Source organism: Pseudomonas sp. A, from assembly GCF_056270345.1.
Genome location: NZ_CM149873.1, coordinates 551817 through 609487, shown reverse-complemented (window position 1 = coordinate 609487; position 57671 = coordinate 551817). Strand labels below are relative to the sequence as shown.

Sequence of the window (57671 nt, the reverse complement as noted above, 5' to 3'; positions counted from 1 at the left end):
GCCTCATCGGCAAAGCCCTGCAGGAACGCCTGGAAGCCCGGCAGGGCCTCCGGGCCACCTTCCCAGGGCTCGGCCTGGATGGTCCAGGTCGCACGGCTGCGGCTGGCGTCGATCGTCTGCACCTCCATGGCAGCCCACAGGTTGCCGATATTCAGGCTGGTGTAGATCAGGCTCCAGGTCATGTGCATGGCCTGCTCGTCACGGCTGTTCAACTGCTCGATCACCACGTTGCCATCCTTGAACAGTTTCTTGCGCACCGAGCGCACGCCACTGCCGGTCATTTCGATATGCGCCAGCGCGGGGATGAACACCGGGAAGCCGGCGAAGTTGCCGACGATATTCCACACGCTGGCGGCCGGGGCGGCGATCTCGACGCTGGAAACCACCAGGCAGCCTTGCGGGTTGCGGATCAGGGTGTCGGGTTTGAGTGCTTGCATGGGATGTTGCTCCTGTTGTGGATAAAGGGGGTCAGATAAAGCCGATGTCGGCCAGGTAGCGGCAGCCGCGGCTAAGCAGCGCCGGGTCCTTGCTCGGGTAACGGGCGCCCATGCGCTGCACGCCGGCACGGGCGTTGTCGTGGGCGATGCCGGAGATATCGCCGATGTCTTCTTCGAAGCCGTCCAGGTAGAAGCCCAGGACGTCGTACAGCGCGTTTTGGCGGTCGACCCGGGCCAACTGGCGCTGCCACTGCTCGACGCTGACCAACTCGAAGGCATGGCCCTGCGCATGGAACGACGCCAGGTAGTCACGCCAGCGCAGTGGCTCGGGGTTGTGCAGGTTGAACACGCATTGGCCAGCCTGGTGGCGGCTGCTGTGGAAGGCGATGAAACGGGACAGGAAGTCCACCGGCATGAGGTCGAAGTCGATCTCCAGCCCCGGTACCTGGCCCAGTTGCAGCGAACCCTTGAGCATCAGCATCAGCCGGTTGCGCTGGGGCTGGCAGGCGCCCGTGCGGCTGTCGAAGGTGATGTTGCCGGGACGGAACAGGTTGACCCACACGCCCTGCTCGCGGGCACGGCTGAGGATGCGCTCGCCGACCCATTTGCTCAGGTTGTAGCCATTGCGGATGTAGATCGGTGGGGTACTGGCCGGGTCGCTCTCCAGCACGCGACCGTCACCGTCCACCGCGCTGCACGCGGACAGGGTCGAGACGAAGTTGAAGATCTTCTTGCGCCGGCCTTCGCACAGCCGCAGGCACTCGAACAACGGCTCGATGTTGTCGGCGGCCAGCACCTCGTAGTCGAGCACATGGTTGACCTGCGCGGCGTTGTGCAGCAGGGCGCCATAGTGGTTGTCCAGGTCGTCGTAGTCGGCCTGGGACAAGCCCAGCAGCGGCTTGCGCAGGTCTGCCTCGAGTACCCGCACGCGGCTCAGGTCCAGGTTGATATGGTTGTCCTGCAGGGCTTGGGCGAAGCGTTCCTCGGCGGACTGCCCACCGGCGCGGCGTACCAGGCAGGCGACTTCGGTGGCGCCCCACTCCAGCAAGGCTTCAACCAGGTGAACGCCAAGGAAGCTGTTGGCCCCGGTGACGATGACCTTGTGCACATCGCCCAGACGCTCCATCGGCAGTACCTGCAGGCCGAGATCGCGGTTGGCGTCCTGCTCCAGGCGCGCCAGGGAGGTCGGCAGCGCATCATCGTTGCCGTCGAGCAGCGCGCCCAGGCGCCGCAGGGTCGGCTGCTCGATGAAACGGTTGATGGCCACACCCTGGCCGAAGTGTTCCCGGATCTCCAGCAACAGGCGCGACAAGAGGATCGAGTGCCCGCCCAGGTTGAAGAAGCTGTCGTCCAGTGAGATGTCGGCTGGCGGCAGTTCCAGCAACTCGCTCCACAGATGCAACAGGCGCTTTTCGGTGTTGGTCTCTGGTGCGATGTGCGCGTTCGCCGACAGGGCCAGTGGCTGTGCCGACAGCGCCCGGCGGTCCACCTTGCCGTTGGCGGTATAGGGCATGTGCTCCAGCACCTGGTAGAACAACGGGCGCATGTAGTCGGGCAGGTGCCGCTCGGCATGTTCGCGCAGCAAGGCTTGCGCATCGGTCCGCTGTGGGTGGGCGAGGAAAGCCAGGATCCGGCGCTGCGCGTCGATCACCACCGCCACCTGGGCGAACAGGTGGCTGTCGCGCAAGCAGTGCTCGATCTCCTCGGGCTCGACCCGAAAACCTCGGATCTTCACCTGGTTGTCACGCCGTCCGCACAGCTCGATGCCCTGGGCGGTCCACTTGCCGATGTCTCCGGTGCGATAGGCACGCAGCGTGCGGCCGGCGGGCAGGTCCAACTCGACGAAGCGTTCGGCGGTCAGTGCCGGCTTGTTCAGATAGCCCAGGCCGACACCGGGCCCGGCGATGTACAGCTCGCCCGGGGTCTGCTCCGTTACCGGTTGCAGCGCCGGGTCGAGTATCAGCACCTGGGTGTTGGCGATCGGCAGGCCCAGGTTGCGGTTGCTGTCACCGCTGGCGAACACCCGGGTGGTGGCCAGCACTGTGGTTTCCGTCGGCCCGTAGATGTTGTGCATCCGGCACTGACCGGCCAGGCGGGCGATGACCTCCGGCTCGCAGACGTCGCCGCCAGTGACCAGGTGGCGCAGGCCGAGGTGGACATTGCGCGGCAGGATGCTCAGCAGGGCCGGTGGCAGGAACGCGTGGCTGACTTCCTGGCTGTGGATAAGTTGTACCAGCTGCTGCGGATCGCGGCGCTGATCCTCACTGGGCAGCACCAGTTCCGCACCGCAGGCGAAGGTCGGCAGGATATCCAGCAGTGAGGCATCGAAGCCGATGGTGGAGAACTGCAGCACTCGGCTGTGCTCGTCCAGGGCCACATGCTCACGGTACCAGGCCATGAAGTGCGTAAGGTTGCGCTGGCTGAGCAGCACGCCCTTGGGCTGGCCGGTAGTGCCGGAGGTGTAGATCGCCACGCAGGCCTGCTCGGCGCCGGCCTGGCGCAGCGCCAGGCCGGGCAACGGCATGGTCGGTGTCGCCGCGATGCCGCGAATATCCACATGAGAGATATCCACAGGCGCCTGCCCGTCATGCAGCACGACGCAGGCACCGGCATCCTCGAGGATCGACTGGCGTCGTTCGGCCGGCGTTGCCGGGTCCAGCGGCAGGTAGATGGCGGCGCAGCCCAGCACCGCCAGCAGGCTGGCATAGAGGTCGGGCGACTTGCCCATGCACACGGCGACCACGGGTGGCTGTTCACCTGGCTCGGGCAGCAACGGCGCCAGGGCCTGCTGGATGGCGACGGTGCGGGCATGCAGCTGGCGATAGCTGGAGCGCTGGCCGGCATGGTTCAGCGCAGGGCATTCGGCATGCAGGCGCAAGCTGTGCTCCAGCGTATCGATCAGGCCGGTTTCGGCCTTCTCCAGCAAGTCAGCGCGCAGTGTGCGGTTGAACGGGTGGCGGTAGGCCAGAGTCTCCAGCCAGTCCAGGCCGTGCTCGCGCTCCTGGTCGCCGGGGCTTGCCGCGGGTGCTTCCTGCAGATGCGCCGGATTGCGCGCAAAGCGGGTGACCTGCAGGGCCAGTTGATCACACAGGGCCTGCAGGGCGTCTTCACGCAACTGCTGGCCGTTGCCGGAGCTCGGCGCGGGGATCGCAGCTCGCTGGATCAGCCGCTGGGCGCTGGCACTGCCGCACCAGCACAGGGCTTCCAGTTGCGGCAGGGGTTCGGCGAAGCTGGCGCCCAGGCGCAGCCTGAGCAGTGGGGTGTTGCCCAGGGCATGCCAGTCGCAGCTGCCCAGGGCCAGGCTGCCATCTTCCACCACCAGGTCCGGCCAGGCCGACAGCTGCTGGCGCAAGGCTTGCGCGCTGTCGGCGGTGGCCGAGCCATGGCCGTGCTCGTCGAGCAGCCGGGTGAATGCCTCCAGGGTGGGGCTGGTGCCCACCAGGAGTATGTCGAGGCGTCTCATGTCCAGGTCCTCAGGGCAGGTAATCGCGCAGGGCGTCTTGTACGCAAGGCGACTCGAGCATCGAGCTGCTGCGGAAGAAACGCAGGATGTTGCCCAGCAGCGGATGCTGGTGATTGATCGGGTAGGCCAGGCCCTGCGCCTCCTCGCGCAAGGCCTGGCGCACCGGCTCGCTCACCGGCAAGGCGGCGATCAGGGCGCAGTCGAACGCCTGCTGGATGTCGCTGGTCAGGTACTGGCGCAGGAACAGCGGCAGCACCTTGGCGATCGCCTGGCGATCCGCTTGCGGCGCGGTGTGCCAGTAGATGCGCGTCAACCGTGCCCAGAAGCTTGAATGACGGCCTTCGTCCAGCAGGTGATCGGCCATCAGTCCTTTCACCGAGGGCTTGACCGAGTCGTCCTTGGCAAAGGCCGCGACATCGTCGGTCAGGGTGTTCTCGGCGATGCCCACGCAGATCAGCTCCAGCGCATCGCGCAGTGCCTCGGGCACCTGGTCCAGCACGGCCGGAATGGCGCGGCTGAGTTCGATCTCCTGGGGCAGGGCGATCGGCTCGATGCCGGTCAGGGCGATGGTCTGCTGCAGGAAGTCCATCGCCACCAGGGCGTGATAGTCCTCGTCCACCACCACGGTCATCGCGTCGTAGCGACAGGCGAACGGGAAGCGCACGGCAAAGCGGTCCTTGGCGATGCGCCGGGCGGTGCGGTCGACGATTTCGGTCTCGAAGATCACCACATCGTTGATGAACTTGTAGAGACTTTGCACCAGCACGAAATCACGCAGCTGCGGACATTCGCGCTGGAACGTCGCGCCGAGCACCAGGGGTTGGCGGCTCAGGGGGTAGATCAGTCGCTGGTCATCCTCCACCAGGCGCCGGGGCCGGGTGCGGATGGTCGCCCGAGCCTCCCAGGCCTCGGCAAAGGAGCGGTACTCGAGGGCATTCATGGGGTGACCTCGGCGACAGGTGTCTGCAGCGAGGCACGCAGGCGGTCCCACAGCGCCATGCGGCTGTCCACGGCGGCGATGGCGGCCACGTAGACGTCTTCCTGGCGCAGCGGGTCGTGGTCGACCAGGCGGGCCAGCAATTGTTCGGCGGCAGGCCCGTGGTCTTCGGAGTCCACCTCGATATGGCGCTGCAGGTAGTAACGGAAGGTCGGAGCCTGCTCGGTGCCGATGCCCCACTCGTCGAGGATCTGCTGGAACATCGCCGGGATCACGCTTTCCCGGCCATGCAGGAAGGCGGCCGCAACCCGGTGGGCCGGCGCGTCGATAGCCACCTCGAGGGTGTCGCGGACGAATCGCTGGGCGGCTTCACTGGCACCGCAGCGCTGCAGGGCGTCAATGGCCGTGATGCCTTGCTGTTGCAGGCTGATGAAGCGATCGATGGCCTGGGTGCTGGCGCCGACCTCGCGCATGGCATCCAGGTACAGTTCGAAGTGGCTGTAGTGACCGTGGTCGAGGCGGTCATCCGATTCTTCGCCCAGCACGATCTCGTTGATCAGGCGTGCTGCGGCCGGGTCCGCAGGTGGCAGCCATGGCAGGCTGACGCAGGTCAGCTCCTGCTGCAGGCGCTTGGTCAGCGACATGAAGTCCCAGACTGCAAAAACATGGGTTTCCATAAATCGACGCAGTGTCTGCAGCGAGTCGATCTCGGAAAAGAGCGGGTGCAGGGAAAGTTCATGTTTCTTGTCGGAAAGTGTGCGCTTCAATGTGCTCATGATGAGGTCCGTTATGGATGGAATTCAGGGATCAAGTTGCTCTGCGCATTGTTCGTTATATAAATTCCAGGCGAAGAGATACCTCGAATGAAATTTCGACATCGAACAACGGATAGAGGCCGGCAGGGCTTGTCTGGCAAGGCGTCCACGGTGATGCCTGGCCGCCCTTGGCTGGCGCTATAAAAGTTAGAACAACTTCAAAGTTCGCCGCAATTGTTTTTTTGATTATTTTATGCTCGGACTTTTCTTGAAATATAAGTGCCCGAATAAAACTTTGGGTAAGTTTTATTTTGGCAATATGTGCTCCTTCCGATAAATAACGATCAGAAAAATAGACACAGAGTGAATGCCTCACTCGGAGCACTGGTGAACGGAGATGGGAGAGTGACTATTGGAGGGCGGCTGATCGCGTGCGGTCCTTGCCCCGGTGCCAGGTTCCTTCTACTGGTGAATGAGGAGGCAGGCGGCCAGGTCCACGTCTGATGATCAGCGGCCGCTGCGGGGAGTAGAGTGTGCCCAAAATGCTGGCACTGCCATGGCCAGCAGCAGACCGGGCAGAGTAAATGCCCTCTTGGTCAGCGTATGGAAGGCAGGGGGAAGGTCAGTAACTGAGCAGCCCGAGGTGGCTGTTGAAGATGCGCACCAGGCGCTGGTTGAGCAGCGAAGCATCGACCGATGGCAGCGGCAACTCGATCAGCTCCAGCTCTCGGCGCACCAGACTGTGCCAGCCGAGCATCGCGGCCAGGGAGCCGGGCGGGTACAGCACGGTCATCGGCACCTGCAATGGAAGGTTGCTGGTACTGAACTGCGGGCTGTCACAGCTTGAAACAAACAAGTGACGGGTCTGCCCCGGACTCGTCTCCTGCACCTGTTGGATCAGGGCCAGGGCGATGTGCGCGCCCAGTCCTTGGGCGAACATCGCGTGGGGTTGTGCAAGGTAGGGTTGGAGCTGTTCGCGCAGGGCCTGGGTCAGGCGCCCGGCCACGGGCAGCGCGGTGGACTGTTCCAGGTCGGCAATGCTTGGGACATCGACCGCGACCAGTTCGATGGGGTCGCTGAGGGTCCTTGCCCAGGTACGGTACTGGGCAAGTTGCTGCCGGGTGCTGGCCAGGCAGATCAGGCGGATCCTGGACGGCTGGTCGGGCGTGGTTTCCTGTCGCGTCTGCACGTGCACTGCCGTTCCTTGTGGCGGATCGTGTCTGCGCAGCGACGCGGTCGCTGAGGTCGGCTGCGCGGTTGAGCAGGATCAGTTGCCCGATTGCCTGTCGAGGTAGCTCCTGATGGTGCGCGCGGCATGGTTCAGGTGCTCTTCCAGAAGCTCGATGGCTCTGTCCACCAGTTTGTCGCTGGCGGCGTCGACCAGGGCGATGTGGTCGTCCTGGGTGAGCTTGCCCAGCCCCATCGAGGACAGGTGGAAGCGCAGGAAGCGTTCCTCCTCGTTGAGCTCGATCTCGATCATGCGCAGCAGTTTCTGGTTCTGCGCCTTGCTGTAGAGGGCCATGTGGAACAGACGGTTGAGCCGGCCGATCTCGGCGTGGCGGGTCTCATTTTCCAGCTGGCGGATGTATGCCCTGGCCTGGGTGATGTCGTCGGCATCGAGCAAGGGGATCGACTGACGCAACGCCTCGGTCTCGAGCAGCACGCGCAGGGCGTAGGTGTCGACGGCATCCTCGCCGATCAGTGGTGCCACAACCGCACCTTTGTGCATCACCACCTGCAGCAGCGACTGGGCCTCGAGCTGGCGCAGCGCTTCGCGCACGGGCATGCGGCTGACGCCGAACAGGGTCGCCAGCTCTTGCTGGCGCACGGCGGTGCCCGGTGGCAGGCGGCCGTCGAGGATGGCACTGCGCAGGCGCTCTTCTATGACACTGCGGGCCAGGTGCGGCGGTACCTGCTCGCTGCCCAGCACGGTGCTCAGGAGTTTGGGTTTCTCAGCCACGCGGGGTTCGCCTCGGCAACATGAAAATTGGATCCAATAACCCTAGTGAGGGAAGGGGCCGCTTGTCAAACGGATTGATCAAGCGGGTGCGCCATGGCGCACTCACGAAACGCGGCTATCGTGAAGCAAGTTGTCGGCATTGGGAAGATGGCCAAGGTCGCCAGCCCTTGTACGAAGCGGGTTTGCCGACAGTTGGCAGCACAGGCACCCGGTGCCATTGTCTTTTGCCGCGCCAGCCCGCACCATCGCTGCTTTCGACTGATCTGAACGGGTGTGCGCAGTGGCGATACCTTGGCCTCTCAATGCGACCGCACGCCGGCTCGGCCTTGCCGTGCTGCTCGGCTGCCTGTGGCTGGGCGCTACACAGGCGGATTGGGACTTCTCGCAGATCAGCCGCCGTGCGCAGGCCCTGTATGGTCCGCTGGGGTCGGGGCAGGGGCGTATAGATGCCTGGCAGAACCTGCTGGCGACACAGAAGCAGGGCAGCGAGCTGGAGCAGTTGCAGGTAGTCAACCTGTTCTTCAACAAGCAGTTGCGCTACGTCGAGGACATCGACCTGTGGCACGAGGTCGATTACTGGGCCACGCCGGTCCAGTCGCTGATCAAGGGCGCGGGCGACTGCGAGGACTATGCCATCGCCAAGTACTTCAGCCTGCGGCGCATGGGCGTCCCGGCGGAAAAGCTGCGCATCACCTACGTCAAGGCCTTGCGCCAGAACCGTGCGCACATGGTCCTGACCTATTATTCAAGCCCACAGGCCCAGCCGCTGGTGCTCGACAGCCTGATGGACGCGATCAAGCCGGCCAGCCAGCGTACCGACCTGCTGCCGGTGTATGCCTTCAACGGTGAAGGCCTGTGGCTGACCGGAGCTGGCGGCAACAAGAAGGTCGGTGACACCAAGCGCCTGTCGCGGTGGCAGGACTTGCTGAAGAAAATGCAGGCCGAAGGGTTCCCGGCCGAACCGGTTTACTGAAGGAGCACAGATGTCACTGTTCAAACAATTGCTGCTAGCCATTTGCCTGTTCCTGGTGGTCGCCTTCAGTGGCAGCTTCATGGTCAGCCTGGAGAGCTCGCGCAGCCAGTACGTCAACCAGCTGCGCTCCCATGCCCAGGATGCGGCGACCGCGCTGGCGCTGTCGCTGACGCCGAACATCGATGACCCGGCGATGGTCGAGCTGATGGTCAGCTCGATTTTCGACAGTGGCTACTATTCGAGCATCAAGGTCATCGACCTGGACTCCAATGCCGTGCTGGTCGAGCGCCATGCCGAGCCCGATGCGGGAAGCGTGCCGGGCTGGTTCATCCAGCTGATCGGCCTGGACCCGGCCGGTGGTGACGCCATTGTCAGCCGTGGCTGGCAGCAGGCGGCGCGGGTCGAGGTGATCAGCCATCCGATGTTCGCCCTGGCCAAGCTCTGGCAGAGCGCCCTGGGCAGCCTGGGCTGGCTGCTGCTGTGCGGCGCGGCGAGTGCGGTGCTTGGGGCGCTGCTGCTGCGTCGCCAACTGCGGCCGCTTGACTATATGGTGGCGCAGTCCCACGCCATTGCTCGCCGTGAGTTCCTCAGCCTGCCGGAGTTGCCGCGTACGCCCGAGCTGCGCCGGGTGGTGCAGGCGATGAACCAGATGGTCGAGAAGCTCAAGGCGCTGTTCACCGAACAGGCCGAGCGCAGCGAGAAGCTGCGTGCCGAGTCGTACCAGGACAGCCTCACCGGGCTGGCCAACCGTCGATACTTCGAAATGCAGCTCAACGCCCGGGTCAGCAATCTGGAGGAGGCCCGTGCCGGCTACCTGCTGTTGCTGCGAGTCCAGGACCTGGCGGGCCTGAACGCGCGCCTGGGTGGCCAGCGCACCGACCAGTTGCTGCAGGCGGTGGGCGAGCAGTTGCGCCGCACCTGCGCGAACTTCCCCGAGACCAACGACCTGATCACCCGCAGTCGTGGCGGCGAGTTCGCGGTGCTGGCGCCGGGCATGGTGCATGAGGAGGCGATCCAGTTGGCTCAAGCCCTGGAGACCACCTTGCAGAGCCTGCACGAGACCGGCGCCAGCGATGTCGACCCGGTGGCCTGCATTGGCCTGGCGCCTTACAGCCCCGGCGATGCCCCGCAAGCGCTGCTCAAGCTCGCCGACGAGGCCCTGGCCCGCGCCGAGAGCCAGCCCGCGCCGGGCTGGGTGTGCCTGGAACAGGGCGCAGCGGGCCAGGCCGCCGACAGCCACCACGCCTGGCACACGCGCCTGGACCAGGCGTTGGACAAAGGGCAGTTCGAGCTGTTCTTCCAGCCCGTCGTGGATGCCAGGGCGCCGGAGCGGGTGCTGCACTACAAGGTCATCTCGCGCCTGCACGACGAGCAGGGTGAAGCCCTGGCGGCCGGCCGCTTCCTGCCGTGGCTGGAGCGCTTCGGCTGGATGGCGCGGCTGGACCTGCTGGTGCTGGAGAAAGTGCTCAGGCACTTGCAGGGACATGGCGAGGCGCTCGCGCTGAACCTGTCGGCCGCGACCCTGGCCGATCCCAAGGCGCTGCAGCGAGTCTACGAGCTGCTGGGGCAGCATGGCGCGCTGGGGCGGCGGCTGACCTTCGAGATCGGCGAAGAGCAGTTGCCCGAGCAATCGGTGCTGGAGCAACTGACCCGACGCCTGCGCGCCCTGGGCTTCAGCCTGGCGCTGCAACGCTTCGGCGGGCGCTTCAGCATGATCGGCAACCTCGCCCACCTGGGCCTGGCCTACCTGAAGATCGACGGTGGCTATATCCGCAGCATCGACCAGGAGCGGCACAAGCGCCTGTTCATCGAGGCCATCCAGCGCGCGGCGCACAGCATCGACCTGCCGTTGATCGCCGAGCGGGTAGAGACCGAAGGGGAGCTGAAGGTACTACGGGAGATGGGCGTGCAGGGGATTCAGGGGCAACTGGTAGGTGGGCCGGCACCCTGGCGCTGAGTGGCACACTGTGGGAGATTACCCAGCCCTTCGGGTAGCACGCGAGCCCTGTGGGAGCGGGTTTATCGGACCGCCGCACCGCCGCGAACACCGGCAGAGCCGGTGCCAGGCACCGCGTTGGATTCTTCGCGGCTAAAGCCGCTCCCACAGTGATAACAGTTCCCTGCGCGACAGCGTCGTAGCCCGAAAGGCTGGCCTATCTCCTACAGGAGCAAGCAAGGGCCGCGTGATCAGATCAATCCGCCGTCCTCGTCTTCCTCGATCAGGTTGTTCAGGCCGCCTAGCGCCTCACGCGCGCTGGCGCGACTGAGCAGCTTGGCCTGGGCACCGGGCGGCAGGTCGGTGATGCTGAACACGCCCTTGGCGGTCAGTACCTCGATCAGGTCCTCCAGTACCCGGATCATGTCCAGGTCGCTCTGCTTGAGCTGCTTGAGGCTGTTCTCGACAACGTTGTCGGCGAACCATTCCTGGATCTCGGCATTGTCTGCCGGGACCATGTCGTTAAAACCACCGAATTCGGCGGCTTCAACCCGCAGCAAACGGCCGTCAGCGTCGCGTTGCACGTAGAACATGGCGGCGTCCCTCGTCACGATGAATCCTTTTTGGTAGTCAGCAGCATAGGCAAAGTTCACCGGGCATGTAAGCCCGGTGCACGAGTATGCGCGTGAAGGGATGGCTGGAAAAGCCCGCGCCCCCAACGGCGGCCCTTGCGGGCCGCCGTAGAGAGGCAGGGATCAGCTGTTGGAGTTGTCGATCTTGATGGTCGGGTCGGCACCGCTGATCAACGAGTTGATCGTGGTGTTGGACCAGTTCACGCCCTCGAGCTTGATGGTCACGTCGGCGTTGGCCAGGCCACCGGCGGCGTTGAGCTTGCCTTCGGTGCTGACCTGCAGGGTCGACTCGCCATTGACCGTGGTGATCTTCAGGAAGTTGTCGATGGTGCTGGCCTTCTCGCCCTGGAGCAGGTCGCTCAGGTCGAGGCGGTCGCCCTCGCTGGCCTTGAAGTCCTTGATCACGTCCTTGCCCAGGTCGCCGGACTTCCACACGAAGGTGTCGGCACCGCTGCCACCGGTCATGATGTCGTCACCCTTGCCGCCGATGAGGATGTCATTGCCGGCACCGCCGAACAGGATGTCGTTGCCTTCGCCGCCGAGCAGGGTGTCGTTGCCGGTGCCACCGAGCAGGATGTCATTGCCCTTGCCGCCGTCGATGTAGTCGTTGCCACCCTGGCCGAAGATGATGTCGTTGCCATTGCCGCCCAGCAAGGTGTCGGCGCCGTCGTTGCTGCGCGAGACATCGAACTCGGCGTAGTTCTCGGTGATGTACTTGTGCATCGCCCGTGCGTCCACGCTGCCCGCGTCGACGCCCAGCTTGTCGGCGACATAGCCGCGGATCGCCTCGACACCGGTGCCGGCAACACCGTCGAAGACCATCAGGTCACCGAAGATGATGTCGTTGCCGTCGCCGCCGTTGACCGTGTCATTGCCCGGCTGGGTGACTTCGGTATGGCCGAGGATGGCTTCGGCCAGCTTGCTCGGGTCGATGTTGGTCTGCGGCTTGCCGTCGGTGTCGTATGGTTTCAGGTCGTTGGTGTTGACGCCGTTGTTGAGGCCGATGGCCTCGACTTGGGACAGGCCCGAGAGCAGCTTGAAGCTGTCCTGCGAGTTGCTCGTGGTGGTGCTGTTGGTGTCGTAGCCCAGGCCGCCACGCGAAGACAGCTCATAGGTGCCGTTGCCTTCGGCATGCAGTTCGCCCGATACGCCGTATTTCCAGCCGTTGCGGTAGTACTGCACCTGCAGGTTGCCGGCGTTGTCGATGCTGACGTAGTTGGTGTTGCTGCTGTCGATGTAGCCGTTGTACGCCATGCCCGGCTTGTAGTTGATCGAAGCCAGGAAGGTGTCCAGGGTGATGCCCGAGGTCCCCAGGGTCGGGTTGGGGTTCTCGTTGGCCTGGTAGTAGGTCGGCTTGCCGTCGGTGATGAAGAACGTCTGGTTGCTGCCGGTGTTGCCACCATCCTTGAGGTTCTGGAACCAGTTGGCGGTGGTCTTGAAGGCGTCCTCGTAGTTGGTGCCGCCGTCCGCCCGCAGGTTGTTCAGGGCGTTGAGCAACTGCTGCAGGCCGGCATCGTTCAGGGTTACCGCAACGCTGCTCTTGACCTGGGTGGCGAAGTCCACCAGCAGGATGTTCACGGTGCCCGACTGGTCGCCCTTGACGCTGGCGGCCAGGGTCTTGAACACCGACTCCAGGGATTTCTTCGCCGCATCCACGCCGGACGAGCCCATGCTGCCCGAGGTGTCGACGATGAAGGCGAGGTTGTAGTCCTGGCCCGGCACCACGTGCAGGCCGGTGACGTCGGCCACCACCACATCGTTGCCGTCGGTGCCGGTGATGTTGTCGCTGTCCGAGGACAGGTTGCTGGTGGTGTAGGACTGCGGGTAGACCGTGACCTTGATGGTGCCTTCGCTGGTCGCGGTGCTGCCGCCGACGCTCTCGGTGGAGGTCGAGCTGACCTTCACGTCGAACTGGCCGGCATAGTAGGCCGGTGGCTTGATGGTCAGGCCGCCCAGGTTCCAGCCGGTGACGTCCACCGCGTCCTTGCCGACGGTGATGGTGTGGCCGGCGTTGTCGGCCAGCACCGAGCCTGCCGGGATGCCGCTGAGCTTGACGCTCAGGGCCTCGGAGCCGTCAGTGTCGGTCAGGTTGGTGCTGATGCCCACCAGCTTGACCGGGGCGCCGTTCTCGCTGCCTTCGTTGAGCTTGTAGCCGTCGTAGTAGCCCTGGTTGTTGCTGCCGTGCAGGTCGCCGACGGTCACGCCGGCGTTGGTCAGGTCCTTGACGCTCGGGTACATCGGGATGTTCGAGCTGTTGAGGTCGGTGACCGCGCCGTTGCCCACCTTGATGTTGACGTCCAGGCTGCCGGGGCCGGCCTGGTTGGCGTTGTAGATCTCCAGGGTGTAGTAGCCGCTGGTGGTCGGGGTGAAGCTGCCGGAGATGGCGCCGCTGCCCGAGCCCCAGGTACCGCTGGCGACGTTCTTGCCACCGACGACGATCTGCAGGCTGTCGTCGGCGGTGCCGCTGAACGCATAGGTCTTGCCGGCTTCGAGGTAGATCAGGCCGGAGGTCTTCGAGCCTGTGCCAGGCGACACGGTGGCGACCGTGTCGACACCGGTGACGGTCTCGCTCTTGCTGGCGTTGCCGGAGTTGGCGAAGACGTTCTTCAGCGCATCGCCGGTGATGCCGTTGCCGTTGCTCCCCAGGCCGGTGAGGCTGTTCCAGGTTTCCTTGAGCAGGCCGATGGAGTTGACGTTGTTGTTGCCGATGTTCAGGTCAGGCTTGTCGGCCACTGGCGCGATATCGACCTTCATGGTCACTTCGCCGCCGGCGTTGGTGCCGTCGTTGGGCTTGTACTTGATCTGCGCGTAGTCGGCCTGCTTGTTGCCCACGCCGCTGCCGCCATAGCCGTCGACGCCCGACTGGTTGGCCAGCGGCACGAACTTGAGCTTGCCGGCGGCGATGTCGGCCTGGCTGATGTTCTGGTTCAGCGACACATCGACCCACGAGGTGCCGTTGAAGAACTTCAGGCTGCCCAGGTCCGGCAGCTTACTGATGGTCACCGACAGGCCGGTGTTGCCATCGGCGTCGCTGACGTTGAAGTCGCCCCACTTGAACACGTAGTCGGTGTCTTCGCTGCCGGTCACGGCGCCACCGGTCGACACCGGCGCGTGGTCGTTGTCGATGATGGTGGTGGTGACGCTGGACTTGCCGGCGTCGACCTGCAGGTTCTCGAAGCCGCCGCCCGTGGCGCCGGTGATCTTGACCGTGAAGTTCTCCGAACCCTCGACCAGCTTGTCGTCGATGGTCTTGATGTCGAAGGTGGTGCCGCTGCTGCCCGCCGGGATCTTCACGGTGACCACACCGGTGAAGTCCTGGCCGTCGGTGGCGGTGCCGCTGTAGGTCAGGGTGATGGTCACCTCGGACTTCGACGGGTTGCTCAGGGTCAGGTTGTAGTGGGCGGTATCGCCTTCGGTCACCGAGGTGTCGCCGCTGATGCCGACGGTGGTCAGGTCGCCCTGGCCGCTCGGCTCGTCGGTGACGCTGGTGGTGACGGTATTGCTGCCCAGGGTCAGTTTCTCGAAGTTGTCGCCACCGGCGACCGTTTCGATCTTGTTGACGATGTTCGGCTGGCCACCGAGGTACGGGTCGTCCTTGGCGGTGATGGTGAAGGTGCCGCTGGCGCTGCCGGCCGGGATGCTGACCTTGGTGCCATCGGTCAGGGTGAAGGTCAGGCCGTTGTGGCCGGTGACCGACAGGCCCTGGGCGTTGGTCAGGGTCACGGTGTAGGTGACCTGGCCGCCTTCGCTGACGGTGGTCTTGTCGGCGGACAGGGTGGCGACCACTTCACTGATGGTATCGCTGATCTGCACGGTGGCGTTGCCACCCAGCTCGAGGTTCTCGAAGGTCTTGCCGGTGACCGCGGCATCGGTGATGCCGACGGTCAGCGAGCTGCCATCCTTGAACACGTCGTCGCCTTGGGCGGCGGCCTTGTACTCGACCTGGGTCTGGCCAGCCGGAATGATTACCTTGGCACCGTTGCTCAGGGTCACGGTCAGGTCCTGATCGAGCTTCTGGCTGACCTTGACGGTGAACGATGGCTGCTGGTCTTCGGTGACGTTGCCGTTGCCGACAATGGTGACCGAGACCTTGTCGCCCTGGTTGCCGGTACCCGGGGTGCCCGAACCTGGCTCGTCGGTGACGGTAGTCTTCACTTCGTTCTGGCCCAGGGTCAGTTTTTCGAAGTTGTCGCCGCCGGTGACGCCGGTGATCTTGTTGCTGATGGTCGGCTGGCCACCGACGAACACGTCGTCCGCAGCGGTGATGGTGAAGGTGCCGCTGGCGCTGCCGGCCGGGATGGTGACCTTGGTGCCGTCGGTCAGGGTGAAGGTCAGGCCGTTGTGGCCGGTGACCGACAGGCCCTGGGCGTTGGTCAGGGTCACGGTGTAGGTGATCTGGCCGCCCTCGGAAACGGTGGTCTTGTCGGCGGACAAGGTGGCCACGACTTCGCTGATGGTGTCGGTGATCTGCACGGTGGCATTGCCACCGAGTTCCAGGTTCTCGAAGGTCTTGCCGGTGACTGTGGCGTCGGTGACGCCTACGGTCAGCGAGCTGCCATCCTTGAACACGTCGTCGCCCTGGGCGGCGGCCTTGTACTCGACCTGGGTCTGGCCGGCCGGGATCACCACCTTGGCGCCATTGCTCAGGGTCACGGTCAGGTCCTGGTCGAGCTTCTGGCTGACCTTGACGGTGAACGACGGCTGTTGGGCTTCGTTGACATCGCCATTGCCGACGATGGTGACCGAGACCTTGTCGCCCTGGTTGCCGGTACCTGGGGTACCCGAACCTGGTTCGTCGGTCACCGTGGTGGTCAGCGTGTTGTTGCCGAGAGTCAGCTTCTCGAAGTTGCCGCCACCGGTGACGGACTCGATCTTGTTGACGATGCTCGGCTGGCCGCCGACGAACACGTCGTCCTTGGCGGTGATGGTCACGGTACCGGTGGCGCTGCCCGCCGGGATGGTGACCTTGGTGCCGTCGGTGAGGGTGAAGGTCAGGCCGTTGTGGCCGGTGACCGACAGGCCCTGGGCGTTGGTCAGGGTCACGGTGTAGGTGAACTGGCCACCCTCGGCAACCGTGGTCTTGTCAGCGGACAGGGTCGCGACCACTTCGCTGATGGTGTCGGTGATCTGCACGGTGGCCGAACCGCCGAGCTCGAGATTCTCGAAGGTCTTGCCGACCACGCTGGCATCGGTGATGCCGACGGTGAGCGGGCCGCCGTCCTTGAACACGTCGTCGCCCTGGACCGGCGCCTTGTACTCGACCTGGGTCTGGCCGGCCGGGATCACCACCTTGGCGCCATTGCTAAGGGTCACGGTGAGGTCCTGATCGAGCTTCTGGCTGACCTTGACGGTGAACGACGGCTGCTGGGCTTCGTTGACATCGCCGTTGCCGACGATAGTGACCGAGACCTTGTCGCCCTGGTTGCCGGTGCCCGGGGTGCCCGAGCCCGGCTCGTCGGTGACCGAGGTCTTCACTTCGTTCTGACCCAGGGTCAGTTTCTCGAAGTTGTCGGCACCGCTGACGCCGGTGATCTTGTTGCTGATGGTGGCCTGGCCGCCGACGAACACGTCGTCCGGCGCGTTGATGATGGCGGTGCCAGTGGCGCTGCCGGCCGGGATGGTGACCTTGGTGCCGTCGGACAGGGTGAAGGTCAGGCCGTTATGACCGGTGACCGACAGGCCCTGGGCGTTGGTCAGGGTCACGGTGTAGGTGACCTGGCCGCCTTCGGACACGGTGGTCTTGTCGGCGGACAAGGTGGCCACGACTTCACTGATGGTGTCGCTGATCTGCACGGTGGCGTTGCCGCCCAGTTCCAGATTCTCGAAGGTCTTGCCGGTGACTGCGGCATCGGTGATGCCGACGGTCAGCGAGCTGCCGTCCTTGAACACATCATCGCCTTGGGCGGCGGCCTTGTATTCGACCTGGGTCTGGCCAGCCGGAATGATTACCTTGGCACCGTTGCTCAGGGTCACGGTCAGGTCCTGGTCGAGCTTCTGGCTGACCTTGACGGTGAACGACGGCTGCTGGGCCTCGTTGACATCGCCGTTGCCGACGATGGTGACCGAGACCTTGTCGCCCTGGTTGCCGGTACCCGGGGTGCCCGAACCTGGCTCGTCGGTGACGGTGGTCTTCACTTCGTTCTGACCCAGGGTCAGTTTCTCGAAGTTATCCGCACCGGTGACGCCGGTGATCTTGTTGCTGATGGTCGGCTGACCACCGACGAATACGTCGTCTGGCGCATTGATGGTGAAGGTGCCGCTGGCGCTGCCGGCCGGGATGGTGACCTTGGTGCCGTCGGTGAGGGTGAAGGTCAGGCCGTTGTGGCCGGTGACCGACAGGCCCTGGGCGTTGGTCAGGGTCACGGTGTAGGTGATCTGGCCGCCCTCGGAAACGGTGGTCTTGTCGGCGGACAAGGTGGCCACGACTTCGCTGATGGTGTCGGTGATCTGCACGGTGGCATTGCCACCCAGTTCCAGGTTCTCGAAGGTATGGCCCGGAACCGTGGCATCGGTGATGCCGACGGTCAGCGAGCTGCCGTCCTTGAACACGTCGTCGCCCTGTGCGGCGGCCTTGTACTCGGTCTGGGTCTGACCTGCCGGGATCACCACCTTGTCGCCGTTGGACAGGGTGACGGTCAGGTCGTAGCCAAGCTTCTGGCTGACCTTGACGGTGAACGAAGGCTGCTGGGCCTCGTTGACATCGCCGTTGCCGACGATGGTGACGGACACCTTGTCGCCCTGGTTGTCGGTGCCTGGAGTACCGGTGCCCGGCTCGTCGGTCACGGAAGTCTGCACTTCGTTCTGACCCAGGGTCAGTTTCTCGAAGTTGTCGGCACCGGTGACACCGGTGATCTTGTTGCTGATGGTGGCCTGGCCGCCAACGAAGACGTCGTCAGGCGCCGTGATGATGGCGGTACCGCTGGCGCTGCCGGCCGGGATGCTGACCTTGGTGCCGTCGCTGAGGGTAAAGGTCAGGCCGTTGTGGCCGGTGACCGACAGGCCCTGGGCGTTGGTCAGGGTCACGGTGTAGGTGATCTGGCCGCCCTCGGACACGGTGGTCTTGTCGGCGGACAAGGTGGCCACGACTTCGCTGATGGTGTCGCTGATCTGCACGGTGGCGTTGCCGCCCAGTTCCAGATTCTCGAAGGTCTTGCCGGTGACCGCGGCGTCGGTGATGCCGACGGTCAGCGAGCTGCCATCCTTGAATACATCGTCGCCCTGGGCCGCGGCCTTGTACTCGACCTGGGTCTGGCCGGCCGGGATCACTACCTTGGCGCCATTGCTCAGGGTCACGGTCAGGTCCTGGTCGAGCTTCTGGCTGACCTTGACGGTGAACGATGGCTGCTGGTCTTCGGTGACGTTGCCGTTGCCAACGATGGTGACCGAGACCTTGTCGCCCTGGTTGTCGGTGCCTGGCGTGCCAGTGCCTGGCTCATCGGTCACGCTCGTGGTGACGGTGTTGTCACCCAGAGTGAGCTTCTCGAAGTTGTCGGCGCCACTGACACCCTCGATCTTGTTGACGATCGAAGGTTGGCCACCGACGAATACGTCGTCTGGTGCGGTGATGGTGAAGGTACCGCTGGCGCTACCGGCCGGGATGGTGACCTTGGTGCCATCGGTCAGGGTGAAGGTCAGGCCATTGTGGCCGGTGACGGACAGACCTTGGGCGTTGGTCAGGGTCACGGTATAGGTGATCTGGCCGCCTTCAGTGACCGTGGTCTTATCCGCAGTCAGGGTCGCGACGACTTCGCTGATGGTGTCGGTGATCTGAACCGAGGCATTGCCGCCCAACTCCAGATTCTCGAAGGACTTGCCATCGACGGCGGCATCGGTGATGCCGACGGTCAGGGTGTCGCCGTCCTTGAAGACGTCGTCGCCCTGAGCCTTGGCCTTGTACTCGGCTTCGGTCTGACCGGCGGGAATGACGACTTTGTCGCCGTTCGACAGGGTAACGGTCAGGTCGTGGTCGAGTTTCTGGCTGACCTTGACGGTGAAGGCCGGCTGCTGGTCTTCGGTGACATCGCCCTTGCCGACGATGGTGACGGTGACCTTGTCGCCCTGGTTGTCGGTACCTGGAGTGCCGGTGCCCGGTTCGTCAGTGACGGAGGTTTTCACTTCCTCCTGACCCAGGGTCAGTTTTTCGAAGTTGTCGGCACCAGTCACGCTTTCCAGTTTGTTGGTGATGGTCGGTTGACCACCAACGAACACATCGTCCGGTGCAGTGATGGTGAAGGTGCCGCTGGCGCTACCGGCAGGGATGGTGACCTTGGTGCCGTCGGTGAGGGTGAATGTCAGGCCGTTGTGGCCATTGACCGGCAGACCTTGGGCGTTGGTCAGGGTCACGGTGTAGGTGATCTGGCCACCTTCGGTGACGGTGGTCTTGTCGGCAGTCAGGGTCGCGACCACTTCGCTGACGGTGTCGGTGATCTGCACCGAGGCGTTGCCACCCAGCTCCAGATTTTCGAAGGACTTGCCATCGACGGCGGCATCGGTGATGCCGACGGTCAGGGTATCGCCGTCCTTGAAGACGTCGTCGCCCTGGGCTTTCGCCTTGTACTCGGTTTCGGTCTGACCGGCAGGAATGACCACCTTGTCGCCGTTGGACAGGGTGACAGTCAGGTCGTGGTCGAGCTTCTGGCTGACCTTGACGGTAAAGGCTGGCTGCTGGTCTTCGGTGACATCGCCTTTGCCGACGATGGTGACGGTGACCTTGTCGCCCTGGTTATCGGTACCCGGAGTGCCGGTGCCAGGTTCGTCAGTGACGGAGGTCTTCACTTCGTCCTGACCCAGGGTCAGTTTTTCGAAGTTGTCGGCGCCGGTGACACCTTCCAGCTTGTTGGTGATGGTCGGTTGGCCACCAACGAACACATCGTCCGGAGCGGTGATGGTGAAGGTACCGCTGGCGCTGCCGGCTGGAATGGTGACCTTGGTGCCGTCGGTGAGGGTGAAGGTCAGGCCGTTGTGGCCGTTGACCGGCAGACCCTGGGCGTTGGTCAGCGTCACGGTGTAGGTGATCTGGCCGCCTTCGGACACAGTGGTCTTGTCGGCGGTGAGGGTCGCGATGACTTCGCTGACGGTGTCGGTGATCTGCACCGAGGCGTTGCCGCCCAGTTCCAGATTTTCGAAAGCCTTGCCGTCAACGGCAGCATCGCTGATGCCGACGGTCAGGGTATCGCCGTCCTTGAAGACGTCATCACCTTGGGCCTTGGCCTTGTACTCGGCTTCGGTCTGGCCAGCAGGGATCACCACCTTGTCGCCATTGGACAGAGTGACAGTCAGGTCATGGTCGAGCTTCTGGCTGACCTTGACGGTGAAGGCTGGCTGCTGGTCCTCGGTGACATCGCCTTTGCCGACGATGGTGACAGTGACCTTGTCGCCCTGGTTGTCGGTACCTGGCGTGCCAGTGCCTGGCTCGTCGGTCACGGTCGTGGTGATCGTGTTGTCGCCGAGGGTCAGCTTCTCGAAGTTGTCTGCGCCGCTGACGCTTTCGATCTTGTTGACGATCGAAGGCTGGCCGCCGACAAACACGTCGTCCGGGGCGGTAATGGTGAAGGTGCCGCTGGCGCTGCCGGCCGGGATGGTGACCTTGGTGCCGTCGGTGAGGGTGAAGGTCAGGCCGTTGTGGCCATTGACCGGCAGACCCTGGGCGTTGGTCAGGGTCACGGTATAGGTGATCTGACCACCTTCGGACACAGTAGTCTTGTCGGCGGTCAGGGTCGCGACCACTTCGCTGATGGTGTCGGTGATCTGGACGGAAGCGTTACCGCCCAGTTCCAGATTTTCAAAGGCCTTGCCATCAACGGCGGCATCGGTGATGCCGACGGTCAGGGTATCGCCATCTTTGAAGACGTCGTCGCCCTGGGCCTTGGCTTTGTACTCGGCTTCGGTCTGACCGGCTGGGATGACAACCTTGTCGCCGTTGGACAGAGTGACAGTCAGGTCATGGTCGAGCTTCTGGCTGACCTTGACGGTGAAGGCCGGCTGCTGGTCTTCGGTGACATCGCCTTTGCCGACGATGGTCACGGTGACCTTGTCGCCCTGGTTATCGGTGCCCGGAGTGCCGGTGCCTGGCTCGTCGGTCACGCTCGTGGTGACGGTGTTGTCACCCAGCGTGAGCTTCTCGAAGTTGTCGCCACCGGCAACCGATTCGATCTTGTTGACGATGCTCGGCTGGCCACCGACGAATACGTCGTCTGGTGCAGTGATGGCGAAGGTGCCGCTGGCGCTGCCGGCTGGAATGGTGACCTTGGTGCCGTCGGTGAGGGTGAAGGTCAGGCCGTTGTGGCCGTTGACCGGCAGACCCTGGGCGTTGGTCAGCGTCACGGTGTAGGTGATCTGGCCACCTTCGGTGACGGTAGTCTTGTCGGCGGTGAGGGTCGCGACGACTTCGCTGACGGTATCGCTGATCTGTACGGTGGCATTGCCGCCCAGTTCCAGATTCTCGAAGGTCTTGCCATCAACGACTGCATCAGTGATGCCAACGGTCAGCGAGCTGCCATCCTTGAAGACGTCATCGCCCTGGGCATCCGCCTTGTACTCGACCTGGGTCTGGCCAGCCGGAATCACCACCTTGGCGCCATTGCTCAGGGTGACGGTCAGGTCCTGGTCCAGCTTCTGGTTGACCTTGACGGTAAAGGACGGCTGCAGGTCTTCGGTGACATCGCCGTTGCTGACGATGGTGACGGACACCTTGTTGCCGGTATCCGGATCATCAGTGACGGTGGTGGTGAGTGTTTCCTTGCCGAGCGTCAGCTTCTCGAAGTTGTCCGCGCCGCTGACACCTTCAAGCTTGTTCACGATCGAGGGCTGGCCGCCGACGAATACATCGCTCGGGGCGGTGATGGCGAAGGTACCGCTGGCGCTGCCGGCTGGAACGGTGACTTTGGTGCCGTCCGACAGGGTGAAGGTCAGGCCATTGTGGCCGGTGACCGACAGGCCCTGGGCATTGGTCAGGGTCACTGTATAAGTGATCTGGCCACCTTCGGTGACGGTAGTCTTGTCGGCGGTCAGGGTCGCGACGACTTCGCTTACTGTGTCGGTGATCTGAACCGAGGCATTGCCACCCAGCTCCAGATTCTCGAAGGCCTTGCCATCGACGGCAGCATCGGTGATGCCGACGGTCAGGGTGTCGCCGTCCTTGAAGACGTCATCACCCTGGGCTTTGGCTTTGTATTCGGTTTCGGTCTGGCCTGCTGGGATCACCACCTTGTCGCCGTTGGACAGGGTGACCGTCAGGTCGTGGTCCAGTTTCTGGCTGACCTTGACGGTGAAGGCTGGCTGCTGGTCTTCGGTGACATCGCCTTTGCCGACGATGGTGACGGTGACCTTGTCGCCCTGGTTGTCGGTGCCTGGAGTGCCAGTGCCTGGCTCGTCAGTCACCTTTGTGGTGACCGAGTTGTCGCCGAGAGTCAGCTTCTCGAAGTTATCACCACCGGTAACCGACTCGATCTTGTTGACGATGCTCGGCTGGCCACCGACGAATACGTCGTCCGGTGCAGTGATGGTGAAGGTGCCGCTGGCGCTACCGGCAGGAATGGTGACCTTGGTGCCGTCGGACAGGGTGAAGGTCAGGCCATTGTGGCCGTTGACCGGCAGCCCTTGGGCATTGGTCAAGGTCACGGTGTAGGTGATCTGGCCACCTTCGGTGACGGTGGTCTTGTCCGCAGTCAGGGTCGCAACGACCTCGCTGATGGTGTCGGTGATCTGAACGGAGGCGTTGCCACCCAGTTCCAGATTCTCGAAGGCCTTGCCGTCGACGGCGGCATCGGTGATGCCGACGGTCAAGGTATCGCCGTCTTTGAAGACGTCATCGCCCTGGGCTTTGGCTTTGTACTCGGCTTCGGTCTGACCGGCTGGGATGACAACCTTGTCGCCGTTGGACAGGGTGACCGTCAGGTCGTGGTCCAGTTTCTGGCTGACCTTGACGGTAAAGGCAGGTTGCTGGTCTTCGGTGACATCGCCTTTGCCGACGATGGTGACGGTGACCTTGTCGCCCTGGTTGTCGGTGCCTGGAGTGCCAGTGCCCGGCTCGTCAGTGACGCTCGTAGTGACCGTGTTGTCGCCGAGGGTCAGCTTCTCGAAGTTATCGCCACCGGCAACCGACTCGATCTTGTTGACGATCGAAGGCTGGCCGCCGACAAACACGTCGTCTGGTGCGGTGATGGTGAAGGTACCGCTGGCGCTACCGGCCGGGATGGTGACTTTGGTGCCATCGGTCAAGGTGAAGGTCAGGCCGTTATGGCCATTGACCGGCAGACCCTGGGCATTGGTCAGGGTCACGGTGTAGGTGATCTGGCCACCTTCGGTGACGGTGGTCTTGTCAGCGGTCAGTGTCGCAACGACTTCGCTGACGGTATCGGTGATCTGCACCGAAGCGTTGCCGCCCAGTTCCAGATTTTCGAAAGCCTTGCCATCAACGGCGGCATCGGTGATGCCGACGGTCAGGGTGTCGCCGTCCTTGAAGACGTCGTCGCCCTGGGCCTTGGCCTTGTATTCGGTTTCGGTCTGGCCGGCCGGGATCACGACCTTGTCGCCATTCGACAGGGTCACGGTCAGGTCATGGTCCAGCTTCTGGCTGACCTTGACGGTGAAGGCCGGCTGCTGGTCTTCGGTGACATCGCCTTTGCCGACGATGGTGACGGTGACCTTATCGCCCTGGTTGTCGGTGCCTGGCGTGCCAGTGCCCGGCTCGTCGGTCACGGTCGTGGTGATCGTGTTGTCGCCGAGGGTCAGTTTCTCGAAGTTGTCCGCGCCGCTGACGCCTTCGATCTTGTTGACGATCGAAGGCTGGCCGCCGACGAACACATCATCCGGTGCGGTAATGGTGAACGTGCCACTGGCGCTGCCTGCCGGGATGGTGACCTTGGTGCCATCGGTCAGGGTGAAGGTCAGGCCATTGTGGCCGTTGACCGGCAGCCCTTGGGCGTTGGTCAGGGTGACGGTGTAGGTGATCTGGCCGCCTTCGGACACAGTGGTCTTGTCCGCAGTCAGGGTCGCGACCACTTCACTGACGGTGTCGGTGATCTGGACGGAGGCGTTGCCACCCAGTTCCAGATTTTCAAAGGCCTTGCCATCAACGGCGGCATCGGTGATGCCGACGGTCAGGGTGTCGCCATCTTTGAAGACGTCGTCGCCCTGGGCCTTGGCTTTGTACTCGGCTTCGGTCTGACCGGCTGGAATGACGACTTTGTCGCCGTTCGACAGGGTCACGGTCAGGTCGTGGTCGAGCTTCTGGCTGACCTTGACGGTGAAGGCTGGCTGCTGGTCTTCGGTGACATCGCCTTTGCCGACGATGGTCACGGTGACCTTGTCGCCCTGGTTGTCGGTGCCTGGAGTGCCGGTGCCTGGCTCGTCGGTCACGCTCGTGGTGACGGTGTTGTCACCCAGCGTGAGCTTCTCGAAGTTGTCGCCACCGGCAACCGATTCGATCTTGTTGACGATGCTCGGCTGGCCGCCGACAAACACGTCGTCCGGTGCGGTGATGGTGAAGGTGCCGCTGGCACTGCCTGCCGGGATGGTGACCTTGGTGCCATCGGTCAGGGTGAAGGTCAGGCCGTTATGGCCGTTGACCGGCAGACCCTGGGCGTTGGTCAGGGTGACGGTGTAGGTGATCTGGCCGCCTTCGGACACAGCGGTCTTGTCGGCAGTCAGGGTCGCAACGACCTCGCTTACTGTGTCGATGATCTGAACGGAGGCGTTGCCACCCAGCTCCAGATTCTCGAAGGCCTTGCCATCGACGGCAGCATCGGTGATGCCGACGGTCAGGGTGTCGCCGTCCTTGAAGACGTCATCACCCTGGGCTTTGGCTTTGTATTCGGTTTCGGTCTGGCCTGCTGGGATCACCACCTTGTCGCCGTTGGACAGGGTGACCGTCAGGTCGTGGTCCAGTTTCTGGCTGACCTTGACGGTGAAGGCTGGCTGCTGGTCTTCGGTGACATCGCCTTTGCCGACGATGGTGACGGTGACCTTGTCGCCCTGGTTGTCGGTGCCTGGAGTGCCAGTGCCTGGCTCGTCAGTCACCTTTGTGGTGACCGAGTTGTCGCCGAGAGTCAGCTTCTCGAAGTTATCACCACCGGTAACCGACTCGATCTTGTTGACGATGCTCGGCTGGCCACCGACGAATACGTCGTCCGGTGCAGTGATGGTGAAGGTGCCGCTGGCGCTACCGGCAGGAATGGTGACCTTGGTGCCGTCGGACAGGGTGAAGGTCAGGCCATTGTGGCCGTTGACCGGCAGCCCTTGGGCATTGGTCAAGGTCACGGTGTAGGTGATCTGGCCACCTTCGGTGACGGTGGTCTTGTCCGCAGTCAGGGTCGCGACCACTTCACTGACGGTGTCGGTGATCTGGACGGAAGCGTTACCGCCCAGTTCCAGATTTTCAAAGGCCTTGCCATCAACGGCGGCATCGGTGATGCCGACGGTCAGGGTATCGCCATCTTTGAAGACGTCGTCGCCCTGAGCCTTGGCTTTGTACTCGGCTTCGGTCTGACCGGCTGGGATGACAACCTTGTCGCCGTTGGACAGAGTGACAGTCAGGTCATGGTCGAGCTTCTGGCTGACCTTGACGGTGAAGGCCGGCTGCTGGTCTTCGGTGACATCGCCTTTGCCGACGATGGTGACAGTGACCTTGTCGCCCTGGTTATCGGTGCCCGGAGTACCGGTGCCTGGCTCGTCGGTCACGCTCGTGGTGACGGTGTTGTCACCCAGCGTGAGCTTCTCGAAGTTGTCGCCACCGGCAACCGATTCGATCTTGTTGACGATGCTCGGCTGGCCACCGACGAATACGTCGTCCGGTGCAGTGATGGTGAAGGTGCCGCTGGCGCTACCGGCAGGGATGGTGACCTTGGTGCCATCGGTCAGGGTGAAGGTCAGGCCATTGTGGCCGTTGACCGGCAGGCCCTGGGCATTGGTCAGGGTCACGGTGTAGGTGATCTGGCCGCCTTCGGACACAGTGGTCTTGTCGGCGGTGAGGGTCGCGACGACTTCGCTGACGGTGTCGGTGATCTGCACCGAGGCGTTGCCGCCCAGTTCCAGATTTTCGAAGGCCTTGCCATCAACGGCGGCATCGGTGATGCCGACGGTCAGGGTGTCGCCGTCCTTGAAGACGTCATCGCCTTGGGCTTTGGCTTTATATTCGGCTTCGGTCTGGCCGGCCGTAATAACGACCTTGTCGCCATTGGACAGGGTGACAGTCAGGTCATGGTCCAGTTTCTGGCTGACCTTGACGGTGAAGGCCGGCTGCTGGTCTTCGGTGACATCGCCTTTGCTGACGATGGTGACGGTGACCTTGTCGCCCTGGTTATCGGTACCTGGGGTACCAGTACCCGGCTCATCGGTCACGGTCGTGGTAACCGAGTTGTCGCCAAGGGTCAGTTTCTCGAAGTTGTCGCCACCGGCAACCGACTCGATCTTGTTGACGATCGAAGGCTGGCCGCCGACAAACACGTCGTCTGGTGCGGTGATGGTGAAGGTACCGCTGGCGCTACCGGCCGGGATGGTGACTTTGGTGCCATCGGTCAGGGTGAAAGTCAGGCCATTGTGGCCGCTGACCGGCAGCCCTTGGGCATTGGTCAAGGTCACGGTATAGGTGATCTGACCGCCTTCGGACACAGTGGTCTTGTCGGCGGTGAGGGTCGCGACCACTTCACTGACGGTGTCGGTGATCTGCACGGTGGCATCGCCACCCAGCTGCAGGTTCTCGAAGGTCTTGCCCGCCACGTTGGCGTCGGTCACGCCAAGGGTCACCGAGCTGGCGTCCTTGAATACGTCGTCACCCTGGGCCGGCAGGCTGTAGGTAGCCTCGGTCTGGCCAGCGCTGATGACCACGGTGGCGCCATTGGACAGGGTCACGGTCAGGTCATGGTCGAGCTTCTGGCTGACCGACACGGTGAAGGTCGGTTGCTCGGCCTCGGTCACGTTGCCATTGCTGGCGATGCTGACGGTCACCGTGTCGATGCTGTCGCTGATCACGGTCTGGGTCGGCGTGGTGTCGGGCTCCAGCTTCTCGAAGTTGCCGCCGGTGGCACCGGTGATGCTGGTGCTGACCGTGCTGCCGTTGACGAATACGTCGTTGGCCGGGGTCTGGAAGTCGACGCTGCCGGTGCTTTCGCCAGCCTTGACGGTGATGGTCTGGCCGTTGGACAGGGTAACGGTGACCGGAGTCTGGGCCGGGTTGGTCAGGGTCACGGTATAGGTGATCACGCCGCCTTCGGTGACGCTTGGGGTCGCGGTCAGGGTGGCGGTGGTGGTATCGATCGAGTCGTTGATCTTCGTTTCAGCGGGTGCCGGGTTCGGCTCCAGTTTCTCGAAGTTGCCGCCCGTTGCCCCCGTGATCGTGGTGCTGACGGTGCTGCCATTGTTATAGACGTCATTGGCCGGGGTCTGGAAATCGACGCTGCCGGACGACTTGCCGGCCTCGATAGTGACGGTCTGGCCATTGGACAGGGTGACGGTGACCGGGGTCTGGGCCGGGTTGGTCAGGGTCACGGTGTAGGTGATCACACCGCCTTCGGTGACGCTCGGGGTCGCGGTCAGGGTGGCGGTGGTGGTGTCGACCGAATCGTTGATCAGCGTCTCGGCTGGCGTCGGGTTCGGCTCCAGTTTCTCGAAGTTGCCGCCCGCTGCCCCCGTGATCGTGGTGCTGACGGTGCTGCCGTTGTTGTAGACGTCATTGGCCGGGGTCTGGAAGTCGACGCTGCCGGACGACTTGCCGGCCTCGATGGTGACGGTCTGGCCATTGGACAGGGTAACGGTGACCGGGGTCTGGGCCGGGTTGGTCAGGGTCACGGTGTAGGTGATCACGCCGCCTTCGGTGACGCTCGGGGTCGCGGTCAAGGTCGCTGTGGTGGTATCGACCGAGTCATTGATGACGGTCTGCGCTGGCGTCGGGTTCGGTACCAGATTCTCGAAGTTGCCGCCCGTTGCCTCCGTGATCGTGGTGCTGACGGTGCTGCCGTTGTTATAGACGTCGTTGGCCGGGGTCTGGAAGTCGACGCTGCCGGACGACTTGCCGGCCTCGATGGTGACGGTCTGGCCATTGGACAGAGTGACGGTGACCGGGGTCTGGGCCGGGTTGTTCAAGGTCACGGTGTAGGTGATCACACCACCTTCGGTCACGCTCGGGGTCGCGGTGAGCGTGGCGGTGGTGGTGTCGATGGTGTCGGTGACCTGGGTCACCGCCGGGGTGGTGCTTGGCGTGACGATCAGGCCGTTACCGCCAGTCGTGCCGGTAATGGTCGCGGAGATCTGGCCGCCATCGATGTAGGGCGTGTCGTTGGCCGGGATGTCGACGTTGACGGTGCCGGTGGTCTGGCCGGCCGGGATCACGATGACGGCGCCGTTGGACAGGGTCACGGTCAGGTTGGTCAGCGGTGGTTGGCCGACGGTGGCGGTATAGACGATGACGCCACCCGCCTCGGTGATCGTGGGGGTGGCGCTCAGGGTCAGCCCTGTGGTGAGCGGGACGTTGGTCGTGTTGGTGCTGCCAGCGTTGCCGTCCAGCCCGCCCAGCTCCTCGACCGCCAGGCCGTTGGCGAAGCCTATCGGGCCAGTGGGGAAGCCGATGCTCGGGTCGACCACCCCGGCGGTCTCCTCGAGCAGGACAAAGCTGTGTCCGCCGCCGACCGAGCCGCCGCCTGCCGCGGCCGGGCCGGCTGCGGTGGCTTCCAGCTCGGTGGTCGGGTCGACACCGGCGGCGATGGCCTGTTGCAGTTCTTCGACCGAGGGCGCTGCCTGGGCGGTGGCCTGGCTCAGGTCGGTGCTGCTGTCGGGCGCGTCGGCGCTCCACTGGGTGTCGCGGCCCAGGTCGAGCACACGGCCGTCGGCCAGCTCCAGGGTGACCGCGCCGCCCGCGCCGGTGTCTACCTGTTCACCTGCCAGCAGGCGATCGCCTTCGATCAGTACGCGCCGGATGCCTTCTGGGGAAACTGCGATGACTTGGCCAACAATGCTTTTGACGATGGCGACAACAGTGCTCATTGGACTCTCCGGGCTACCTGTTCAGTTGGCTTCCATGCCTGGCCGGCGTTCGAGGGCGGCGACTGATGGAATGTTTCAAATAATGTTTTTGACGCTGATTTGCGTCAATTTTACGTCTATAATTTCTGGCTATTAAGTTTATGCCAAACTATTGACCTTCTGGCTGCCATCCTAAACAATCGCCAAGGTAATGTCACATTGATATTTGGCCAGCTAAGCCCTTTCTTTTGTATTAATCGCACTGCCTATTCGGAAGCTTCCTACATACAGGATCAGGGTTTGCCATTTTCCAGGGCAGGCACGGCTTCGGCTGTGATTTGGGACAACAGCTCTCTCGGGAACCAGTAAAAATGCGTGCGTCACTGTTCACCGCTCTTCCTTTCGCTCTCGCCGCCACATTCGTTCAAGCACAAACCTTGCCCGAAGCCATGCAGAAGGCCCTCGAGGTCCATCCGGAAATCCAGGCCGGCGTGAACGCCCGCACGGCTGCGGACTATCAGCTGCGCGCTGCCCAGGGCGGCTATTTGCCGCGGGTCGACGTGACCGCCGGCTATGGTCGTGAGGGCACCGACAGCCCGAGCACCCGCAACCGCTGGGAGACCCTGAACCGTGGCGAGTCGGCTATCCGCCTGCGGCAGATGGTCTTCGACGGCTTCGCCACCTCCAGCGAGGTTGGCCGTCAACAGGCCACTGTCAACGCCCGCGCCTACTCCCTGCTGGGGACCTCCGAGCGCACCGCGCTGACCGTCGCCCAGGTCTACCTGGACGTGCTGTCGCGCCGCGAGATGGTGCGCCTGGCCGAAGACAACCTGCGCAACCACGAGCGCATCCTCGACCAGATCAAGCTGCGCACCAGCCGCGGCGTCGGTCGCCTGGCCGACCTCGACCAGGCCGAGGCGCGCCTGGCCCAGGCCCGCAACAACCTGATCACCGAGCAGACCAACCTGGCCGACGCCAACACCAACTACCTGAGCGTCGTCGGCCAAATGCCCGACGAGTTAAGCACGCCCGCGCCATTTGTCGACCTGCTGCCGGCCACCCTCGACGAGGCTCGCCACCAGTTGGTCGAGGAAAGCCCGATCCTGCGTTCGGCCGAGTCGGACATCGCCGCCGCCGAGAAGCAATACGAAGCGGCAAAGTCTACGTTCTATCCACGTTTCGATGCCGAACTCGGACGAACGGCCGACAACAACCTCGACGGCGCCGTCGGCCACAACAACGAATGGCAGGCCATGCTGCGCATGAACTTCAATTTGTACGCCGGTGGCAGCAACAAGGCCGACCTGGAATCGAAGTCGTACCTGGCCAACCAGGCCCTGGACATTCGCAACAACGCCTTGCGCCAGCTCAATGAGGAGTTAGGCTTGGCATGGAATGCTCTGGAGAACGCCAACGCCCAGGTGCCGATCGCCCAGCAGTATGTCGATCACAGCAACCGCGTGCGCAGCGCCTACCAGCAGCAGTTCGGCCTGGGCGAGCGTACCTTGCTCGACCTGCTCGACAGCGAGAATGAAACCTTCACCGCCCAGCGTCGTCTGGTAGAGGTGAAGAACACACAAATGTTTACTCAGTACCGAATCAAGGCGACCATTGGTCAACTGCTCAAGAGCCAGGGTGTCGTAGCACCGATGGCCTCCGTTGTGCAGAACGACCTGAAACCCAAGGTGAACCTGCCAGGCATGAACTGAAAGGCGCACCTTGAATCACCCCCGCAAGGATGAAGAGAGCGCCGCGTGGAATCCGAAGTCAGTCGAGTCCAACTCAGCCACGATCCACGCAGTCAGCATGACGACCCGCTGCTGGACAGTCTGCTGACCCTGTGTGTCCTGCACCAGAAGCCCGCCAGCCGGGCCATGCTGACCACCGGGCTACCCTTGCCCTCGCAGCGCCTGACCGCCGAACTGCTGCCCCGCGCAGCCGCCCGGGCCGGGCTGCAGGGGCGCCTGCTGCAGCGCAAGCTCGAGCAGATCCCCAGCATCGCCATGCCGGCGATGCTGCTGCTCAAGGAAGGCCGCTGCGCCGTGCTGCTCGGCTGGGAGAACGAAGACACCGCGCGCCTGCTGCTCAGCGAGAGCGACGGCGGCGAGGTGCATGTCACCCGTGAAGCGTTGCAGGGCGACTACAGCGGCAAGGTGTTCTTCGCCCAGCCGCAGCACAAGTTCGACGTCAACCACGGCAACCTGATCCCGCGCGCGCGCTCCTGGTTCCGCGACACCCTGCTGCGCAGCAAGTGGCTGTACATCGATGCCATCGCCGCCAGCCTGGTGATCAACCTGATCGCCCTGGCCGCGCCGCTGTTCGTGATGAACGTGTACGACCGCGTGGTGCCCAACCAGGCCACCTCGACCTTGTGGGTGCTGGCGGTCGGCATCGCCGGCGCCTATGTCTTCGACCTGATCCTCAAGGGTTTGCGCAGCCTGTGCCTGGACCTGGCCGGCAAGAAGACCGACCTGATCATCTCGGCGACGCTGTTCGAGCGCATTGTCGGGATGTCGATGAAGTACCGCCCGGCGCGGGTCGGCAGCTTCGCCCAGAATATCCACGAGTTCCAGGGCCTGCGCGACTTCCTCGCCTCGCTGACCCTGACCAGTCTGATCGACCTGCCGTTCACGTTGCTGATCCTCATGGTCATCGCCATCATCGGTGGGCACCTGGTGTGGATTCCGATCCTGGCCTTCCCGTTGGCGCTGGGTATCGGCTACGCCCTGCAGAAGCCGTTGATGGCGACCATGGAGCGCACCATGGCCCTGGCCTCCGAGCGCCAGTCGAGCCTGATCGAGACCCTCGCCGGGCTGGATGCGGTCAAGGTCAACAACGCCGAGAGCGAGCGCCAGTACATGTGGGAGCAGACCCTCGGCACCCTGAGCCGCCTGGAGCTGCGGGTGAAGGTGCTGTCGGGCCTGGCCATGAACATCACCGCGCTGATCCAGCAACTGGCCGGCGTGGCGATGATCTGCGTGGGCGTGTACCTGATCATCGACGGCAACCTCAGCATGGGCGGCCTGGTGGCCTGCTACATGCTCAGCGGTCGCGCCCTTGGCCCGCTGGGCTCGCTGAACGGCCTGCTGGCCCGCTACCAGCAAGCCAAGGTGACCATGGTCGCCACCGACCAGATGATGGAGCTGCCCCAGGAGCGCAACTTCGAGGAGCGCCCGCTGAGCCGCCAGGTGCTGCAGGGCGCCATCGAATTCCGCGGCGTCGAGTTCACCTACCCGAACCAGCAGAACCAGGCGCTCAAGGGCATCAACCTGAACATTCGCCCGGGCGAGAAGGTCGGCATCATCGGCCGCAGCGGCTCGGGCAAGAGCTCCCTGGCCAAGCTGATCGTCGGCCTGTACGAGCCGGACAACGGCTCGCTGCTGGTCGATGGCGTGGACATTCGCCAGATCGACGTCAGTGAACTGCGCCACAACATCGGCTACGTGCCCCAGGACATCCAGCTGCTGGCCGGTACCCTGCGCGACAACCTGGTCAGCGGTGCCCGCTACATCGAGGACGAGCTGATCCTCCAGGCCGCGGAGCTTGCCGGCGTGCACGAATTCGCCCGCCTGCATCCGGACGGCTACGAGCTGCAGGTCGGCGAGCGTGGCCAGAACCTCTCCGGCGGCCAGCGGCAGAACGTCGCCCTGGGCCGGGCACTGCTGCTCAACCCGCAGATCCTGCTGCTCGACGAACCCACCAGCGCCATGGACAACACCGGCGAGGAGCGTCTCAAGCAGCGCCTGGCCGCGGTGATCGAGAACAAGACCGTGCTGCTGGTCACCCACCGGGCGTCGTTGCTGTCGCTGGTGGACCGATTGATCGTCATCGATCGTGGACAGATCGTCGCGGATGGCCCGAAAGCCGCCGTCATGGATGCGCTGAAGAAGGGGCAGATCAGTGTTGCATAAGCTGGATATCGGGCGTTTCAAGGACAACCTGCGCCGCTACTTCAAGGGCTCCGAGTCGTTGGCCGGGCAGCCGTTGCCCGAGGTCAACAAGGCGCTGATCGAGGACGCGCCACGGGTGGTGCGCCTGACCATCTGGGGCGTGATCGCGTTCTTCCTGTTCCTCATCATCTGGGCCAGCGTCGCGCCCATCGACGAGGTGACGCGCGGCGAGGGCAAGGCCATCCCGTCTTCCAAGGTGCAGAAGATCCAGAACCTTGAGGGCGGCATCGTCGCCGAGATATTCGCCAAGGAAGGGGAGATCGTCGAGGTCGGCCAGCCGCTGCTGCGCCTGGATGAAACCCGCTTCGCCTCCAACGTCGACGAGACCGAGGCCTCGCGCCTGGCCATGGCCCTGCGCGTGCAGCGCCTGACGGCCGAGGTCGAGGACAAGCCGCTGCAGATCGACGAAGAGCTGCGCAAGGCCGCGCCGAGCCAGGCCGCCAACGAACAGTCGCTGTACCTGAGCCGTCGCCAGCAGCTGCAGGACGAGCTTGGCGGCCTGCAGCAGCAGCTGGTGCAGAAGCAGCAGGAACTGCGCGAGTTCAACTCCAAGCGCGCCCAGTACGCCAACAGCCTGCAGTTGCTGCGCCAGGAAATCGCGATGTCCGAGCCGCTGGTGGCCCAGGGCGCGATCTCCCAGGTCGAGGTGCTGCGCCTGCGTCGTGCCGAGGTCGAGAACCGTGGCCAGATGGACTCCACCGCCCTGGCCATCCCCCGTGCCGAGGCGGCGATCAAGGAAGTCGAGAGCAAGATCGAGGAGACCCGCGGCAAGTTCCGCAGCGAGGCGCTGACCCAGCTCAACGAGGCCCGCACCGAGCTGAACAAGGCCACCGCCACCAGCAAGGCGCTGGACGACCGCGTGCACCGCACCATGGTCATCTCGCCGGTGCGCGGCATCGTCAAGCAGCTGCTGGTCAACACCATCGGCGGGGTGATCCAGCCGGGCAGCGACATCATCGAGATCGTGCCGCTGGACGACACGCTGGTGGTCGAGGCGAAGATCCTGCCCAAGGACATCGCCTTCCTGCACCCGGGCCAGGAAGCCACGGTCAAGTTCACCGCCTATGACTACACCATCTACGGCGGCATGAAGGCCAAGCTCGAGCAGATCGGCGCCGACACCATCACCGACGAAGACAAGAAGACCACCTACTACCTGATCAAGCTGCGTACCGACAAGAGCCATCTGGGCACGGACGAGAAGCCGCTGTTGATCATCCCGGGGATGGTGGCCACGGTGGATATCATGACCGGCAAGAAGACCATCATGAGCTATCTGCTCAAGCCGATCATCAAGGCCCGCAGCGAGGCGCTGCGCGAGCGCTGACAGTCATTACGGGCCCCCTGTAGGAGCGGCCTTGTGCCGCGAAAGGGCTGCGAAGCGGCCCCAGGATTTCAGTATTGAGCAAAGATCGCCGGGGCCGCTTCGCAGCCCTTTCGCGGCACAAGGCCGCTCCTACAGGTCGGCGTATGGCCTGAAGTGCAACCCCTTCATATGGATATGCCGTAACGGTATTTAAAATACTGTTCTTATGACTTTATAGTCACTCCCACTGCGTACCCGCCGACCAATCGGCGCGCCGCACGACTCGAACCCACACGGGCAATCCCCGTGCGTTTCCGATCGTTGCGCGCCCTGAAGTCGCGCACTGCGTGGGAGTGAACAATGCCAGCCGCCTCGAACGCCTTGTCGACCATCGACAGCGCCCTGCCGCAAACCTTCGACATCCGCCCGTTCCCCGGCGCCGTCGGTGCCGAGATCATCGGCCTCGACCTGGCCCGTGCGGTCAACGCCGAGGATTTCACCCGTATCCACCGCGCCCACCTGGACCACCACGTCCTGGTGTTCCGCGACCAGCGCATCACCCCTGAACAGCAGATCGCCTTCAGCCGCCGTTTCGGCGAGCTGCAGATCCATGTGCTCAAGCAGTTCCTGCTCGCCGGCCATCCCGAGATCCTGATCGTGTCCAACATCGTCGAGGACGGCCGCAACGTCGGCCTGGGCGATGCCGGCAAGTTCTGGCACTCGGACCTGTCGTACAAGGAGCTGCCGAGCCTGGGCTCGATGCTGCACGCCCAGGAGCTGCCCAGCGAGGGCGGCGACACCTTGTTCGCCGACATGCACAAGGCCTGGGACGCCGTGCCCGAGGCCCTGCGTCGGGTCGTCGAGGGCCGCAGCGCCGCCCACTCCTACACCGCCCGTTACGCCGAGACCAGGTTCGAAGGCAACTGGCGCCCGACGCTGACCGCCGAGCAACTGGCCCAGGTCCAGGAGGTCATCCACCCGGTGGTGCGCACCCACCCGGAAAACGGCCGCAAGGCGCTGTTCGTCAGCGAAGGCTTCACCACCCGTATCGTCGGCCTGCCGGATGACGAGAGCCGCGACGTGCTGCAACAGCTGTACGCCCTGAGCGTGCTGGAGCAGAACATCTACCGCCATCAATGGCTGCCCCACGACCTGGTGTTCTGGGACAACCGCTCGCTGATCCACCTGGCCAGCGGTTGCCCCGCGCACCTGCGGCGCAAGCTTTACCGCACCACCATCCAGGGCGATGCCCCGTTCTGACGACTGAGGAAACACACCATGCGCAACTCCATCAGCCGCCTGGCGGCAAGTATCGGCCTGGGCGCCAGCTTGGTTCTAGGCAGCCTGGCGGCGCCGACCGTGGCCCACGCCGAAGGGCAGATCCGCATCGCCGAGCAGTTCGGTATCGTCTACCTGCTGCTCAACGTGGTCCGTGACCAGCAACTGATCGAGAAGCACGGCAAGGAGCAGGGCCTCGACATCAAGGTCGACTGGGCCCAGCTGTCCGGCGGCGCGGCGATCAACGACGCGTTGCTGTCCGGCTCGGTGGACATCGCCGGCGCCGGCGTCGGGCCACTGCTCACCGTGTGGGATAGAACCCGCGGCCGGCAGAACGTCAAGGCCGTCGCCTCGCTGGGCAACTTCCCGTACTACCTGGTCAGCAGCAACCCGAATGTGAAGACCATCGCCGATATCTCCGACAAGGACCGTATCGCCGTCCCGGCGGTGGGCGTGTCGGTACAGTCGCGCTTCCTGCAGTATGCCGCCGCCCGCCAGTGGGGCGACAAGGAGTACAACCGCCTCGACAAGTACACCCTGGCCGTGCCGCACCCGGACGCCACTGCGGCCTTGCTGGCCGGCGGCACCGAGCTCAACGGGCACTTCTCCAACCCGCCGTTCCAGGACCAGGTGCTGGCCAACAAGAACGTGCACGTGGTGCTCAACAGCTACGACCTGCTCGGCCCCAACTCACCGACCCTGCTGTTCGCCACCGAGAAGTTCCGCAAGGACAATCCCAAGACCTACAAGGCCTTCGTCGATGCCCTGGCTGAAGCCGCCGACTTCGCCCAGAAGGACAAGGCCGCCGCCGCCGACACCTACATCCGAGTGACCAAGGCCAAGATCGACCGCGAGGCGCTGATCAAGCTGATCGACAACCCGCAGTACGAATTCACCGTCACGCCGAAGAACACCTACAAACTGGCCGAGTTCCTCTACCGGGTCGGCGCGATAAAGAACAAGCCCGAATCGTGGAAGGACTATTTCTTCCAGGATGAACGCCCGTTGCAAGGGAGCTGAGCGCCGATGACCGCCCCATTGCCAGGCCACACGGCCAGCAACCTGAGCCGTGTCGCCACCCCACCGCTGCTGGCGGTGGACAACCTGAGCCTTGAATACCGCACCGCCCAGCGCGTGGTGCGGGCCACCCACCAGGTCAGCTTCGAGGTCGACCGCGCCGACCGTTTCGTCCTGCTCGGCCCGTCCGGCTGCGGCAAGTCCACCTTGCTCAAGGCCGTGGCCGGCTTCATCGAACCCCGGGAAGGGCAGATCCTGCTCCAGGGCCAGCCGGTGCGTGGCCCAGGGCCGGACCGTATCGTGGTGTTCCAGGAATTCGACCAGTTGCCGCCGTGGAAGACGGTGAAGCAGAACGTGATGTTCCCGCTGCTGGTGTCCGGCCAACTCAAGCGCGCCGAGGCCGAGGAGCGGGCGCTGCACTACCTGGAGAAGGTCGGCCTGGCCGCCTTCGCCGATGCCTATCCGCATACCCTTTCCGGTGGCATGAAAGCCCGCGTGGCCATCGCCCGGGCATTGGCCACGCAGCCAAAGATCCTGCTGATGGACGAACCGTTCGCCGCCCTCGACGCCCTGACCCGGCGCAAGATGCAGGAAGAACTGCTTCTGCTGTGGGAGGAGGTGCGCTTCACCCTGCTGTTCGTCACCCACTCCATAGAAGAGGCACTGGTGGTGGGCAATCGTATCCTGCTGCTGTCGCCGCACCCCGGGCGGGTGCGGGCCGAGGTGCACAGCCACCAGTACGATCTCGGCAGCCTCGGTGCCAGCGACTTCCAGGCCAGTGCCCGGCGCATCCACCGGCTGCTGTTCGACGAGGCCGATGCCTCGACGCCAGCGGACGATCTGGGCTTCAACGATATCCGTATCGCCTACTGACAGGAGCCAGGGCATGACAACGACACCTGTACGCCAGGAATACGAAGTGCAGCTGCAACCCCTGCCGGGTGTGCCGCTGGAGCGCGAGCTGCCGGCGGTGCAACGCTTGTGGCAGCAGGGCTGGCTGCGCAAGGCCGTGATCCTGGTACTGCTTGCGGTGGTCTGGGAGGCCGTGGCCCGCTATACCGGCAACGACCTGCTGCTGCCGAGCTTCCTGCAGACCGCCAGCGCGTTGTGGGACGGGTTGCTCAGCGGCGAGCTGCCGGCCAAGGTCGGCGTATCGCTGGTGGTGCTGCTCAAAGGCTATGTGCTGGGCATCGTCCTGGCCTTCGGCCTGACCAGCCTGGCCGTCTCGACGCAAGTGGGGCGCGACCTGCTGGGCACTCTGACCTCGATGTTCAATCCGCTGCCGGCCATCGCCCTGTTGCCGCTGGCTTTGCTCTGGTTCGGCCTGGGTGACAACAGCCTGATCTTCGTGCTGGTGCACTCGGTGCTGTGGGCGCTGGCGCTGAACACCTACGCGGGCTTTCTCGGCGTGTCCGAGACCCTGCGCATGGCCGGACGCAACTACGGGCTGCGCGGCCTGCGCCTGGTGCTGCACATCCTGGTACCGGCGGCGCTGCCATCGATCCTGTCAGGGCTGAAGATCGGCTGGGCTTTCGCCTGGCGCACGCTGATCGCCGCCGAGCTGGTGTTCGGTGCCAGCAGCGGCAAGGGCGGACTGGGCTGGTACATCTTCCAGAACCGCAACGAGCTGTACACCGACAAGGTGTTTGCCGGGCTGGCCGTGGTGATCCTGATCGGCCTGCTGGTGGAGGGGCTGGTGTTCAACACCCTGGAGCGGCTGACCGTGCGGCGCTGGGGCATGCAGCGCTAGATTCGTGCTGCCGGTGTTGCCTTCTTCGCGGGTAAACCCGCTCCCACAGGTTATGCATGGACCCTGTGGGAGCGGGTTTACCCGCGAAGAAGATCACGCAAAACTCAATCCCGATATTGCGCCGCCGCACTGGCCAATGTCCGCGCTATCTCCTCGCGCAACGCCTGCGGCGCTTCCACCACCAGCCCTTGCCCCTGGCTCAGCAACCACAACCGCAGGGGCCAGCCATCCGCCACCGTCGCCCGCAGCCGGTGCCCCTGCTCCAGGGCGGTCAGCTGCATGTCGGCGGTCAACGGCGCTTCGCGCAGCCGGCGGGCCAGCAGGTCGCTGATCCATGCCTGCAATTCGACGCCTTCCCCTTGCCCGGGCTGCAGCGTATCGCCGCGCAGATAACCCTGCAGATCGAAATTCCCACGCAGCTCGCCACCGGCATTGGCCGACCAGTGCCAGCCAAACGGGATGCTCTTGTCGTTGCGCTCCAACGGAAAGATCAGCGACAGCTCGTTGAGATCACGCTCGACCGTGCGTTTGCTGACGGTGAAGCCCACGTCACGCAGGCGCCACACCAGTTCGGCACTGGTGATCCCGGGGGAGCGGCTGGGCAACTGACGGAGCAGGGCCCATTGGCGGCTGAGGGTGGCGCGGGTGGTGGCGAACGGCAAAAGGAAACGTCCTTGTCTAGGCTTGCCGGCATAGGATGGCGGCACGGGTAGGGCATGGCAATTGGCCACAGCGTGCTCAGATCAAGGAAGATGCATTTGGTTGCCTGGGATCAATTCGTTCGCGACAGGTTTTGTCGTGGCGTCGCGCAGAATCACGCCTCACCACAGTGGAGGTTGGAGCTGTGGGTCGTTCAATGAGGATGAACATGTCTGCCGCCAGCAATATCCATTCGCTGCTCGCCCGGCTTCTCCCCGAGCGGATCGTCCCGGTCCCGGCACGCCCCGGGCAGCGCCACAGGCTGTTCGCCGGGATCGGCATGCCCAGCCAGCAGGCCCTGAGCGGCGAGCGCTTCGGCCTGACTGATCGGCTGGACGAGGCGGTCGACCTGCAGGCGGTCTACCATGACCTGTGCCGCCAGGCATTGCTGGGCAATGTCGGGTCGCTCAACGACCTGGGCTGGATCTGGCTCAACGGCAAGTACTGGCGTGGCGACACCGTGCTGGCCGGGCACCTGCTGCGCATGGCCGCCCTGCAGGGCAATGCCGCGGCCTGGTTCAACCTGGGCCAGCAGCATTACTTCGGCAAGGGCGTGGAGGTCTCGTACACCAACGCGGCCGAATACTACCGCCATGCCTTCGAGCGGGGCATGGTGCATGCCGCCGCGGCGCTGGGCGACTTGTACGAGGAAGAGGTGTGCGAGGGCGACCAGGTGTGGCAGGTCGACCTGCTCGAGGCCTACCAGTGGTTCCTGCGCGGTGCCCAGCGCGGCGAGACGCGCTGCCGCTTCGAGGTGGGTTACCGGTTGTTGCATGGGCTGTATGTCGAGGCGGACACCAAGGCCGGGCTGTATTGGCTGGAGCTGGCGGCGGCGACCGGCGTGATGCAGGCGGCCGAGGAGCTGGCCGTGCATTTCAGCAGCTGCGACGCGGCGCGCTACCTGGGCTGGCGCGACCAGGCGATCCAGATGGGCAGCACCCTGGCGCTGACCATGAAGCTGGAAGACCAGATCCAGCCGTGAGGCAAGGTTCAGCGCGGCCCCTGTAGGAGCGGCCTTGTGCCGCGAAAGAGCCGCGTAGCAGCCCCGGCGATATCAGCTTGATGCACGAAACATGGGGGCGCTTCGCACCCCTTTCGCGGCACAAGGCCGCTCCTACAGAGATCGTGATATCCGGGTAGATGAACAACCTTTCATCGTCTCCCTCCGTCACCCCCGGTTGACGACAGGGGTAGGGCAGGGCGTATATTGATAGTTAGCAAACTATGAATATCCTCGGTTCCCACATGTCCCTTGACGCACTGCACCTGAAAATCAGCAGCGGCATGGTCGTGGCTGCCCGTCACTGGCGTCGCCTGTGCCAGGGCGCCCTGACCGGCTACGGCATTTCCGAAGCCTGCGCCGTGCCGCTGCTGATGATCGTGCGCCTGGGCGACGGTGTGCACCAGGTGGCGGTGGCGCAGGCGGCCGGGCTGGAAAGCCCGTCGCTGGTGCGCCTGCTCGACCAGCTGTGCAAGGCCGGCCTGGTCTGCCGCAGCGAGGATCCTCTGGACCGCCGCGCCAAGGCCCTGAGCCTAACCGTCGAGGGCCGCGCCCTGGCCGAGTCCATCGAAGGCGAGCTGGTGCGCCTGCGCCGTGAGGTGCTCGGCGGTATCGACCAGGCCGACCTGGACGCCACCTTGCGGGTGATCCAGGCGTTCGAAGCCGCGGGCGTGATGCCATGAACGGCTTCTTCAGCTCGGTGCCCCCGGCCCGCGACTGGTTCTATGGCGTGCGCACCTTCGCCGCGTCGATGATCGCCCTGTACATCGCCTTGCTGATGCAGCTGCCGCGCCCGTACTGGGCCATGGCCACGGTGTACATCGTCTCCAGCCCGTTCCTCGGCCCGACCACCTCCAAGGCGTTGTACCGGGCGCTGGGTACGTTGCTGGGCGCCGGCGGGGCGATTCTCCTGGTGCCACCGCTGGTGCAGTCGCCGCTGCTGCTGAGCATTGCCATCGCCCTGTGGACCGGCACCCTGCTGTTCCTTTCGCTGAACCTGCGCACGGCCAACAACTACGTGCTGATGCTGGCTGGCTACACCCTGCCGATGATCGCCCTGGCGGTGGTCGACAACCCGTTGGCAGTGTTCGACGTGGCTTCCTCCCGGGCCCAGGAGATCTGCCTGGGCATCGTCTGCGCGGCGGTGGTCGGCGCGATTTTCTGGCCGCGCCGGCTGGCACCGGTGGTGGTGGGCGCGACCGGCAACTGGTTCGCCGAGGCGATCCGCTACAGCGATACCTATTTGGCCCGCGAGGCCAGCGCCGACAAGGTCGGCGGCATGCGTGGCGCGATGGTCGCCACCTTCAATTCGCTGGAATTGATGATCGGCCAGCTCGGCCACGAAGGCGCCGGCCCGCACACCCTGAAAAATGCCCGTGAGCTGCGTGGCCGGATGATCCACCTGTTGCCGGTGATCGATGCCCTGGACGACGCCCTGATCGCCCTCGAGGGCCGCGCCCCGGCCCAGTTCGCTCAGTTGAAGCCGGTACTCGACGCTGCCCGTGAGTGGCTCAAGGGCACTGCCGACAGCGCCTCGGTGGCGCGCTGGACCGCCCTGCACGAGCAGATCGACCGTCTGCAGCCCGGCGCCGCTGCCATCGACCAGCGTGCCAAGCTGTTGTTGTCCAATGCCCTCTATCGCCTGACCGAATGGGCCGACCTCTGGCAGGACTGCTGCACCCTGCAGCACGCACTGCGCAAGGACGACGCCACGCCGTGGCGCGCGGTCTACCGTCACTGGCGCCTGGGCCGGCTGACGCCGTTCTTTGACCGTGGCCTGATGCTCTATTCGGTGTTCTCCACCGTCACCGCCATCATCGTCGCCTGCGGCCTGTGGATCGGCCTGGGCTGGAACGACGGCGCCAGCGCGGTGATCCTCGCCGCGGTGTCGTGCAGCTTCTTCGCCGCCATGGACGACCCGGCGCCGCAGATCTACCGGTTCTTCTTCTGGACCCTGATGTCGGTGATCTTCTCCAGCCTGTACCTGTTCCTGGTGCTGCCCAACCTGCACGACTTCCCGATGCTGGTGCTGGCCTTCGCCGTGCCGTTCATCTGCGTCGGCACCCTGACCGTGCAGCCGCGCTTCTACCTTGGCACCCTGCTGACCATCGTCAACACCTCGACCTTCATCAGCATCCAGGGCGCCTACGACGCCGACTTCTTCACCTTCATCAACGCCAACCTGGCTGGCCCCGTGGGCTTGCTGTTCGCCTTCATCTGGACCCTGGTGGTGCGCCCGTTCGGCGTGGAACTGGCGGCCAAGCGCATGACCCGCTTCACCTGGCGGGACATCGTCGAAATGACCGCGCCGGCCACCCTGGCCGAGCACCGCCAGGTCGGCGTGCAGATGCTCGACCGGCTGATGCAGCACCTGCCACGCCTGTCGCAGACCGGCCAGGACAGCGGCGTGGCCCTGCGCGACCTGCGCGTGGGCCTGAACCTGCTCGACCTGCTGGCCTACCTGCCGCGTGCCGGCGCCGAGGCCCGCGAGCGCCTGCGCACGGTGATCGAGGAGGTCGGCAATCACTACGCCGCCTGCCTGCGCGCCGGCGAGCGCCTGCATGCCCCGGCGGCGCTGCTGCGCAACATGGAGCGTGCGCGCCTGGCGCTGAACCTGGACGAACTGTACGAACGCGGCGACGCCCGCACCCACCTGCTGCACGCCTTGAGCGGCCTGCGCCTGGCGCTGCTGCCGGGCGTGGAAGTGATGCTCGAGCCTGCCGAGCAAACGCAACTGCCCCCCGGGCTCGACGGAGCGCCCCTGTGATCGGTGAACTGGATATCAGCGGGGTATTCCTGCCCACGCTGCTGGTGATGATGTTTGGCACCTACCTGCTGTTCCTCGGGGTGCACGCGGTGCTGGTGCGCCTGCATTTCTACCGCCTGGTCTGGCACCGGGCGCTGTTCAACGTTGCCCTGTATGCCGTGCTGCTTGGCGCGGTGGACCACTTTTGCCGAAGCCTGATGCTGCCATGAAAAAACCTTTGCTGACCCTGGGCCGCGTGGTCCTGACCTTGCTGGTAGTGACCTTCGCCGCCGTGCTCGTGTGGCAGATGGTGGTGTACTACATGTTCGCCCCCTGGACCCGCGACGGCCATATCCGCGCCGACGTGATCCAGATCGCCCCGGATGTGTCCGGGCTGATCCAGAAGGTCGAGGTGCGTGACAACCAGACCATCAAGCGCGGCGACGTGCTGTTCACCATCGACCAGGACCGCTTCACCCTGGCCCTGCGCCAGGCCAAGGCGACCCTGGCCGAGCGCCAGGAGACCCTGGCCCAGGCCTCCCGCGAGGCGCAGCGCAACCGCAAGCTGGGCAACCTGGTGGCGGCCGAGCAGCGTGAAGAGAGCCAGTCCCGCGAAGCCCGCGCCCGCTCGGCGGTGAACGAGGCCCAGGTGCAGGTGGATGTGGCCCAGCTCAACCTCGACCGCTCGGTGGTGCGCAGCCCGGTGGACGGCTACCTCAACGACCGCGCCCCGCGCGCCCACGAGTTCGTCAGCGCCGGGCGCCCGGTGCTGTCGGTGGTCGACAGCGCCTCGTACCACGTTGACGGCTACTTCGAAGAGACCAAGCTGGGCGGTATTCATATCGGCGACGCCGTGGAGATCCGCGTGATGGGCGACAACACCCGCCTGCGTGGCCGCGTGCAGAGCCTGGCCGCCGGCATCGAGGACCGCGACCGCAGCAGCGGCGCCAACCTGCTGCCCAACGTCAACCCGGCGTTCAGCTGGGTGCGCCTGGCCCAGCGGATTCCGGTGCGCATTGCCTTCGACGAAGTGCCGCAGGACTTCCGCATGATCGCCGGGCGCACCGCCACGGTGTCGATCATCGAGGGCCAGCATCCATGAAACAGCTGATCCTGGCGGGGCTGTGCCTGTCCCTGGGCGCCTGCATGATGGTCGGCCCTGACTACGAACTGCCCAAGGACGCCGCCGTGCAGCGCGGCGACCTCAATGGCCCGCTGCGCCAGGATGCCGACAGCGTGGTCTCGGCGCCGGTGCCCGAGGACTGGTGGCAGCTGTACCAGGATCAACGGCTCAACGAGCTGGTGCGCCAGGCCCTGGGCGCCAACACCGAACTGCGCGTGGCCGCCGCCAATATCGCCAAGGCCCGTGCCCAGGTGGAGGTGGCCGAGTCCCAGGGCGGCTTCAACGGCGGCGTCAAGCTGGGCGCCCAGCGCCTGCAGGAGTCCGGCGAGGCCTTCCTGCAGCCGGAGAAGGTGCCGGTGGCCAATATCGGCGAAGCGATCATCAGCGCCAGCTACCAGTTTGACCTGTGGGGTACCTTCAAGCGCGGCACCGAGGCCGCCAAGGCCAACGCCGACGCGGTGCAGGCCGCCGCCGACACCGCGCGCATCACCCTGGTGGCCGATGTGGTCAAAGCCTATACCCAGGTGTGCTCGGCCAACGAGGAGTACCACATTGCCCGCGAATCGCTGGACCTGCAGCAGCAGAGCGTGCAGCTGACCCAGCGCCTGCGCGACGCCGGGCGTGGCGACGAGACCCAGGTCACCCGTTCGCAGACCCAGTTCAAGTCCCTGCGCGCCGAATTGCCGCGCTTCAAGGCCGAACGTGAGGCGGGCCTCTACACCCTTGCTGCGTTACTGGCCAAGCCGGTCGAGCAATTGCCCGCCGGCACCGCCGATTGCGCCGAACTGCCCCATCTGTCGCAGCTGGTGCCGGTCGGTGACGGCGCGGCCCTGCTCAAGCGCCGTCCGGACGTGCGTCAGGCCGAGCGCCAGCTGGCGGCGGCCACCGCCAGCATCGGCGTGGCCACCGGCGCGCTGTACCCGGACATCAGCATCGGCGCCCAGGTGGGCACCATCGGCATTCTCGAGAATCTCGGCGAGCCGGCCACCAACCGCTGGGGCTTCGGCCCGCAGATCAGCTGGAACATCCCCACCAACGGCACCCGCGCGCGCATCCGCATGGCCGAGGCCTCGACCCAGGCGGCGCTGGCGCATTTCGACGGGGTGGTGCTCAACGCCATTCGCGAAACCCAGACCCGCCTGGCGCAGTACAGCGCGTTGCTGGACCGACGCGACGCACTGGCCGAGGCGGAGCGCTCGGCCAAGGAGTCGGCGGACCAGACGCATCTGCGTTACCGGGTTGGGCGTGAGTCGTTCCTGGCGGACCTGCAGGCGACGCGGACCTATACAGACGTGCGGGCGCAGCTGGCGGCGGCCAACAGCCAGGTGGCGATGGGGCAGATCGGGGTGTTCCTGGCCTTGGGTGGCGGCTGGAAAGGCAGTGCCAGACCCTGATGATTCCCCTGTAGGAGCGGCCTTGTGCCGCGAAAGGGCCGCATAGCGGCCCCGGCAGCAGTAATGCATGAATCGCTGGGGCTGCTCTGCAGCCCTTTCGCGGCACAAGGCCGCTCCTACAGGGATTGCGTGTGGCTTAGTTCAGCACCTGCGCCGGCTCATCCGGCGGCAGGTTGTCCCGGCCGCGTGGCTGCTTCGGCTGCCCGGGCACGGAACCGCCCAACTGCTCGGCCAGCTGCTGCGCCACATCCTCGCCCAGGGCCTTCGATACATCACGCACCACCCGCGGACGGTTCAGCGTCACGCGGCGGTCCTGGCTCTTCACCAGCTTGGTGTCCTGCCCCTCACCCATGGCGGTGAACGCCGAGGTGATCTCGTAGGTGCGGGTGTTGATCAGGCTGAAGTCGGCGACCACGGTCAGGCCCAGCACCGCCGAGTAGCTGTCGGTGTGGTCCAGCGAGTTGATGTCCTGCTGGAAGTCGATGTCCGACAGGGTGCCGAACAGCACGTAGTCGGCACCCTTGAACGCGCCGTTCTTGATGCGGCGGATCACGTCGTAGACGTCTTCCTTCGAGTCGGCGGTATAAGGGCGGCCCTGGACCAGCTGGAACATGCCGGTCTTGAGGATCTCACCCTTGATGTCGCCACCGAACTTGCGCAGTTCGGTCTGCTCGATGTAGCTGTTGAGGCTCTCGTACTCGCTGTAGCTCGACTGGCCGCTGGCGTGGTACATGCCGGCCTGGCCGCTGCTCTGGGCGTTGATGGTGTGGATGTACTCCTCCACCTGCGCCTGATAGGCCAGGTCGGTCACTGCCACCTTGGGGGCCGCCTGCGCGCCGAAGGCGCAGGCCAGGCCGATGATTGCCATCCATGCACGCATTGATCAGCGCTCCGTGGTCTTGCGGATTTCTTTTTCGTCCATCCACTCGGCCAGGCCGCTTTCCACGTCGATCAGCTGCAGGCTGAACTTGTAGAACACGTCCTTGTAGTCGCTGCTGCGCTTGACGATCGAGCTGATCGAACCTTCCAGGCGGTACTTGGCGGCGATCATGTTGCCGGTCTTGGCCACGGTCTTCTTCTTGTACAGGCCGCTCTGGTTCTGCAGCTTGAGCTGGTCGACCTGGCTCTGCATCTCGGTGTTGTCGCTGGCGAAGCGGGCGGCGCCGGACTTCATCAGTTGGGTCTTGATCGAGGTGGTGATCTCGCGGGTATCGATGTACTCGCTGGTCTTGTTCTTCACGTCGTACACCTGCACCACCGGGCGGCCGTGCAGCACGCCGGACTGGGCCAGGGAGCGGGTCATGCTCTCGGCGATCATCTGCAGGTCGGTGGAACCGAACTCGTTGGTCACCAGCTCGACGGCCTTGCTGTCGCCGTAGCTGATGTTCTTGCCGCCGAGAACCGGCGACGGGGTGCTGCAGCCGCTGACCAGGGCGATGGCGATGGCGGCGAGGGAAAGGCGTGCAAACATGGAACGTGCTCCTGAATGGGATTACCGGGTGTGGACTTCGAGGCGGAAGTCGCGGGCAGCAGGGGTCGGGGCGATGGCGGGGAGGAACTTGGCCTGCTTGCCGTACAACGGCAGGACCTTCCAGCTCTCTTCGTCGGCCACCGGGAAGCCGTCGTTGCCCAGCCAGGCGAAGCGGTAGTAGAGCGTGCGATTGCTGCGGCTGGTGTTGGTCAGCGCCACGTTGACGGTGAGGTAGCCGTTTTCGCGGGCGACGCGCATCTGGCCGACTTCGATGTCATCCAGCTGGCCCATGGTCACCACCTTGCTGGCGGCGCTGCCGGGGGCAGGGGGCGGGGTGGCGCAGCCGGCCAGGAGGGCGACGGCGGCCAGGGCGAGGCATGTTCTGCGCATGTTCGATCCTTGGGTTACTTGAGGCTGGCGACAGCGGTGGCTGCGGCCTGCGGGGCGACGATGACGGCCGGGCCGCCAGCGAATACGCGGTTGCCGACCACGCGCAGGCTGATCACCTGGTAGGGACGATCGACCTTCACGGTGACCTGGGTGCCACCGAGGCTCGATGGCAGGCTCAGGTGGTGTTCGCCTTGCTTGAGGCGTACCCGGGCCACCTGGGTTTCGTCGGGCAGGGTGCGCCAGGTGCGGGTATCGGCGCCTTCCAGCACGGTGGAGGCGATGCCCACCACCAGCCCGGCCATCGGGTTGGCCTTGTTCAGGTTTTTCTGCGCCACGCCGCGGCTGATGGCGCGTACGCTGGTGCGCAGGATGATGCCCGGCATGTCGTCGCGCAGGGCGCGGCGCGACATGGCCGTGGTGCTGTTGAGCGCGGTCAGGGCCAGGGCCTTGTCGTTGAGCTGGATCTCGCCCACGTGCGCGGTCGAGGTGTCTTCCTTGATGATCGGGAACGACAGCGGGGTGATCACCAGGTTGTCCTGGATCGGCAGCGGCAGTGGGATGCGGATCGAGTCACGGGCCGGGGCCAGGCCGGTCTGCACCACGATCAGCACGTCGCTTTCGCCGGCCTTGGCGCTGTTCTTGTCCAGTTCGAGCAGTGCCTGGTCGAGCAGCGGCGTGTTCGGGCGCAGTTCGGCGGCCTTGCGATAACCCGGCGCGGCCAGGCCTTTCTCGCCGAGGGCCTCGTAGACATAGCCGGACAGGTAATGGCTGAAGGCGCTCTGGTAGCTGTTCTTCAGGCCGACCACCTCAGGGGCGTCGAGGCTGGCGACCGGGTAACCCTGCAGGTCCTTGTACTCGGTCTTGATGCCTTCCTTCTCGGCCTGCTCCTCGCGCTTGAGATATTCCTTGTCGCGCAGCTCGGCGATGATCGCCTCGCGCTCGTGGGTCTTCTTGATCTCGGTGCGGGCACCGTCGAAATCGTTCTGTGCCAGCAGGTTCAGGGCCATCTGCGTGGTCAGCATGACTTTTTCGTAGTCATAGCCTTCGTAGCGACGGACCTTGTCGTTGACCAGGTAGCTGCCGAACTGGCTCAGGTACTTGTCGGTGTCGAGCTTGACCGACTCTTCCCACTGGAACACCACGCTGTCGGCCGAGCGCCAGGCGTCCTGGCTGCCCTTGAGGTCACCCTTGGAGCGCAGCAGCTCGCCTTTTTCGAAGTAGTAGAGCAGGTCTTTCTGCTCGCCCTTGTTATTGCTCTCGAGCAAGGCGAGGGCGGCGTCGACGTTGCCGGCGGCCAACTGCTTGTTGGTCTCCTGCAGTTCGCTGTCGTAGCTGCGGAACACCGAGCAGCCGGTGAGCTGCACGGCGGCGACCAGGGTCGCCAGGGTGAGGGCGCGGGATACCATCGGACTTTCTTCTTTCCCTGAAACGGTTGGCCGCGTGGGCGGGGGCGGCAGATCCCTCTGTTTTATCGCCAGAACCTCTCGATGGAGGCGCCTTGATTGCTAATGGCTATTACGGCGGCGCGGGATTATACCCAAAGTAGTAGCGGGGTGATGGCGAATTGCTTCGCATTTTTAGGTTGATGCCATCAGTCGGAAAAAACCGTTCCCAGCGGGTGTTCCGTCAATTTGTCTCAAGATTTTTCATGAAATCTGCCCCTGAGCCTTGAGCGGGGGAGAGTGGAAGTGAACAATGTTCTCTTTCGTATTTCCGTCGAGATTGGCCATGATTTCTCGTTTCCGTCTGCCTGCCTGGCTGCCTGCCCTGTTGCTTGGCCCGGTGCTGGCGCTGTGCAGCCTCCCGACGCTGGCCGAAGCGCCTGCCGAGGCGACCAAGGCGCTGCACCTGCTGGACTACATCGGTGCCGACTACCCGCCGACCGTGCGCGACGGCAAGGTGGTGGACGACGGGGAATACCGCGAGCAGCAGGAGTTCAGTGGCGTGCTGGCCGAGCTGGTCAAGGGGCTGCCCGAGCATGCCGAGCGTGGTGCCCTGGAACAGGGCGTGCAGAGCTTGCGTCAGGCCATCGACCAGCGTCATGACGGTGCCGCCGTCGCCCGCCAGGCCCGGCAACTGGGCGCGCGCCTGGCAGTGGCTTACGAGGTCAGCCAGGCCCCGGTGATTACCCCCGATCCTGCTCGCGGCGCTTCGCTGTATGCGCAGAACTGCTCGATCTGTCATGGTGACACGGGCCTCGGCGACGGCCCGGCCGGGGTCGGCCTGGAGCCTGCGCCAGCCAACCTGCGCGATGCCGGGCGCCTCGACCAGTTGAGCCTGTTCGACCTGTACAACACCCTCGGGCTGGGCATCGAAGGCACCGAGATGCCGTCGTTCGCCGACCAGCTCGACGAGCGCCAGCGCTGGGACGTGGCGGCCTATATCGCCAGCTTCACCGCCGATCCGCAGGCGGCCAAGGACAACAAGACCTGGAACATCGCCGATCTGGCCCGGCAGACCCCGGCCGAAGTCGCCGCCAGCGAAGGCGCGGATGCCGTGGCCGCGTTCCGCGCCCAGCGGGCGCAGCCGCCGCAGGTCAAGCGTGGCCCGGCACAGCTGCTCGAATACACCTCCAGCACCCTGGACAAGAGTCTGGCGGCCTACCGCGCCGGTGACCATGACCAGGCCTACGACCTGTCGGTGGCGGCCTATCTGGAAGGCTTCGAACTGGTGGAAAGCTCCCTCGACAACATCGACGCCCAGGCCCGCAAGGACACGGAAAAGTCGCTGATGGCCTACCGTCAGTCGTTGCAGGACGGCTTGCCGGTGGCCCAGGCCGAACGGCGCCTGGCCGAGGCCAAGGCCAAGCTGGAGCAGGCGTCCAAGCTACTGGGCAGCGATGGCCTGAGCTGGTCGCTGAGCTACATTTCCGGCCTGCTGATCCTGCTGCGCGAGGGCCTGGAGGCGATCCTGGTGCTGGCGGCGATCCTGGCCTTCCTGCGCAACACCGGCCAGCAGTCGGCGGTGCGCAGCGTCAATATCGGCTGGGGCCTGGCGCTGGTCGCCGGTTTCGCCACCTGGGCCCTGGCGGCCTATGTGATCGACGTCGGCGGTGCGCAGCGCGAGCTGCTCGAAGGTTGTACGGCGTTGTTCGCCGCGGTGATGGTGCTGTGGCTTGGCGTGTGGATGCACGATCGCCGCCACGCCGCCGCCTGGCAGGACTACATCAAGAGCAGCCTGGTCAGTGGCGGCGGGCGTTTCGGTTTTGCCGTGCTGGCGTTCTTCTCGGTGTACCGCGAGCTGTTCGAGGTGATCCTGTTCTACGAGACCCTGTGGCTGCAGGCCGGTCCGGCTGGCCATCAGGCGGTGTTGGCGGGCGGCGCCACGGCGCTGGTGCTGCTGGTGGGCCTGGCCTGGGTGATCCTGCGCGGCTCGGCCAAGCTGCCGCTGTCGTTGTTCTTCAGCATCAACGCGGCACTGTTGTGCGCGCTGTCGGTGGTGTTCGCCGGGCATGGCGTCAAGGCGCTGCAGGAGGCCGGCGTGCTGGGTACGCGGCCGGTGGCGTTCTTCGAGTTCGACTGGCTGGGAATCCACGCCGACGCTTATTCGCTGGGTGCGCAGGCAGTGGCGTTGCTGGCGGTCACGCTCCTGTATGGGCGCAGCTGGCTGGCCGGGAAGCGCAGGGCTGCCGCCAGCTAAGATCGTGGGCGCGGGAATCGTGGGAGCGGGCTTGCCCCGCGATGACGGCAGGGCTGGCATAATGCACTTCAATCCAGGCCGCATCGCGGGGCAAGCCAGCTCCCACGAGGTTACTGGCCCGTAGTACAGGAATAATCCCATGCGTGTATGGATCGATGCCGACGCCTGCCCCAAGGCGGCCAAGGACCTGATCGTCAAGTTCGCCCTCAAGCGCAAGCTCGAAGTGGTGATGGTGGCCGGCCAGCCGCAGATCAAGCCGGCCTTCGCCTGCGTGCGGCTGATCGTGGTGCCCAGCGGCATGGATGCTGCCGATGACTACCTGGTGGAGAACGCCGAGCCCGGCGAACTGGTGATCTGCAGCGACGTGCCGCTGGCCGACCGGCTGATCAAGAAGGGCGTGGCGGCGCTGGATCCGCGCGGTCGCGAGTTCGACGAGCGCAACATGGGCGAGCGCCTGGCGGTACGCAACCTGTTCACCGAACTGCGTGAGCAGGGCCAGGTCGGTGGTGGCCAGGCGCCCTATGGTGAACGCGAGAAGCAGGCGTTCGCCAATGCGCTGGACCGGATCCTGAGCCGCTTGTCCAAGCTTTAGCTGACAGGGCCTGCTGTGCAGGCCATCGCGGCACAAGGCCGCTCCTACAGGTACAGCGCATTTCTGTAGGAGCGGCCTTGCGCCGCGAAAGGGGTGCGTAGCGCCCCAGTGCCTTACTTATCGTTCTCGTGGGTCAGTTCCAGCACCCGATCCACCAGCTTGTAGATGCCGCCCGCCGCTTCGCTGATCGACTTGGCCAGCATGTACGCCGGGGTAGTCACCAGCTTGCGCTGGGTATCCTCGACGATATCGTGCACATCGCATTCCTCATGGGTGCCGCCCATCTTCACCACCGCCGCGCTGGTGCCGGCGTCGTTGCCGATGGTGCAGACCACGCCTGGGCCGTAGATCTTCGCCGCAAGGGCCGGCGAGATGCAGATCAGGCCAACCGGCTTGCCCGCCTCGGCGAAGGCTTCGGCCAGGGCCAGCACGTCCGGCTGCACGCTGCACTTGTCGCCTTCGACGGCAAAGTTGGAGAGGTTCTTGGCCGCACCGAAGCCACCGGGCACGATCAGTGCGTCGAAATCCGAGGCATTGGCCTCGCGAATGTCCTTCACCTCGCCACGGGCGATACGCGCCGACTCCACCAACACGTTGCGCGACTCGGGCATCTCTTCCCCGGTCAGGTGGTCGATCACATGCATCTGCGCGATGTTCGGCGCGAAGCACTGCACCTGGGCGCCACGCTGGTCCAGGCGCAGCAGGGTGATCACGCTCTCGTGGATCTCGGCGCCGTCGTACACGCCGCAACCGGACAGAATCACCGCAACTTTTTTCGTCATGCTCAATACTCCAGTGTCGAGGCGCTAAATGTCCTCTAGTTTGGCAGATGTAGCCATGGGATTTGCCCTTCGGCGGGCCTAATCTTCGTGGACAACCTTGGAGGTGGCCGTTCATGGACCTGATTCTGCTGGCCGTGCCGTTCTTCTTCGTGCTGATCGCGGTGGAGCTGATCGCCGATCGCGTGCGTGGGCGGCGCAACTACCAGCTCGCCGACTCGATCAACAGCCTGAGCACCGGCGCGCTGTCCACCAGCACGGGGCTTCTGACCAAAGGGGTGGGGCTGGTCACCTATGCCGTGGCCTGGGAGCACCTGGCCTGGCTGCGCCTGCCGGCCGATGCCTGGTGGGTGTGGGTGGTCGCCTTCGTGCTCTACGACCTCTGCTACTACTGGCTGCACCGCCTGGGCCACGAGCGCAATGTGCTGTGGGCCGCGCACTCGGTGCACCACCAGAGCGAGGAATACAACCTCACCACCGCCCTGCGCCAGACCAGCAGCGGCTTCCTGTTCTCCTGGATCTTCTACCTGCCGCTGGCGCTGCTGGGCGTGCCGCCGCTGGTGTTCATCACCGTGGCGTCGCTGAACCTGCTGTACCAGTTCTGGGTGCACACCCGCCATGTGCCCAAGCTGGGCTGGCTGGAGTGGATCTTCATCACGCCGTCCAACCATCGTGTCCACCATGCACAGAATCCTCTGTACTTGGATCGCAATTACGGCGGCGTGTTCATAATCTGGGACCGGCTGTTCGGCACCTTCCAGGAGGAGGACGAGCGCGAGCCGGTGATCTTCGGCGTGACCACGCCGCTGGCCAGCTGGAACCCGCTGTGGGCCAACGTGCAGTTCTACGCCCAGCTCTGGCATGACGCCCGTCGCGCCGGCAGCTGGTGGGACAAGCTGCGCATCTGGTTCATGCCCACCGGCTGGCGCCCGGCGGATGTGGCCGCCGCTTATCCACAGCCCAAGCAGGACCTGGCGGCGTTTCGCAAGTTCGCGATTCCCCTGGGCGGCGCGCGGCAGGTGTACGTCACCGTGCAGTTCGCGGTCTATGTGGCGTTGGGCAGCTATCTGATGGAGGTGGCGGAGCAGGTGGCGCCTGCAGCCCTGGTATTGGGCTGGACGGTGATGGCGTTCGGGCTGTTCGTGCTGGGGGCGGCGCTGGAGGACCGGCCCTGGGCAGGGCGCATGGAACTGGCACGGCTGCTGTCGAATGCGCCGGCGCTGTATCTGGCCGGCGCGCTCGGCTTAGTGTTGGTCACGCCCGTGTTCTGGTTGCTGCTTCTGGGCTACAGCCTGCTCAGCGTCGGCGGCCTGGCCTTCTGCCGCCGCGCGGCGCTCGGCGCGGAGGTTGCGAAAACGTCGGCGCAGCCAGAGCGCCAGGCCCAGCACCAGCAGGCCGCCGAGCACCCATAGCTCGTACTTCTTGATGCTGCCGAGCATGCCTTCGAGAATGGCGCCGAAGTGGTAGGCCGCCAGGCCCAGGGCCAGGGCCCACACCGCGGCGCCGATGCCGTTGAGCAGCAGGTAGCGGCGCGGTGGGTAGCCGGACAAGCCGATAGCCACCGGCATCACCGTACGCAGGCCGTAGACGAAACGGAAACTCAGTACCCAGATATCCGGATGGCGGCGGATGTGCTCCAGCGCCCGGTCACCCATGGCCTGCCAGCGCGGCTTGCGGGCAAGGATCTTGCGCCCGTGGCGGCGGCCCATGAAGTACCACAGCTGGTCGCCGGCGTAACTGCCGCAGAAGGCCACCAGGACCACCAGCTTGATGTCCATGTATTCGCGGAACGCAAGAAAGCCCGCGAGCACCAGGATGGTCTCGCCCTCGAAGAACGTGCCGAGAAAAAGGGCAAAGTAGCCGAAATCGTTCAGGAATTGTTGAAGCATTTTCTGGCGTGCTGGCGAAATGAACGCGCAGCCTACCCCTTCAGACGCGCTGGGGAAAGTGTCCAAATGTGTCTCGACGTGAAGATTCCCTGCAACGACAATGGCTGCGGCCACAAGTCGCAGGGTTGCCTAAGGATGTAACACAGGCGTCATAATGGCCGCTTATAACTGTCGCGCTGCCCGCCCGCGCGGGCTCAGGAGTCTGCCGTGAGCTTTACCCCCGCCAACCGTCTGTTTCCTGCCACCCGCCTGCGTCGCAACCGCCGGGATGAATTTTCCCGTCGTCTGGTTCGCGAAAACACCCTGACCGTCGATGACCTGATTCTTCCGGTATTCGTGCTGGACGGCGAGGGCCGTCGCGAAGAAGTACCGTCCATGCCGGGCGTAGAGCGCCTGTCGATCGACCTGCTGCTGGAAGCCGCACAGGGCTGGGTGGAGCTGGGTATTCCAGCGCTGGCGCTGTTCCCGGTGACCCCGACCGAGAAAAAATCCCTCGACGGCGCCGAAGCCTGGAACCCGGACGGCATCGCCCAGCGCGCCACCCGCGCCCTGCGTGCCCGCTTCCCGGAGCTGGGGGTGATCACCGACGTCGCTCTGGACCCGTTCACCACCCATGGTCAGGACGGCATCCTCGATGAAGAGGGCTACGTGCAGAACGACATCACCGTCGAGGCCCTGGTGCGTCAGGCGCTGTCCCACGCCGAGGCCGGTGCCCAGGTGGTGGCCCCGTCGGACATGATGGACGGTCGCCTTGGCGCGATCCGCCAGGCCCTGGAAGAGACCGGCTACGTCAACGTGCGCATCATGGCCTACTCGGCCAAGTACGCCAGTGCCTACTACGGCCCGTTCCGCGACGCGGTCGGCTCGGCGCTGAACCTGGGCAAGGCCAACAAGGCCTCCTACCAGATGGACCCGGCCAACAGCGACGAGGCCCTGCACGAAGTGGCCACCGACCTCGCCGAAGGCGCCGACATGGTCATGGTCAAGCCGGGCATGCCGTACCTGGACATCGTTCACCGAGTGAAAGCCGAGTTCAAGGTGCCGACCTTCGCCTACCAGGTCAGCGGCGAGTACGCCATGCACATGGCCGCGATCCAGAACGGCTGGCTCAGCGAGGCCGTGATCCTCGAATCCCTCACCGCTTTCAAACGGGCAGGCGCTGATGGCATCCTGACCTATTTCGCCGTGCGTGCCGCTCAATTGATGAGAGGGCAGTAACGCCCTCCAGGAACGTCAGATGAATAACGAAGTGCTAACCCCTGTCGAGATCAAGGATGCTCAGGCCGTGCCCGAAGAGATGGTGCAGACCCCGCCCGACCTGCCAGCGGTAGTGGAACCGGAAGCGGTCGCCGAAGCCGCCCCGGCACCCGCGCCTGCGCCGGCCCCGGCGATCGCCGTGCCGAGCCTGGACGACAGCAGCCTGTACATTCATCGCGAGCTCTCGCAGCTGCAGTTCAACATCCGCGTGCTGGAGCAGGCGCTGGATGAGTCGTATCCGCTGCTCGAGCGCCTGAAGTTCCTGCTGATCTTCTCCAGCAACCTCGACGAGTTCTTCGAGATCCGCGTGGCGGGCCTGAAGAAGCAGATCAACTTCGCCCGCGAACAGGCCGGCGCCGACGGCCTGCAGCCGCACCAGGCGCTGGCGCGCATCAGCGAGCTGGTGCACATCGAGGTGGACCGCCAATATGCGATCCTCAACGACGTGCTGCTGCCGGAGCTGGAGAAGCACGCCATCCGCTTCATCCGCCGGCGCTACTGGACGCCCAAGCTCAAGACCTGGGTGCGCCGCTACTTCCGCGACGAGATCGCGCCGATCATCACCCCGATCGGCCTCGACCCGACCCACCCGTTCCCGCTGCTGGTGAACAAGAGCCTGAATTTCATCGTCGAGCTCGAGGGTGTCGACGCCTTCGGCCGTGATTCGGGTCTGGCGATCATCCCGGCGCCGCGCCTGCTGCCGCGGGTCATCCGTGTGCCGGAAGAGGTCGGCGGCCCGGGCGACAATTATGTGTTCCTGTCGTCGATGATCCACGCTCACGCCGATGACCTGTTCCAGGGCATGAAGGTCAAGGGCTGCTACCAGTTCCGCCTGACCCGCAACGCCGACCTGGCGCTGGACTCCGAGGAAGTCGACGACCTGGCCCGCGCCCTGCGCGGCGAGCTGTTCTCGCGCCGCTACGGCGATGCCGTGCGCCTCGAGGTGGCCGACACCTGCCCGAAACACCTCTCCGACTACCTGCTCAAGCAGTTCAGCTTGAGCGAGAGCGAGCTGTACCAGGTCAACGGCCCGGTCAACCTGACCCGCCTGTTCAGCATCACCGGCCTCGACAGCCACCCGGAGCTGCAGTACACGCCGTTCACCCCGGCGATCCCCAAGCTGCTGCAGAACGCCGACAACATCTTCAGCGTGATCGGCAAGCAGGACGTGCTGCTGATGCACCCGTTCGAGTCGTTCACCCCGGTGATCGACCTGCTGCGCCAGGCCGCCAAGGACCCGCATGTACTCGCCGTGCGCCAGACCCTGTACCGCTCGGGCGCCAACTCGGAGATCGTCGACGCCCTGGTGGACGCGGCGCGTAACGGCAAGGAGGTCACCGCGGTGATCGAACTGCGCGCGCGCTTCGACGAAGAGTCCAACCTGCAGATGGCCAGCCGCCTGCAGGCCGCTGGTGCGGTGGTGATCTACGGCGTGGTCGGCTTCAAGACCCACGCCAAGATGATGCTGATCCTGCGCCGCGAGCAGGGCGAGATCGTCCGTTATGCGCACCTGGGCACCGGCAACTACCACGCCGGTAACGCCCGCCTGTACACCGACTACAGCCTGCTGACCTCCGACGACGCCCTCACCGAGGACGTCGGCAAGCTGTTCAGCCAGCTGATCGGCATGGGCAAGACCCTGCGCATGAAGAAGCTTCTGCACGCGCCCTTCACCCTGAAGAAGGGCATGCTCGACATGATCGCCCGGGAGACCCAGTTCGCCCTGGAAGGCAAGCCGGCGCACATCATCGCCAAGTTCAATTCGTTGACCGACGCGAAGATCATCAAGGCGCTGTACAAGGCCAGCCAGTCGGGCGTGCGCATCGACCTGGTGGTGCGCGGCATGTGCTGCTTGCGCCCGGGCATCCCGGGGGTGTCGCACAACATCCACGTGCGCTCGATCATCGGCCGCTTCCTCGAGCACACCCGGGTGTTCTACTTCCTCAATGGCGGCGAGGAGCAGATCTACCTGTCCAGCGCCGACTGGATGGAGCGCAACCTCGACAAGCGCGTCGAGACCTGCTTCCCGGTGGAGGGCAAGAAGCTGCTGTTGCGGGTGAAGAAGGAGCTGGAGGGTTACCTGACCGACAACACCCAGGCCTGGACCCTGCAGCCGGACGGGCGCTACGTGCGCAGCACGCCGACCGGCAACCAGAACCCGCGCAGTGCCCAGGCGACGCTGCTGGAGCGGCTGAGCAATCCGGTGCTGAACGTTCGGTAGTACCGATATGGGGGCCGCTTTGCGGCCCTTTCGCGGCACAAGGCCGCTCCTACAGGGGCCACTATCGCCTGTAGGAGCGGCCTTGTGCCGCGAACACCGGCGCAGCCGGTGCCATGCCCCGC

General features: G+C 64.7%; 34 protein-coding genes and 1 pseudogene (1 of these 35 only partly in view). 20 read left to right on the top strand and 15 right to left on the bottom strand.

Going from position 1 to position 57671, the window contains the following annotated elements:
• From AC0MAZ_RS02695 to AC0MAZ_RS02670, 6 genes are all read right to left on the bottom strand, one after another.
• Nucleotides 1-437 carry the 5' portion of an SRPBCC family protein gene (locus tag AC0MAZ_RS02695; protein WP_203649455.1) on the bottom strand. The gene continues 31 nt to the left of window position 1, outside the view, so the window shows 437 of its 468 coding nt (coding positions 1-437); it begins with the start codon at nt 435-437; the stop codon falls past the left edge of the window.
• Nucleotides 438-468: 31 nt separating this feature from the next.
• Nucleotides 469-3900 carry an amino acid adenylation domain-containing protein gene (locus AC0MAZ_RS02690; RefSeq protein WP_475860090.1) on the bottom strand — a complete coding sequence of 1144 codons (3432 nt, stop codon included), beginning with the start codon at nt 3898-3900 and terminating at the stop codon, nt 469-471.
• 10 nt (nt 3901-3910) lie between these two features.
• Nucleotides 3911-4840: a diiron oxygenase gene (locus AC0MAZ_RS02685; protein ID WP_475860088.1), complete on the bottom strand. Its 930-nt coding sequence runs from the start codon at nt 4838-4840 to the stop codon at nt 3911-3913.
• Nucleotides 4837-5613: a DUF3050 domain-containing protein gene (locus AC0MAZ_RS02680; protein ID WP_203649461.1), complete on the bottom strand. Its 777-nt coding sequence runs from the start codon at nt 5611-5613 to the stop codon at nt 4837-4839. Before AC0MAZ_RS02680 ends, AC0MAZ_RS02685 begins: the two co-directional genes overlap by 4 nt.
• 601 nt (nt 5614-6214) lie before the next feature.
• Nucleotides 6215-6781, bottom strand: a complete 567-nt coding sequence (locus tag AC0MAZ_RS02675) for a hypothetical protein (protein ID WP_203649463.1) — start codon at nt 6779-6781, stop codon at nt 6215-6217.
• A gap of 78 nt (nt 6782-6859) precedes the next feature.
• Nucleotides 6860-7552 (bottom strand): GntR family transcriptional regulator, encoded by a 693-nt coding sequence (locus tag AC0MAZ_RS02670; protein WP_203649465.1) that lies wholly within the window; start codon nt 7550-7552, stop codon nt 6860-6862.
• A gap of 271 nt (nt 7553-7823) precedes the next feature.
• On the opposite strand from AC0MAZ_RS02670, the gene lapG reads away from it, so the two are divergent.
• Together lapG and lapD are read left to right on the top strand one after the other, a co-directional pair.
• Nucleotides 7824-8525, top strand: a complete 702-nt coding sequence (gene lapG / locus AC0MAZ_RS02665) for a cysteine protease LapG (RefSeq protein WP_475860086.1) — start codon at nt 7824-7826, stop codon at nt 8523-8525.
• 10 nt (nt 8526-8535) lie between these two features.
• Nucleotides 8536-10482 (top strand): cyclic di-GMP receptor LapD, encoded by a 1947-nt coding sequence (gene lapD, locus AC0MAZ_RS02660; protein ID WP_234562882.1) that lies wholly within the window; start codon nt 8536-8538, stop codon nt 10480-10482.
• Between the two features lie 230 nt (nt 10483-10712).
• On the opposite strand, the gene AC0MAZ_RS02655 is transcribed toward lapD, so the two are convergent.
• A complete protein-coding gene (locus AC0MAZ_RS02655) occupies nt 10713-11054 on the bottom strand; it encodes a tryptophan synthase subunit beta (RefSeq protein WP_203652574.1) in 342 nt (113 codons plus the stop codon).
• A 162-nt stretch (nt 11055-11216) separates the two neighbouring features.
• Complete coding sequence (locus AC0MAZ_RS02650; protein WP_475860084.1) at nt 11217-29069, bottom strand: immunoglobulin-like domain-containing protein; 17853 nt, start codon at nt 29067-29069, stop codon at nt 11217-11219.
• Nucleotides 29070-29419: 350 nt separating this feature from the next.
• Between AC0MAZ_RS02650 and AC0MAZ_RS02645 the strand changes: the two genes are divergently transcribed.
• From AC0MAZ_RS02645 to AC0MAZ_RS02615, 7 genes are all read left to right on the top strand, one after another.
• Nucleotides 29420-30757: a TolC family outer membrane protein gene (locus tag AC0MAZ_RS02645; protein ID WP_110735609.1), complete on the top strand. Its 1338-nt coding sequence runs from the start codon at nt 29420-29422 to the stop codon at nt 30755-30757.
• Between the two features lie 45 nt (nt 30758-30802).
• Complete coding sequence (locus AC0MAZ_RS02640) at nt 30803-32959, top strand: type I secretion system permease/ATPase (protein WP_203649469.1); 2157 nt, start codon at nt 30803-30805, stop codon at nt 32957-32959.
• On the top strand, nt 32949-34325 hold the full coding sequence (locus tag AC0MAZ_RS02635; RefSeq protein WP_186734130.1) for an HlyD family type I secretion periplasmic adaptor subunit: 1377 nt from the start codon (nt 32949-32951) through the stop codon (nt 34323-34325). The genes AC0MAZ_RS02640 and AC0MAZ_RS02635 overlap by 11 nt, the downstream gene beginning before the upstream one ends.
• Before the next feature lie 339 nt (nt 34326-34664).
• On the top strand, nt 34665-35564 hold the full coding sequence (locus AC0MAZ_RS02630; RefSeq protein WP_232854963.1) for a TauD/TfdA dioxygenase family protein: 900 nt from the start codon (nt 34665-34667) through the stop codon (nt 35562-35564).
• Nucleotides 35565-35582: 18 nt separating this feature from the next.
• Nucleotides 35583-36602, top strand: a complete 1020-nt coding sequence (locus AC0MAZ_RS02625) for an ABC transporter substrate-binding protein (RefSeq protein ID WP_232854964.1) — start codon at nt 35583-35585, stop codon at nt 36600-36602.
• Between the two features lie 6 nt (nt 36603-36608).
• Entirely contained in the window at nt 36609-37472 is an 864-nt protein-coding gene (locus AC0MAZ_RS02620) for an ABC transporter ATP-binding protein (RefSeq protein WP_028689252.1), read from the top strand.
• 13 nt (nt 37473-37485) lie between these two features.
• Nucleotides 37486-38349 (top strand): ABC transporter permease, encoded by an 864-nt coding sequence (locus AC0MAZ_RS02615; RefSeq protein ID WP_203649476.1) that lies wholly within the window; start codon nt 37486-37488, stop codon nt 38347-38349.
• Between the two features lie 104 nt (nt 38350-38453).
• On the opposite strand, the gene AC0MAZ_RS02610 is transcribed toward AC0MAZ_RS02615, so the two are convergent.
• A complete protein-coding gene (locus tag AC0MAZ_RS02610; RefSeq protein WP_203649485.1) occupies nt 38454-39011 on the bottom strand; it encodes a WCX domain-containing protein in 558 nt (185 codons plus the stop codon).
• A gap of 206 nt (nt 39012-39217) precedes the next feature.
• On the opposite strand from AC0MAZ_RS02610, the gene AC0MAZ_RS02605 reads away from it, so the two are divergent.
• The 6 genes from AC0MAZ_RS02605 to AC0MAZ_RS02580 all read left to right on the top strand — a co-directional run bounded on the left by AC0MAZ_RS02605 (nt 39218) and on the right by AC0MAZ_RS02580 (nt 45311).
• Nucleotides 39218-40030 (top strand): tetratricopeptide repeat protein, encoded by an 813-nt coding sequence (locus AC0MAZ_RS02605; protein ID WP_475860081.1) that lies wholly within the window; start codon nt 39218-39220, stop codon nt 40028-40030.
• 263 nt (nt 40031-40293) lie between these two features.
• On the top strand, nt 40294-40731 hold the full coding sequence (locus AC0MAZ_RS02600) for a MarR family winged helix-turn-helix transcriptional regulator (protein ID WP_028689248.1): 438 nt from the start codon (nt 40294-40296) through the stop codon (nt 40729-40731).
• Nucleotides 40728-42815, top strand: a complete 2088-nt coding sequence (locus AC0MAZ_RS02595; RefSeq protein WP_475860079.1) for an FUSC family protein — start codon at nt 40728-40730, stop codon at nt 42813-42815. Before AC0MAZ_RS02600 ends, AC0MAZ_RS02595 begins: the two co-directional genes overlap by 4 nt.
• The gene (locus AC0MAZ_RS02590) at nt 42812-43024 is read left to right on the top strand and encodes a DUF1656 domain-containing protein (protein WP_016392395.1); all 213 of its coding nucleotides are present in this window, start codon (nt 42812-42814) and stop codon (nt 43022-43024) included. Before AC0MAZ_RS02595 ends, AC0MAZ_RS02590 begins: the two co-directional genes overlap by 4 nt.
• Nucleotides 43021-43896, top strand: coding sequence for an efflux RND transporter periplasmic adaptor subunit (locus AC0MAZ_RS02585; RefSeq protein ID WP_475860077.1), 876 nt, complete (start codon nt 43021-43023; stop codon nt 43894-43896). The genes AC0MAZ_RS02590 and AC0MAZ_RS02585 overlap by 4 nt, the downstream gene beginning before the upstream one ends.
• The gene (locus tag AC0MAZ_RS02580) at nt 43893-45311 is read left to right on the top strand and encodes an efflux transporter outer membrane subunit (protein WP_475860076.1); all 1419 of its coding nucleotides are present in this window, start codon (nt 43893-43895) and stop codon (nt 45309-45311) included. The genes AC0MAZ_RS02585 and AC0MAZ_RS02580 overlap by 4 nt, the downstream gene beginning before the upstream one ends.
• A 136-nt stretch (nt 45312-45447) precedes the next feature.
• Here the strand turns inward: AC0MAZ_RS02580 and AC0MAZ_RS02575 are convergent, their stop codons facing one another.
• Genes AC0MAZ_RS02575 through AC0MAZ_RS02560 form a run of 4 tightly spaced genes read right to left on the bottom strand, consistent with a single transcriptional unit; the run spans nt 45448 to nt 48578 of the window.
• On the bottom strand, nt 45448-46191 hold the full coding sequence (locus AC0MAZ_RS02575) for a penicillin-binding protein activator LpoB (protein ID WP_203649489.1): 744 nt from the start codon (nt 46189-46191) through the stop codon (nt 45448-45450).
• Nucleotides 46192-46194: 3 nt separating this feature from the next.
• Nucleotides 46195-46782 (bottom strand): penicillin-binding protein activator LpoB, encoded by a 588-nt coding sequence (gene lpoB / locus AC0MAZ_RS02570; protein WP_110735582.1) that lies wholly within the window; start codon nt 46780-46782, stop codon nt 46195-46197.
• 21 nt (nt 46783-46803) lie between these two features.
• The gene (locus AC0MAZ_RS02565) at nt 46804-47172 is read right to left on the bottom strand and encodes a YcfL family putative periplasmic lipoprotein (RefSeq protein WP_475860073.1); all 369 of its coding nucleotides are present in this window, start codon (nt 47170-47172) and stop codon (nt 46804-46806) included.
• A 14-nt stretch (nt 47173-47186) separates the two neighbouring features.
• Complete coding sequence (locus AC0MAZ_RS02560) at nt 47187-48578, bottom strand: COG3014 family protein (RefSeq protein ID WP_203649491.1); 1392 nt, start codon at nt 48576-48578, stop codon at nt 47187-47189.
• Between the two features lie 289 nt (nt 48579-48867).
• Between AC0MAZ_RS02560 and AC0MAZ_RS02555 the strand changes: the two genes are divergently transcribed.
• Together AC0MAZ_RS02555 and AC0MAZ_RS02550 are read left to right on the top strand one after the other, a co-directional pair.
• Nucleotides 48868-50811, top strand: coding sequence for an FTR1 family protein (locus AC0MAZ_RS02555; RefSeq protein WP_475860071.1), 1944 nt, complete (start codon nt 48868-48870; stop codon nt 50809-50811).
• Between the two features lie 139 nt (nt 50812-50950).
• On the top strand, nt 50951-51403 hold the full coding sequence (locus tag AC0MAZ_RS02550; protein ID WP_050707476.1) for a YaiI/YqxD family protein: 453 nt from the start codon (nt 50951-50953) through the stop codon (nt 51401-51403).
• A 113-nt stretch (nt 51404-51516) separates the two neighbouring features.
• On the opposite strand, the gene elbB is transcribed toward AC0MAZ_RS02550, so the two are convergent.
• Nucleotides 51517-52185 carry an isoprenoid biosynthesis glyoxalase ElbB gene (elbB, locus tag AC0MAZ_RS02545; protein ID WP_203649497.1) on the bottom strand — a complete coding sequence of 223 codons (669 nt, stop codon included), beginning with the start codon at nt 52183-52185 and terminating at the stop codon, nt 51517-51519.
• A gap of 113 nt (nt 52186-52298) precedes the next feature.
• Here elbB and AC0MAZ_RS02540 point away from each other — a divergent pair.
• Nucleotides 52299-52877: pseudogene (locus AC0MAZ_RS02540) on the top strand (sterol desaturase family protein); the annotation flags it as partial.
• A gap of 549 nt (nt 52878-53426) precedes the next feature.
• On the opposite strand, the gene AC0MAZ_RS02535 reads toward AC0MAZ_RS02540, so the two are convergent.
• Nucleotides 53427-54071 carry a DedA family protein gene (locus AC0MAZ_RS02535; RefSeq protein WP_203649500.1) on the bottom strand — a complete coding sequence of 215 codons (645 nt, stop codon included), beginning with the start codon at nt 54069-54071 and terminating at the stop codon, nt 53427-53429.
• 207 nt (nt 54072-54278) lie between these two features.
• On the opposite strand from AC0MAZ_RS02535, the gene hemB reads away from it, so the two are divergent.
• Nucleotides 54279-55289, top strand: a complete 1011-nt coding sequence (hemB, locus tag AC0MAZ_RS02530; RefSeq protein ID WP_198745209.1) for a porphobilinogen synthase — start codon at nt 54279-54281, stop codon at nt 55287-55289.
• Nucleotides 55290-55308: 19 nt separating this feature from the next.
• Nucleotides 55309-57549, top strand: a complete 2241-nt coding sequence (gene ppk1 / locus AC0MAZ_RS02525; protein WP_475860069.1) for a polyphosphate kinase 1 — start codon at nt 55309-55311, stop codon at nt 57547-57549.
• Nucleotides 57550-57671: the final 122 nt, after the last annotated feature.

Bases quoted from the DNA above. Each gene is read 5' to 3' on its own strand.
- AC0MAZ_RS02690 (WP_475860090.1), bottom strand. From the start codon at position 3,900: ATGAGACGCCTCGACATACTCCTGGTGGGCACCAGCCCCACCCTGGAG.
- AC0MAZ_RS02685 (WP_475860088.1), bottom strand. From the start codon at position 4,840: ATGAATGCCCTCGAGTACCGCTCCTTTGCCGAGGCCTGGGAGGCTCGG.
- AC0MAZ_RS02680 (WP_203649461.1), bottom strand. From the start codon at position 5,613: ATGAGCACATTGAAGCGCACACTTTCCGACAAGAAACATGAACTTTCC.
- lapD (WP_234562882.1), top strand. From the start codon at position 8,536: ATGTCACTGTTCAAACAATTGCTGCTAGCCATTTGCCTGTTCCTGGTG.
- AC0MAZ_RS02655 (WP_203652574.1), bottom strand. From the start codon at position 11,054: ATGTTCTACGTGCAACGCGACGCTGACGGCCGTTTGCTGCGGGTTGAA.
- AC0MAZ_RS02650 (WP_475860084.1), bottom strand. From the start codon at position 29,069: ATGAGCACTGTTGTCGCCATCGTCAAAAGCATTGTTGGCCAAGTCATC.
- AC0MAZ_RS02645 (WP_110735609.1), top strand. From the start codon at position 29,420: ATGCGTGCGTCACTGTTCACCGCTCTTCCTTTCGCTCTCGCCGCCACA.
- AC0MAZ_RS02630 (WP_232854963.1), top strand. From the start codon at position 34,665: ATGCCAGCCGCCTCGAACGCCTTGTCGACCATCGACAGCGCCCTGCCG.
- AC0MAZ_RS02625 (WP_232854964.1), top strand. From the start codon at position 35,583: ATGCGCAACTCCATCAGCCGCCTGGCGGCAAGTATCGGCCTGGGCGCC.
- AC0MAZ_RS02620 (WP_028689252.1), top strand. From the start codon at position 36,609: ATGACCGCCCCATTGCCAGGCCACACGGCCAGCAACCTGAGCCGTGTC.
- AC0MAZ_RS02615 (WP_203649476.1), top strand. From the start codon at position 37,486: ATGACAACGACACCTGTACGCCAGGAATACGAAGTGCAGCTGCAACCC.
- AC0MAZ_RS02605 (WP_475860081.1), top strand. From the start codon at position 39,218: ATGTCTGCCGCCAGCAATATCCATTCGCTGCTCGCCCGGCTTCTCCCC.
- AC0MAZ_RS02600 (WP_028689248.1), top strand. From the start codon at position 40,294: ATGTCCCTTGACGCACTGCACCTGAAAATCAGCAGCGGCATGGTCGTG.
- AC0MAZ_RS02595 (WP_475860079.1), top strand. From the start codon at position 40,728: ATGAACGGCTTCTTCAGCTCGGTGCCCCCGGCCCGCGACTGGTTCTAT.
- AC0MAZ_RS02585 (WP_475860077.1), top strand. From the start codon at position 43,021: ATGAAAAAACCTTTGCTGACCCTGGGCCGCGTGGTCCTGACCTTGCTG.
- AC0MAZ_RS02580 (WP_475860076.1), top strand. From the start codon at position 43,893: ATGAAACAGCTGATCCTGGCGGGGCTGTGCCTGTCCCTGGGCGCCTGC.
- AC0MAZ_RS02575 (WP_203649489.1), bottom strand. From the start codon at position 46,191: ATGCGTGCATGGATGGCAATCATCGGCCTGGCCTGCGCCTTCGGCGCG.
- lpoB (WP_110735582.1), bottom strand. From the start codon at position 46,782: ATGTTTGCACGCCTTTCCCTCGCCGCCATCGCCATCGCCCTGGTCAGC.
- AC0MAZ_RS02565 (WP_475860073.1), bottom strand. From the start codon at position 47,172: ATGCGCAGAACATGCCTCGCCCTGGCCGCCGTCGCCCTCCTGGCCGGC.
- AC0MAZ_RS02560 (WP_203649491.1), bottom strand. From the start codon at position 48,578: ATGGTATCCCGCGCCCTCACCCTGGCGACCCTGGTCGCCGCCGTGCAG.
- AC0MAZ_RS02555 (WP_475860071.1), top strand. From the start codon at position 48,868: ATGTTCTCTTTCGTATTTCCGTCGAGATTGGCCATGATTTCTCGTTTC.
- AC0MAZ_RS02550 (WP_050707476.1), top strand. From the start codon at position 50,951: ATGCGTGTATGGATCGATGCCGACGCCTGCCCCAAGGCGGCCAAGGAC.
- elbB (WP_203649497.1), bottom strand. From the start codon at position 52,185: ATGACGAAAAAAGTTGCGGTGATTCTGTCCGGTTGCGGCGTGTACGAC.
- AC0MAZ_RS02535 (WP_203649500.1), bottom strand. From the start codon at position 54,071: ATGCTTCAACAATTCCTGAACGATTTCGGCTACTTTGCCCTTTTTCTC.
- ppk1 (WP_475860069.1), top strand. From the start codon at position 55,309: ATGAATAACGAAGTGCTAACCCCTGTCGAGATCAAGGATGCTCAGGCC.